Raw genomic sequence first — 57,303 nt, 5'->3', positions numbered from 1 at the left:
AGTGCATCACCTAAAATCGGCACCCCTAGACTGGCAAGTGCCACTCTAATTTGATGGGTTTTACCCGTTAACGGCTTAAGCAAATAGAGTCGCAACCCAGGATCCACTGACTGCGAAAAAAACTGAGTAATGGCAGGATTATCTTTGCTTCGTAGCAGTTTATGCATACTACGCCTGGCTTTAGCCATATCACCGACCACCGCACCTTGCTTCTTTTTAGGCTTACCTGTGGCTAATGCAACATAGTATTTTTGGATCTGATGGGCGGCAAACATCTGCGTAAACGTGGCGGCGGCAGCTGCATGTTTAGCAAAGAGCAGTAACCCAGAGGTGAGCGTATCGAGGCGATGAACCGAAAACAATTTAACGCCTAAATCAGCTTCTAACTGTGCCATCACCCCAGCCTGACCATCTTGGCTATGGAAGTGCACCCCTGCCGACTTGTCGATAACAATAAAATCAGCCTCATCGGCAACGATACGATACATATATACCTTAAAAATCTATCACAACCATCAAACCGGGTTGGGCATCTTGCAAACTAATACGCCCATTGTGGCGGCTGATAATCGCTTTCACAAGCGACAAACCCAAACCAGTGCCTTTGTGATGACGGCTAGGATCGAGACGCACTAGACGATCAAAGACTTTATCTTTCGCCTCATCGGCAATTCCCGGCCCATTATCTCTAATGATGATCTGTTTGCCTTGTTGCACTATGTGTACCTGTGCACCTTCGCCTGAGTATTTAATGGCGTTGTCGACCAAGTTAAACAATGCTTGGAACAACAGGTATTTGTCACCTGTCACTGTGGCATCGTCACCTAACTGCAAGGTCAATTGCTGCTCTTTAAGCTCAGCCATCGCTTCGGCCATTTCATACAAGTCTTGGCAAATAGCGTGCAAACTCAAAGGTTGCAGCTCCAGCGTTTGCTGGCCTTCCTCAATGCGGGTAAGCGACAACATGGCATCAAAGGTTGCTAAGCAGTGATCGAGCTCTTCGGTCAAAATGGCGCACGCCTCGTCGAGCTCGTGGGCCGGTTTACTCGGTAACTGCTCTAAACCAATACGTAGATGCGACAACGGCGTACGTAAATCATGGGCAATATTGTCTGTTGCCCCACGGACCGCATGCAAATTGTCCTCTAAGGTATCGAGTACCCGATTGAACTTGCGCGCCAGCATATCGAATTCATCTTGGCGCCAACTGACAGGCAACCGTGTTGAGTATTCGCCTTTCTCAATCCGGCGACTCAAGCGGTTATATTGCACCAGTCGTCGTAAAATGGCTTTGGAAAACAGGTACCCCAGTGCCAATGTCAGCACAATAGTCAGCATCATGGCGGTAATGGCGGCATTAACAAACCGCTCAATCAAGGTCGCCAACTGATCAGTACGGGTAGCAATTAACACTGGACCATAACGAGTCATCACCAAGCCACCGGTTAAAATATGTAGCTTGTCTGGTCCACCGGTCAAAATCGGGAAATCGCGGGTCTGCGGTAACAGCGGCATGTTGTCGGGCATTAAACTCAATGCGCCAACCAGATCGTATGAGTTACGCCATGCCACCAGCGCGACCTTAGGGTCTGCATTACGAATTTGGGTAGCAAAGCTGCGTCTATCTAAGGTGAGTGCCATCTGTTGATAGCGTGCTTTTTCAGCAGCAAGATGCTGATTAAGCTGCAACTCTTGCTCATTCATCAACTGGCGATACATGCCAAATAGCAAGGTGCCAATAATCAGCGTGACTAACCCAGAAAAGATAATGGTGATGCGCCACGCACTGCTTTGGTAGGGTCTAATTCCCTTGACGGAGACGATAGCCTGCACCTCTGACGGTCTCGATTAACTCGCCAAATCCCAGCTCTTCAAATTTACGTCGTAACTTAGCGATATGCACATCAATCACGTTAGTTCGCGGATCAAAGTGATAGTCCCATACCGCTTCAAACAGCAATGTACGGCTAATCACTTGATTAGGGTGTTCCATCAAGTATTTGAGCAGTTGAAATTCTTTAGGCTGTAGCAGTATCTCGTTGCCGTCCAAGGTCACTTTACGGGTGAGTAGTTCCATCACCAGATTACCCACCGCCAGCTCTGTTTTAGCAGGCTGTGATTGGCCGCGGTGCATCAGTTTTTCAGCGCGAACCAAGAGCTCCGAAAACGCAAAAGGCTTGGTCATGTAATCGTCGCCACCGGCGCGCAAACCTTTCACTCGCTCATCAACATGGCTTAACGCTGATAAGATTAGCACTGGCGTTTGGCACCCTGTGGCGCGTACAGCGGCAAGCACTTTTAAACCATCAAGCTGCGGTAGCATGCGATCGAGAATGATCAAATCGTACTGCATACTGGTCGCTAGCAGCAGCCCTTGATGACCATCACTTGCCGTTTCAATGTTATGCCCTTGCTCGGCAAATCCTTTTACCACGTACTCAATCGTGGTGGCATCATCTTCAACTAGCAATATTTTCATCTGTTAATCCCACTTCAACATAGGTAATGGGCGTTGATTTTTAATATCATACGCCAAAGTCCGTTTGCCGGTTTCATCTATCAGCTTTAGCTCTAAATAGCTGATGCCCAAATCATGATCCAGTTGCGCTTCAAGCACATAAGCTTGGCGGTCGTGCATCGCTTGTTCAACCAGTTGTGAAAATGTCAGTGCTTGATCTTGAATCAATACTACCGCTTTTAAACTGTCTTGATCATCAGCCTCTAAGGCGGATATTTTCTGGTCAATGAGGCTGCCATCTTTAGCTAAAAACTCAAACTCAGTGATGGTCTCAAGCTGACTGTTGATAACGCTAATTTCGTAAACGAGCTCGCCGTCTTCAACATCTATTTCAAATTCGCAAATAACCCCAGAATAATCTCGTTCTACTTGCGAAAGTAACACTTCAGGAGTCAGACCTTGATTATTAGAAAGTAGTTCAAGCACTTCCTTTGCCGCCCAACTAGGCGCAGAAAACCCGATGCTTGATAGGACCATAGCCCCAACTAACCAACGCGTCATAACTCCTCCGAAAAAATATTATGAGCCATCATCTTACCGTAATTAGGGATAAAAGTGACCCCAAAAAAGCTAACACAACGACCAAATGCTTGCCGATCAGTCCGCAAGCACGTTGATACTATCGATTTCGATTTCAATACCTTGCCACTCATCATCCACTTCACCGCGCAACGTCACTGTGGTTTCATCCGATACTTCAATATCGCGCCATAGTGCATCATCAATCTCAACTTCAATCTCACCCGTTTCATCACGGAACAAGTATTTTTCATCACCTAAACTTTTAACTAGCTTACCGGTAAGCTCTACCGGCATGTCATCTTTAGCTTTATCAGCCTCAGACACATGTTTCATCACCTTCTCAGCACTTGGGCCGGTGTAAGCTGCAAAAGTAGGTAGAGTGAGTACACAAGATAAAATGAGTGTTCCAGTTAGTTTCTTTGACATAGCGTTTTCCCCCGTTAAATGTGGTTGCATAATAACGGGGATTGGATAACGCAGAGATGGCAATGAGATTAAGATTTGATCATGTTGCAATCAGCAATTGATAAGCTAAATAGCACGCTGGCAGCAACGCGTGGTCATGCCTACATCGCTAGCTAGCAGAGTCGGTTTCAAGTATTTGAATAAGCTCTGATTTAAGTGCAACTTCAGTTGCTACACCCGGTGCTAAATTTAGCTTTTGCGCTAAGTGCAATGGCACTTCGGCATTGAGCTGATGTTTAACCCCTTGCATACTGGCCACAATGCGCACTGACTCGCCCATGACCAACATCGAATCTATGCTAATGTCGAGCTTATTGAAACTGCGGCACAAACGTCCCTTGGTAATGGAGTTAAATCGTACCCCTTGATTGGGGATCACCCAACGCACTTTAGTTCCAACATCAAGTTGGTCAATATAGCTGGCAGCTATTAGGTGCTCGCCAAACTTAAGCCAAGTAATTTTCCGCTCGGTTTCTTGCGCCACGACATGCGCATCAAAAATGTTTCTCAGACCCATCTGCTTGGCCACCGCTTCATTGCGTGGCTTAGTGAGCACTTCTCGCGGCGCCCCTTGCTGCAACAACTTACCTTGGCTGATCAGAATCATCTTGTCGGCCAGCAGCATGGCTTCGTTTAAATCATGGGTAACCATAATCACAGGTATCGACAACTGCTCTTTTAAGCGGGCTAACTCAAGGTACAAGCGCTCACGGGTTTCTCTGTCTACCGCACTAAAAGGTTCATCAAGCAACAACACCGACGGTTCACGGGCCAAAGCACGTGCCAGCGCCACACGCTGACGTTGACCGCCAGAAAGGTTGGCGGGTAAGCGCTCGGGTAGACCATGCAAATTAACCCGCTCTAGCCAAGTTCTGGCTCGAGTTTCACGTTCGCTTTTGGGGATATGGTCAAGCGCAGCAATCACATTGTCTAAGGCACTCAGGTTAGGAAATAAACCAAAATGCTGAGGCACATAACCTAGGTGACGTTGTTGTGGAGTTAAAAACTGTTTACTGCTGGAGCTAAACCAAACTTGCTCACCATAGCTAATCTCGCCTTGCTGTGGTTTATTGAGCCCGGCAATCATGCGCAGTAAAGTTGACTTACCGCCACCAGAAGGACCAACAACAGCCAGCAACTCCCCTGCTTTACAGGTAAATTCAGCTTCAAGTTTAATGAATTTTTGCTGGGAAATATTGCAGTGTAGATCAGCGACCTGTTGTGCCACGGGCGCCTCCCATTCTGCGGGACATACTGGTCGTTAACGCCAACGCCGTAATCGCAAAGACCAACAACACCAACGACATCTGACCGGCACTGGCAAAGTCAAATGCCTGTACGCTGTCATATATTGAGATAGCGATGGTTTTAGTTTCGCCCTCAATATTGCCACCCATCATTAACACCACACCAAACTCACCGAGTACATGGGAAAAGCACAATACTAATGCGGTTAACACCCCCGGCCAAACCAAAGGAATCTCAATTTTAAACAGTGCCTTTAGTGGGCTCATGCCGCAGCATGCAGCCGCGTCTCGCACATCTTCAGGTACCGCTTCAAATGCACGTTGAATAGGTTGGATGGCGAAAGGAATATTAACAATCACCGAAGCCACCACCAGACCAGCAAAGCTAAAGACCAGTTGCTGACCAAATAGCCGTTCAATCCATTGGCCAAGCCAAGATTGACTGCCCAAGCCAACTAACAGGTAATAGCCAATAACGGTTGGAGGCAGCACTAACGGCACCATAATCAGCGCCTCAACCCAAGACTTACCTTTAAACTGACGATAAGCCAAGAACCGACTCACAATGATGGAAAACGGAATTAAGATCAGTACTGTGACAGTACTAAGCTTGATTGAAAGCATTAATGCTTGCCAATCCATACCTTAATCCTCTGCGGTTGGTTTGTCTGGCAAACCAAAGCCGTACTTAACGAAAATCTCGCCAGCACGAGGGCTTTGCAAGTATTGATAGAACTGCTTGGCGGTCTCCCCCGCTTTTTCCGTCAGTACCATACGCTGCAACATCGGCGAGTGCATGGATTCAGGCAGGGCCACATAGTGCGCATTGGCTTTGAACTGCGGTGCGATGGCTAAAGAAAGCGCCACAATTCCACCTTGTGTTGAACCACTGAGTGCAAATTGCGCGGCTTGAGAGACATTTTCGCCAAATATGAGCTTAGGCTCGATTGCTTGCCATAAACCTTGTTTGAGTAGGATTTCTTTGGCCCGTGCACCGTAAGGAGCATGCTCAGGGTTAGCAATGGCAAAGCGGCGCAAACTGCCGTCCGCAATCATCTGCTGCAATCCTTTAAGCTCACTGTCGAGTGTTAGCGTCGATGACTTAGGGGCGGCGAGCGCCAATCGACCAATCGCATACAAGGAGCCTTCGCTAGTCGTGACTCCAAGGCTTTTCAACTGTTTGATGTATCGTTCATCTGCCGATAAAAACAGTTCAAAAGGCGCGCCATGGCGTATTTGAGCAACAAAGTTACCCGACGACCCATAGGAGATCCGCACTCGTTTGCCCGTATCTTGGGTAAATGCCTGATGCACTTCATCCAAGGCAAACTTGATATTGGCCGCCGCCGCAATGGCAGGCATATCAGCGGCAAAGGCGGCTGACAAGCTGCAGCTCATCCATATCGTTAACGCCACTAGCGCGTGCTTAATTGAGCCTAGCAATGATTTCACCACAATGGCGACAACTCCCAAGGTTTAGTCTTTTTGCCACATTTTTGCAGCTTGTTCGTCGGCGTCTTTAGCCTCAACCCAATTGGCTCCTTGATCACCGGCTTCTAGCTTCCAAAACGGCGCTTTGGTTTTCAAGAAATCAATCAGAAACTCACAGGCAGCAAACGCCGCTTTGCGGTGGGCACTGGTGACACCAATAAACACAATTTGCTCGCCTAGCGCCATGGTGCCAACGCGGTGAATAATGGTGACATTATTGAGTGGCCAACGCTCGCGTGCTTCTGCTGCAATTTGATTAAGTACCGCTTCGGTCATGCCAGGATAGTGCTCTAATGTTAAGTCAGTGACAACACTGCCATCATTAAAATCACGCACCTTACCTACGAAGGTTACTGCTGCGCCATCACTGTTGTCAGCAGCAATCAAGCCATATTCATCTGCGACACTAAAGTCTTCGGTTTGTACCCGAACCACATTCAGTTTAGAGGTCATATTAGCCTCCTGTTACCGGCGGGAAAAATGCCACTTCGTCGCCGTCTTGCACCGGGGTATCCCAGCTACTGATCGTCTGGTTCACGGCAACTAAAAGCTTATCTGACGCGAGCACTTTGCCCCACTTGTCGTCTTTGGCGGCAAGTTGTGCACGTAGGCCTTCGGCGGTGTTATTGGTATCGTTAGCTTCTACACTCACATTACCTTCACCTAATAATTCCCGTACTTGAGCAAAAAACAATACATTTATCATCTATCTATACCTTGGCAATTACGCTTTAAAGTGGCCTGACTTTCCGCCACGCTTTTCTGTTAACCGTGTCTGGGAAATGATCATATCTTTCTGCACAGCTTTACACATATCATAAATGGTCAATGCCGCGACAGAGGCTGCAGTTAATGCTTCCATCTCTACGCCGGTTTTCCCCGATAGCTTGCACAAACTGGTGATACGTACGCGGTTATGTTCAGGCTGTGCTTCTAAATCCACTTCAACTTTAGTGAGCATCAGTGGGTGACACAGTGGAATCAGATCTGAGGTTTTCTTTGCCGCTTGAATACCGGCGATACGCGCAGTCGCAAACACATCTCCCTTATGGTGAGCGCCGCTCATGATCATTTGCAGCGTTTCTGGGGCCATCTCAATAAATGCTTCCGCACGGGCTTCACGTTCGGTGACATTCTTCTCGGTCACATCCACCATGTGGGCATTACCGTCTGCATTAATATGGGTAAATTCATTACTCATGAGTTGTTAAACCTTAAATAGTTGTCGATTCGCGGCTGTAGCAGTGTAGCCGATATTATCGGTGTAAAACGATTACACCTGCTTGACATGCATCACGAAATTGCAGGGTCGATGGGTTGCATCAAGCTGCTCTTTAATAATATTGTTCCAACCGGTACGGCATGCGCCAGTGGAACCTGGCAAACAGAAAATAGCAGTCTGATTGGCAAAGCCGCCCAGCGCTCTTGACTGTACCGTGGAGGTCCCCAGTTCGGTGTAGGTAATGTGTCTAAAGAGCTCACCAAAACCTTCAATTTCACGATCGAACAGTGGCTTTACCGCTTCCGGCGTGTTGTCTCTTGGGGTAAAGCCTGTACCACCTGTTGTCACAATCACTTGCACACTTTCATCAGCAACCCACTGCGAAATCACCGATCTAATCTGATACTTATCATCTTTGATTAATTGTCTTGCAGCAAGCTTGTGCCCCGCTTCAAGTAGCGCATCTTGTAAAAATTGTCCCGAAGTATCTTGGCTTAAATCCCGTGAATCAGACAAGGTTAAGACCGCGATATTGAGTGGTTTAAACTCAGTCGTATTACAATGTCCCATAGCTAATGTCTCGCAATAGATTTGGTATTAAACAATGAAGAGTGCCAATAGCAGGCAGATTGCTGGACAAGCAGACTTGCCCAGCACCAAGTTAGCCGCCAATAGAGGCTAAATGCTTGGTCACGCCAGTGATGCCATCGTGCAAGAAATGGGTTTCTTTTTTCTGGGCTAATTGACCGTGTAAGCGTTCAACCAACTCAGCTCGTTGATCGTTATGCTGTAAAAGGTCGCGCAGATCGAGGCCATTTTCGGTAAATAAGCACAGGTGCAGTTTACCTTTAGCCGATACTCGCAGGCGGTTACAGCTGGCGCAGAAGTTCTTCTCGTACGGCATAATCAATCCAATACGCCCTTTATAGTCGTGATGACTAAAGTTTTGCGCAGGACCATCATCTGCTGCAGGGCGATCCATCTGCCAACCTTCCGCATACAAACGCGACTTAATATCGGCACCAGCTAAATGGTGTGCTTGGAAATATTCACGCCCGAGACCGGTTTCCATTAACTCAATGAAACGCAAATCAATGGGGGTATTTTTAATCCAATGTAAGAAGCGCGGTAGGTCTTTGTCGTTAAGATCTTTAAGTAATACCGCATTAATCTTAACTCGCTCAAAGCCCGCATCCAGCGCAGCATCAATACCGCGCATCACTTCATCAAATTTATTCTCACCGGTGATTTGATAAAACATGCGTGGGTCTAGGCTATCGACCGACACATTTATACGACGTAAGCCAGCATCAAACCACTCTTTGGCATGCTTTTCTAAGCGATAACCATTGGTAGTTGTGGCGATAGTGTCAATATTGCCGTTATCAGCAACAATGCGAATGATATCGCTAAAATCCTTACGCAGCGTAGGCTCACCACCCGTGATACGGATTTTTTTCGTGCCGACCTCTGCAAACGCGCCGACTAAGTTTTCAATTTCATTGAGATCAAGAAACTTGGGCTTACCATCTGGGCGGTAGCCATCGGGGAGGCAGTAGGTACATTTGAAATTACAAACGTCAGTGACTGACATTCGCAAATAGTGAAATCTTCGACCAAAATTGTCTTGTAGTTGAGACATGATCACCTTTCCAAGTAAGGGGAGGTGAGTCAATTTCTTTTCTCACCCCGGTGGCGTTATTGCCACGGCTAACAGTCCATATCATGGAGACGTAGGACTAAAAGCTCGGAGAACCGTCAAGGTCAATTATAGGCAGATTTCGGCATATGCTGGAAGTAAAAACGGCAAAATAGTTGCGCTAGCCCCAATAACCGTTAATTTTTTGTGACACCGCTCACGAAGGCTAATCGACAAAATTTGCACTCAAGCACTGCCTAAACTCTGTGCTATCTTTGGTTTTTCAGGTAAGGTGAGCATACAAACTAAAACACCCGTTTCAATCGGGGGACGCAACAAAGAGGTGGAGTGATGGAACGCGAATCAATGGAGTTCGACGTAGTTATCGTCGGAGCAGGCCCTTCCGGTCTTGCAACAGCATGTCGGCTGATGCAGATCGCCCAAGACAGCAATAAAGAGCTGACCGTTTGTGTGGTAGAAAAAGGCTCGGAAGTCGGCGCCCACATCTTATCTGGTGCGGTATTTGAGCCCAAAGTATTGTCTGAATTATTTGATGATTGGCAAGAACGCGGCGCACCGCTACTAACACCGGTGACCGACGACGAGCTGCACATGCTCAGTTCAGAAACGGCTTCTCGCGCAATGCCCAATGCCTTTATTCCAAAAACCATGCATAACGATGGTAACTATATTATCAGTGTCGGTAACCTTGCTCGTTGGTTAGCGGAACAAGCTGAAGCCTTGGGCGTTGAAATCTTCCCTGGTTTCCCCGCAAGCGACTTGCTATATCACGAAGACGGTAGTGTAAAAGGTATCATCATCGGTGATATGGGCGTAGGTGAAGATGGCCAACCCAAAGATAGTTATGAACCCGGCATGGAGCTACACGCTAAGTACACCGTATTTAGTGAAGGCTGCCGCGGCCATTTGGGCAAGCAACTAATTGATAAGTATCATCTAGATAATGGCAAGACCCCGCAGCACTATGGACTCGGATTTAAAGAGATTTGGAAAATCCCTAGTGAGCAGCATCATCAAGGTAAAGTAGTCCATACTGGCGGCTGGCCATTGGTTGATGGTTCATCGGGGGGCGGCTTTTTGTACCACCTTGAAGATAATCAGGTTGCAGTTGGACTGATTGTTGATCTCAATTACCAAAACCCACATTTAAGCCCGTTTGACGAGTTCCAGCGTTATAAAACTCATCCAACTATCGCTAAACACTTAACCGGTGGTGAGCGAGTCAGCTATGGCGCACGAGCAATCACCAAAGGGGGGCTCAACTCGCTGCCTAAAATGAGCTTCCCAGGCGGCCTGATAGTCGGCTGCGATGCCGGCACGTTAAACTTTGCCAAAATTAAAGGCACCCACACAGCCATGAAGAGTGGCATTCTTGCCGCAGAAACCATTTCTCATGCGCTACATGCTGGTGTTGACGGTGGTAAAGATCTTGATTGCTATCAAGAGCGCTTTGAAAAGAGCTGGTTACAGGAAGAGCTATATACCTCACGTAACTTTGGCCCTGCAATGCACAAGTTTGGCGCGTATCTGGGCGGAGCATTTAACTACATTGACCAAAATTGGTTTGGTGGCAAGTTCCCAATCACCCTGCGTGATGAAAAGCCCGACCACAGCCAGATGGCAGATGTAAATAGTTACAGCAAGATTGACTATCCTAAGCCTGATGGCAAGTTAAGCTTTGATAAACTCTCTTCTGTTTATTTATCTAATACCTTCCATGAAGAAGACCAGTTGTGCCACTTGCGTCTAAAAGATAGCACTATTCCGGTTGCGGTTAACTTACCGAGATTTGATGAACCTGCGCAGCGATATTGCCCTGCAGGCGTTTATGAAATCATCGAAGAGAACGGTGAAAACAAGTTTGTTATCAACAGTCAAAACTGCATTCACTGTAAGACTTGCGACATTAAAGACCCGAGCCAAAACATCACTTGGGTGACCCCAGAAGGCGGCGGTGGGCCCAACTACCCTAATATGTAATGTCCCCGATGCGACGCTATGCCACGGCATAGCGTCGCTGCCTTTCAGCACAAACGCCGCCGCTAAAGCTAAGCAGTCATGTATCCGGCTAATCAGCAACGCGAAAGACTGTTGCAATTTATTGCCAACGAGTTCACAACTATTGATAGTTTTTTAACCAACAACTGTTGCTTTCTGTTACAAAGCTGCTCATAATCCGCGCCACTTAAAGAGACGTAGCAAGCCTAACTACACGTCCAGTTAATATCTGAAACACGTACCTATACCTCTACAAAAATAATCTATGCTTAGATGGGTAAGACAATAACGTCACTCATCTAGTGACTCATTAAGTGCAGCCAAAGCAAATGCACATATTTGATGCGAGCCGAATAAACTATGCAATTTAATAAGTTAACTATCAAACAAAAGATATTGTTGACGGTAACCTTAGCGGTGTTTTTGTCAACCGTACTCGTGGGAGTACTCAGTCAACGCAGCGCTAAGCAAGTGGTTGAACAACGTATGCTCAACTCTGAGCTACCTAATATGCTGCAGCAGATCCGCAATAAAGTAGAGATGGACATCTCCACGTTATTCAACGCCGCAGAGCAGCTCGCCACCAGCGAAATGTTAACGGATTGGCTAATTGATGGGCGCCCAGCTGAAGAAGAAGGCTTAGTGATCCAGCAATTACGCGGCATTCAGCAGCAATATGAGTTAACCCAAGCCTCATACGCTGACCGTGACACCGCCGCTTATTACACCCAAGACGGTTTTTTGCGTATCTTAAACCCAGGCCAAGATAGCTGGTTTTTTGATTACAAAAATAGCCGCCAAGAGCGCATGCTCAATGTCTTTACTGAGTCCAATGGCGACGTAAAGCTATTCATTAACTATCAAGAGCCTGATGGCCGTGGCCTAGTGGGTCTGGCTAAATCGCTTGATGACATGGTGCGCTTACTGGATTCATTCCAAATTGAACAAACAGGGTTTGTCTATCTGGTTGATGCTCAAGGGCAGGTAAAACTGCATAAAGATACCGCCCAGATTGACCGTGCAACTTTGGCCTCATTGTACCCAAATAGCCAAACCAATAATCTGATAAACCGTAGTGACTTTAGTTTATTGGAGACCGAGCTTGACGGTGAATCAACCTTTGTCGCCACCAGCTATATTCCATCAATGGACTGGTATATTGTCGCACAAGTGCCTGAAGCTGAAGTCTTTGCCTTACTGCAAGAGTCAGCCTATCAAATCTTAATCTGGACTGTGGTCATCGCCGTGGCATTTATTTTACTTGCCTCGGTAGTCGCAAGCTCTGTTAGCCAACCTATCGCTAAGGTTGCTGCTATGCTGCAAGATATTGGTGAAGGTGAAGGCGATCTGCGCCAACGCTTACCGGTTAATGGTAACGATGAACTGGCGCAACTCGCCAAGGGTTTTAATAGTTTTATTACCAAGATTCAGGCGTCAATTGTTGAAGTCACCGATACTAGTGAGCAGCTTAGCAAGGCGGCCAAAGAGGTTGCCAGCCAAGCCCAGCAAACCTTAGATGATAGCCAGTTGCAAAAAGACCAAACCATGATGGTAGTAACCGCCATTAATGAAATGGGTGCAACGGTGCATGAGATTGCGGGGAACGCCGCTCAAGCAGCCGACAACGCCAAAGATGCTGACAATGAATCTAATACCGGACAAGAAGTAGTGACTCGCGCCCGTGGCACGATTAACCAGCTGTCTGATGATGTCGAACAGGTGGGCACGGTGATTGAGTCATTGGCGACTCACACGACTTCGATAGGCAGTATTCTTGACGTCATTCGTGCGGTATCCGATCAAACCAACCTATTGGCGCTTAATGCCGCTATTGAAGCAGCCCGTGCTGGTGAGGCGGGTCGTGGGTTTGCAGTTGTGGCCGATGAAGTGCGTGACCTGGCATCTCGTACTGCAGCCTCAACTGACGAAGTGCAAAAAATGATTGATAACTTGCAGGCAGAAGCAAGCCGCGCTGTAGAGGCAATGACTCAAAGCCGCAGTCGCAGTCAGGAAGGTGTGCTCGCCGTTGATGAAGCAAGCCAAACTCTAACCGCGATTAGTGAGCGCATTGGGTCGATCACCGATATGAATATCCAAGTGGCTGCGGCGACTGAGGAACAATCAACGGTTGTTGAAGATATTAACCGCAATGTCACTGAAATCAGTGAGATCACTCAGCGCACAGCGGAGACCTCACATGCTGTTGCGCAAGCCAGTGCCGATTTAAACGACTTGGCTCGCCGCCTTGATAGTTTAGTGGCAGGTTTCAAAGTTTAAGCTTTAGGTGTTATCTGATTAAAAAAGCCCGCTATTGCGGGCTTTTTTAATCAGTTTTTTGGTTATTAGCGCGCTTTTAAAAACTGAATGCTCAACGGATAACGGTAACTTTCGCCTTCGCTGGCTTTCATTGCGGCAATAATCGTTAGCACAATATCCGCGATAGCAATAAGGCCTAACAAGATAAAACCTATGCCGACAAACGCGAGAATAAGGCTGATAAACACATACACAACCAAGCTTAATTTAAAGTTTAAACAGTTGCGGCCACAGGTATCAACAAAGGCAATTTCATCGCGTTTCATTAACCACACAATAAGCGGTCCTAAAATAGAACCAAACGGGATAAGGTAGCCTGAAAAGCTGGCTAAATGCACAGCAACACCCATGTTTTTGTCATCTTTCGATAACGCTGTTTGCCCTTCTTCTATCACTGTATCTCTCCTTGAATTAAATAACCATTAAAAGCCAAACAGGCGAATTTTCCAATTTTCAATCTTACGGCTATCAAGTCGTTTAGCCAAACTTTGTCGCCACGACATCGCCAACCCTTCAGCGGCCAGCAGTCGTTGATATTCTGCTTCATCAAATTCGGTACTAAAATATATCGCCATCGCCTGCTTAACCGATATGTCACTGCGACGCTCTATGAGTTGCATCGCATCGTGTGGGTAAATCTTACCCGGCTGCAGCACTCGGTAAAGCCAGCCACACAAACTACTGGTCTGCATCGCCAGCGCGAACTCTGGGTGACCAAATTGCTTATTAAGTTTAAAGCAGGGTGAACGCGGCTGAGTCACCTGTAGGACTACTTCACCTATCTGCACAATGTCGCCAATATGCACCATAGATTCATCAACGCCAACGGTACTGATGTTCTCGCCCATCGCTGGGGCATCTTTAAAGCCGGTTATCATGTCCCAGCGGCGGTATTGGCCATAATGTTCACGTGGAAAATGATGCAGTACCCGATCTACGCCACCATGATGTTTAGGATCCGCTTGAGCATCGCCTTGCACATCGCAACTGTTAACCTCGAGGTATTCACGGCGGCTTTTACCATTTATTCCGCTTTCAATGCCATCAAATGACACCATAGATTCGCCAGCGTAAACCCCAGATAAACTATTCACTAATACTGCTTGTGTCACGACGCACGACTCCTTTTAAGTGACTAATGCGACAATACTACCTGATTTCTTCCTAACTCTTTAGCTTGATATAATGCGGTATCTGCACGATTGAGTAGCTGATCACGTTGCTCTTCATCGCGTAAGCTTGCCACACCAATACTGATAGTCACCCGCACTTCAGAACCATTAACACGAATCGAACGCTGGGCGACATTATTGCGTATCTGCTCCGCGAGTTGATTGGATTTGGCCAAATCAAATTCAGGTAATAATAGTAAAAACTCTTCGCCGCCCCAGCGACATACCAAACCTTGTTTAGCAACGGCATCCATCAGAGCATGGCTAATAGACTGAATGACCAAATCACCAACATTATGTCCATGGCTGTCATTGACGGCTTTGAAGTGGTCAATATCAACCAACACAATACTCAATGGCTGCTGATTAGCCTGGCACTTTTGCAGCAAGCGGGTATAAGTCGCATCAAAGGCTTGCCGATTAGCGGCACCAGTCAGCTTGTCAGTCGATGCCATTAGCTCTAACCGCCGCTGATATCGGCCTAAGGTCAAGTTGGCAATAACAATGATAATAATCGTCACGGCGACACTGAGCATAATATTGAACCAAAAAGTGTTCATCAATTTTTGCTCACTTTCGACTTCAAATTGCTCGACTATCAAATACCACTTAAATTCAGAGACTAAACGGCTATTGAGGTAAACCGTTTTGCCTTGTTGCTGATAGGTTAGCGATGCACTTGGGCTGGTAAGAATGCGCGTGGCGTATTTGGTCAGACCTTCGGTGCCCTGCAATGATTGGCCACCTTCATATTGGGCGCCATGCAAGGTAACTTTACCCTCTCGGTCAACAAAATAAACCCGGCGGTTGTAGCGCTGCTGGTATAGCTCAACTAGCTCTTTAACTTTGTCGACCGCAAGTCCGACCCCTGTCACGCCAATAAAATTACCTTCAAAGTCGAACACCTTGTAATTTACATACACCACAGTGCGAGATTTATCGGCGCTGTCGGGGTCGATATTTACTTCATAAAGCTCGTCAGCAGGTAATGAGCGCACCCGAAAATACCATGCGTCATCGGGGCTGGCGTCAGCAATCTGCTTCAAAACACCACTTGAGTGGTAATAGTTACGTGATTTTTCAGAGATAAAAAAGCTGGTTACTGTGTCATATTTATCTTGGATCTCTTTGAGGTAGCGAATCAGCTGTTCTGGCTCTTGTTCTTGGTTTAGTGTCCAGTCGCGCACAAAAGTGTCATGGGCCATTAATGAGGAGATAAAAATAGGTCGCAGCAAATCTTGTTGGATTTCAGAATAGATATTGTCACTGGTTAACGGCAGTGCGTTATCGGCAATCTGCTCACGTAAAGACTCATGGGCAACTTGATAACTGATTGCACTGGTTAGTACAAAGGCACCTAAAAGCAATATGGATAATATCCAAGTGAATTTTCGCTTGTCACTCCACACCGTACTGCCCATAACTACCTCAACGCATTAATCTTGTTTGTTGTTATTCTGATTTAACCCAAATGTAACCGAATTTAAACAAAATCTCACTAATTAAAGCGATGTCTTTGCTGATGCCCGGTGTAAATCTGCACTGATATGGCGAGTAATCCCTAAACAAATAGCGTTGAAAATTAGGATAAAAAAATGCCCCGATGGGGTTCGGGGCAAGAAGACGCTAAAACTTAGCACAACTGAATTAACAAGCACGGGAGTAATGGCCGCTAAATTTAACGGCCATTGATGACAGCTTCATGACAGTAATGAGTCTAAACTATGACTCGGGTTCACTGAGGTAGCGTTTAAGCGCTCTACCAGGAATAGAGCTTTGTGTCGCCACGGCAAAAGCAGACCACCTAGAAGCTTCTTGCATTGATTTGATAATATCCCAGCCCTGCATTTGTCCATGCAATAAGCCTGCGGCATAGGCATCACCCGCCCCTGTGGTATCCACCACCGTGGCGGTGACCGCATCGACATGTCGGCTTTGGTCTGCCTCATGCACCACTGCGCCCTGCTCTCCATCTGTGACGATAAAGTATTTTAAGCTCTCACCCGCAATTGACTGACCAAATTGCCACGGCAACAACGTGCTACGGCCTGCCATATCGGTTTTTGATGCGATCAGAATATGACATGGACGAGGCCGCTCATCTTTGGCTAGCTGCGCCATCACCAGTGCTTGCTTAAGCGCTGTTTTTGCCCAACTTACCGCACCTTCAGCAGAGGAGTTAATATATAAAGCATCCCACTGCGACCATGTGGGTGGCGCGGCCAATTCAAAAATAGGTCTTTGAGGTCGAATAATCGTGCGCTCACCATCCGGTGTCATCACTAATAACATTTCATTAGTGTTGCCCTCGTGGCGCTGAATAAGGTGACAATCTATACCTTGAGTACTGGCCTCGGCCAGCAACCAATCGCCGACCTTATCACGGCCAACCTCACTCACCAGCGCTACCCGATGCCCGGCCCAAACGAGGCCCAGTCCAGTATTAGCTCCGCCGCCACCGAGTCGCTGCCCACCGTCTTGATAGTGAAAGCGGCCACCGGTTTGCAATGGTTTATTTAATTTTAAAATGCGATCGCAATTGAGGTTAGCAACTAAAATAATATTGGCCATTAAGACTCCAAGATATGTGAGCAAGCGCCATGCCTTTAGGCTTCAGCGGCAACTAGCCATCGCGCGAGCATACTCATAATGATTGCAGTTATAGCAACTGGCTAACGCCACCTCAACTATTACTACTTAACAATGTACATACCTTCACTGGCAGGCCGGCTGTATTTAAAACCAAATTTAAGATACAAAGCGGGCACATCGGCCATTAAGGTGATGTACGCCCCTTTAGGAGCTTGTTGATCGAGATAGTCCATAATTGACTGCATGATTTTTCGCCCTAAACCTTGCCCTTGGAATTGCGGGTCGACCGCGATATCAACCACCTCAAAATTAAGTGCACCATCGCCAACGACACGGCCCATCGCAACCACCTGATTGTCCTGCACGATATGCACACCATATAAACTGCGCGGCAAGCCTTTTTCCGCTGCCGACCTAGGACGTGGGGTTAACCCCGTGATCTGCCGTAGCCGTACAAAGTCATCAACACCAACCACCTGCTCAATCAATTGCTGCATAGATGCGCTTTCAACTCCTGCCACTCTTTGGCCAATAAGGCATAACCATACTCACTGCCCCATTGCCCTTTAAAGAAAATATTCTCATGCCAATGTGCCTCTCGCCTAAATCCGACACTGGCTAATAGTCGCCATGATGGCTGATTATCGCAATCTGTTATGGCTGAAACTCGATGCTTACCCAGAGACTCAAACAACCAAGTTAAGCAACCTATAAGCGCTTCTTTTGCAAAACCTTGGCCTTGAAAGGCTGGCGCTAGCGTAAAGCCAATTTCTATTTGATGTTCATCGACAAAATGCACGGCTAAGTCACCAATTAACTGTTCAGAGTCTTTGGTGATGATCGCCAGCTGATACCAGTTACCCAACTGGGCGAACGGAGTTTGCTGCATCTGCTCAAACAGTGCCTGACCGTCTGCTAGGGTATAGTTGTGCCAACTTTGATATCTTGCCACCTCAGGATCTTGCCGATAGCGCACAAACCCGGCGATATCATCAGCTTGAAACTGGCGAACATACACACGTTGGCAAGCAAATAATACGGTCATCAATTCAGCCTTCACTGAGGTAATAATGGCCTGTCGGCATGCCAGCAAACAACGGCATGACCGCCGCCATCTGCTCCTTAGGGTAAGCTGCCAACGAATCTTGATGCGCCTGTTTGGACTGCCAATGCTCTATCACCATAAACTTATCACTCGACTCATCGTCAGTTAACACTTGATAACCTAAATTGCCCGCTGATTGACTAATGTGATCTGATAACGACAGTAAAAATTGATACAGCGCTGCTGACTGGCCTGCAGCCGCTTGGAAGTGTCCGACACGAACAATCATGATTAAGGCTCCCTATACAGATAAAGTGATCAGGTTACACCCAATTTGACCTAAATATCCAATGCCTGTGTAAGCCATATCGCACGTCGATGTGAGTATTATCAGAATAGTAGGAAACAGTGTTTACGCTAAACATCTATCTAATTGAATAAAAACAATAAATAACCAATAGACATTTAGTTTACCTTGGTTTAATACTTAAGTGCTACATCTTGATGTTATGGCATCGAATTACAATGATCGCAGTCAAAAGTAGTATGCCTAAGGGAAAGGGATTTTATGATTAACATGGACGAGTTATTTGACATCGCCGATGGACCAGAACAACGTTTAGCGCGCTATCAAGCTTGTTTGCAAGAGTTTGAACGGCTGAATCACGAAGACAATTACGTCAAACAGATACGCCAAGAGATTCAATACTTACAGCGCGCTATCAAAAGCGACTAGACACAAAAAAGGCTGTCATTTGACAGCCTTTTCTTTATTGCAGCGTTATTTACATATCTGCTTCTTTCAGCGGTTTACGCAACTGGGCACGCACATTATCCATGCCTGAGTAGAACTCTTTCATCATCAATAGGCCCATCATTTTGCCGTTATCGGTGACAATGAGGTTATCAGGATCTTTAGGATCGTTCTTAATGGCACCAATGGCTTTCATGGAGGTCATCTCTTTAAACAAAGCAAAATCTAAGTTAACCCCAAATGTTTCGCGGAAATATTTACGCGACAAACGACCAGAGAACATACCCAACAAGAAACGGTACTGCATGACATCTTTCTTGCTATATTGCTTCTGTTGTTCCACACCCATGCGACCCGCAGCAATGTTCTCTTGATACTTACGCAGTGAGAAATTATTCACATACAAAGTATCATCTAGAAAACTGAACGAGCCCGAACCCACACCCAAATACTCATCATAATCAATAACGTACTCATCAAAGCCTTCATTGTTGGCTTTACCAAATGCCCAAGAAGATAACTGGTTATATTGGCCATTGAGGCTATTGAGAATTTGACGATACTGGCGTGCCATATCACCGTGAGGGGCAGCAAGCTTACCTTTGACACTTTTACGAGTCTGATGAGTAATCATCAAAGGATAAGTGGTAATTTGACGAGGATCGAGTTTCGACGCCATATCTAAATCGTGTTGAATCACTTCATCGGTTTGGCCGCGGAAACCAAATATTAAGTCAACGTTGATAATTGGAAACAGCTCTTTAGCTGCCATAATCTTGTCGAAGGTTTCTTGCCCAGAACCAAACTTTTCGATGCGGTCAGTCATGGTCAAAATGTCATCGTTGAAGCTCTGTACACCGATCGACATACGATCAACCAGCCCCTTTAGCTGCTTAAAGCCTGGGCTATCAAGATGCTGCGGATCTGACTCGCAAGACACCTCTTTAATACCAGGGAACAAGGTTTTAGCATGTTCAATGGTGCGGGCTAGCTCATCTTCTAAAACGGTTGTGGTACCACCACCGATATACATAGACTCAAAATCGTAGCCAAGCACCTTAACCATATCCATCTCTTTACGTAGTGAGATGAAATAAGCGCGAGCCTTGTCTTCTTTAAATAGAAAACGATGAAAAGTACAGAAAGAGCACAAGGTATGACAAAAGGGCACATGGGCATACAGCATGTACTTCTTACCCTCAACGGGCTTAGGCATCATCGAGGCTGACTGAGTATCGAGTCTTAGGTTTCTATCAACGTAAAACTGCATTACTCGTTCCATCGAGCTGAGCATCCAGTTCGGCACGGTAATATCTGCCTGATAAGGCGTAACTATTTCTGTGCTAGCTGATTGAATAATTGATGACATATTAATTCCTGACTAAAACAACTTTCCGTGACGGAACGACACACTTGTGAGGGACACATCCTATATGCGGAACACAAAAGTATCACTTAAGTTATAGATAAAACGTGAACTGGTTATAAATTACGGCACCTAACATGAGTTTCAATCAATATTTGTTAAGCAAGTCATGTTTTAGCAAAAATCGATGTAATAAGCCAATTATAGTGGCAGTTAGTGACACCAGTATTTAATTAGTACCGTTAATCATTGAGTTACATTATAAACTCACGTAGCTTAATAGCAGCTGTCAGCCTGACAGATATTTAATGAATAAGGAAGTTAGCCGTGGTTAAATGGATTCTCGCACTAGTGCTAATAGTGAACGTCATTGTTGCAGGTTGGGGTTATGTGCAATGGCAATCATTGCAATCACAGGATCAGCAGCTGCAACAGCAACTCGATTCCCTGAGCTCCCAAATTGCTGATTCTGGCAGTATTATCCCCCTACACTCTGTAGGCTATTTCAATTTGTCAGCATGTCCTCAAGGCTGGCAGCCATTCAGCGCGGGAGCGGGTCGTTTCACCATTGCAACCAATCATGGCGATAATGAGCTGGCCGCCCATAACATAGGCCAAACGGGTGGTGCAGAAAAACATAAGCTCACCACCTCCGAGATGCCACGCCACACCCATGTCTACTATGATTGGTATTATCTTGATATGGGCAATGAACCGGAGTATTCCACAGGTGAAGGCGATGATATTGGCATGCGTAAGAATAAAGCACGCCGCTCAGAGCCCAGTGGAGAAAGTGTCCCCCACAACAATATGCCGCCCTATATTGCGCTGACTCAGTGCATTAAAACCTAATGGCGTAATGAGCTTGCTTGTAAAAGCATTGGCCAGGAGTTAGGTGGTTGCTAACACAGTTAAAACCAGCGCGGTCTAGGAAAGCGAAGTATTGGTGGCCATCTGTTTCAGTAAGGACTTTTTAATTACCATGGCACTTAAACGCTGCTCGGTTTTAGACAGCAGGCCAAAAAACACTAGCACCACGACAGCTCCGGCAAAGTAGCTAAGCAAACCGCCATGCTGAACTAACGCAGTAAACCCTATCGCCACCAATATGCCACCCACAAGATAACTCAATAGGCTAATCAGTATCCGCAATGTTTTGGTGCGCTGGCGAGCTTGGTTAATCAAGGCAAACGTCGTAGCACTGCTTACCTGATTAAGCTGCGGAAACCGGTTCACTAACCATTGGGTATAGGTCATGTCAGTCCTTAGATAAAATACTTAGCCAACTGGCTACGGTGGTCAAAATAAGCGTTAGTGCTTATATCAACCCCGTAGTATGAACAAGCCATGTTACGGTTACATGACAGTTCAAAGCACAAAGAGCAAATGCTGCAACTAACAGCAACTATGGGTATTGGTACAGGCTGATGGTGTAGATAAACACAAAGTTCCCGCTGCAAGCTGCTTGACCGCCTCCGCCAATAGCGCCAACGATTTACCAATATTGTCTTGTGACGTGGCGATATTCATCCGCAAAAAATTATAATCTTGCATACCAAACCAGCTACCTGGGGTGAGGCCCATTTTGGCATGTTCAAATAGCAGTTGGTTTAACTGTGCCTCCTCTAAGCCTAGACCCGAGAAATCAAACCAAACCTGATACGTGCCTTGTGGGCGGAACATTTTGACTTGGGGCAAATGTGTTTGGATATAGTCACTCATCCAATCTAGCGTTTGCTGTAGATAGTCCAACAGCCCATCTAACCATTCACCACCTTTCTCGTAAGCCGTGATAGTGGCAAAGGTACTCAGGGCATTACCATGGTCTAAATACATAGCGCCAATGTTGGCCTTAATCGCCGCATGTAGCGTTTCATTGGCAGTATAAATGTAGCCATTAGCAATGCTGTGCATCCCAAATGTTTTGGCTGGCGAGCCAAGCAAAGTGATCATATTGTCATAATCGAAACTCGCCATGCTCGTGAACTTATGCCCTGAATAGATAATATCCGCATGAATTTCATCGCTAATAATCATCACATTGTGGCGCTTAGCGATAGCAATCAATTCAGTCAATTCAGCTGCGCGCCACACTCGCCCAGTGGGGTTATGAGGATTACACACAATCATTGCTTTGACGCGATGTTGCTTAATTTGTTGCTCAACGTCAGTAAAATCAATTAAATACTGCTCACCGTCATTGTGCAGCTCACTTTTTACCACCTTGCGCTGCGCCTTAGTAATCAAATTGGCAAACTGATGATAAGCCGGTGTGTGGATCAATACCGCATCCCCCTCTTGGGTAAACTGGCGCAATAAAATCGCCAGTGCAGACAATACACCTGGGGCTTGTACAAATTTATCGGTCGATAGCTTAAGTTGATGGCGCTGCTGATACCAATTGGCTATCGCAGTAAACACACCACTTTCATTGAACTCATAAGCGTAAACACCCCGCGCGGTTAAGCCGTTGAGTGTTTCGGTGATTGGTGCAGCAACTTGAAAGTCCATATCTGCAACCCAGTATGGAAATACCTCGGTGCTGCCATATATGCTTTGCAGCATCTCAGGCTTATGTTTGATAAAACGATTTTCTGCGGTAACAGGTTTGCTGCTAAAAGTAGACATGGGTCTCTCCATCAAATTAATCGCTCAACATTAATGAGCTTAACCTAATGAATGACGAACCAGAGGAGAAATAGATGCACGAAATTGTAAAATTTTCGCAAAAACTAGCGAGTTGACCGCCTCAATTTACATCACGTCGTGCTACTCAGTCTCATTGTGATCTAACTTGCCTTTGTTGCATTCACTACATAGTATCTGCAAATTATCGATATCTAATTCTAGCAAAGGATACTTCGAGCGCGGTTTAATATGATCCACTTCCAAGCGCACGCCATCATTGGCCGTTGCACCACAGTCGCGACACTTCTTATCGTACCGTATCAACGCCTGCCGCCGAAGGTGTCGCCAAGCTTGGGTATTATAAAAACTAGTGGTTTTAGGTGGCGTGAATGGTACCTGCTCAACACATTCAAATGTACTCGGATCGTGACCAGGACCAATGAGCACCACAGAGGCAACTTGGTCTGACTGTATGGTTTGAAACCATTTATAAATCGCCCGAAGCGCGCCCTGCTCCGTTTTATATTTTTTACGCTTTACGCCATCGCGAGTCTCATAACTAACAGAAAATATCATTGCCACCTCAATGCTAGAACACTCACTTTAGCGATTACAGCCAAAAAAATACCCTGTCAGTAACCTAACAGGGTATGGTGTTACAACTCAAATCTAGCCGAGTTTAGTCTTTGTACTTTAATGTACCGTTTTCTTTGATTTCATCGAACCATAGGTTGTGATGCTGGCTCGCCCAGTTCTCATCACAGTACCCTGAAACCATACATTCCATACCACCTTCAGACATAACCGTTGCCATGAAGATATGTACGATTGAGAAAGCCGTAATAATGATGGCACTCACAGAGTGAAGTATCAGTGCAATTAGGCTTAAGGTACGGCTTGGTTCAAACAAGTTAGGGAATAACAGCAACATACCAGACGCTGAAATCACTAGACCAAATACCGCAAATGCCCAGAACCACAGTTTCTCACCGGCGTTGGCAAAACCTGCATCAGGGTGCTTACCTTTAAATGGACCAAAGTTGATGTAACCACCAACGACCATCATCCATTTAAGGTCATACATTTTAGGTAGCTGGTTTTTAGCCCAAAGCAGTGTCATCAATGCCCAACCAATCATGAACGGGATCGCCATGATGTCATGCACTTGTTTAGCACCGTAGACTAGCGCTGCCCAAAACCCTTCGCCAATGTATGGCTGGAAGAAAAAGCGACCGGCTAATAGCGTCAGACCTGTCAATATCAATAGTAGGCACGGAATCGCGCCCAGCCAGTGAATCGACACGTCAAACTTAGACCAGCGATACACCATCTTGCCAGAGAAGCCGCCATGTAACTTCGAAATACCATTAATCTTAATGAATACCACGAAGATGATGATCATACCAAACAGCGCCGCCATCAAAGCCGGTGCCAATAAATCACTGCGCAACTCAAGCACGCGTAGATCGTAGGTATTGATGGGTTGATTATGGAACTGACCGTGAGAGGTCGTTTCTCCCGTCGCTCCTGCTTTTAACTGTGCCCAAATTTGGCCTTCAGTCGCAGCATGAGTGTGATCAGTGGCGTCGTCATGGGCCATTGAAACCGGTGCAAATACCGTTGCCACGACTAACGCGAGAATCACGCTAAAACGTTTGAACAAATTGTTCATGTCACATCCTCTTAGGCCACAACATACATCAGTATGTTGTGGCTTTGGTGTCATACTAAATTGGGCTTAGCCCCAGATAGCATTTTTTGAACCACGGTATGCAACACGCTCACGGAAGATTGAAGAAACAACTTCAGCATCACCCGCTAGCAGTGCCTTAGTCGCACACAACTCAGCACACATTGGCAACTTACCTTCCGCCAGACGGTTAGCACCGTACTTTTGACGCTCCGCGTCAGAGTGGTTTTCTTCTGGGCCACCGGCACAGAAAGTACACTTATCCATCTTGCCGCGGCTACCAAATGCGCCCTGTTTAGGGAACTGAGGTGCGCCAAATGGGCAAGCATAGAGGCAGTAACCACAACCGATACAAGTATCTTTGTTGTGCAGCGTTAGGCCGTCTTCGGTTTTGTAGAAACAGTTTGCTGGACAAACCGCTTCACAAGGTGCGTCAGTACAGTGCATACATGCCACTGAGATAGACGCTTCACCTGGTTGACCATCGTTAATCGTCACAACGCGACGACGTTGAATACCCCACTCTAACGCAGAGTCATTTTCGTTTTTACAGGCAGTGACACAACCATTACATTCGATGCAGCGCTTGGTATCACATAAAAATTTCATTGTAGCCATAATGGCAATTCTCCTAGCTAATTCTGCGCTTACGCTTTAGTGATCTGACATAGCGATGCTTTAGTTTCTTGCATCTGTGTCACTGGGTCATAACCGTAAGTCAGTGCAGTGTTAGCTGATTCACCGATAACGTATGGAACCGTACCTTCTGGGTAGTTAGCCGCTAAGCTTTCGCCATGCATTTCACCCGCAAAGTGATAAGGCATCCAAGTCACACCCGGTTTAACCCGTGGCGTTACCATGGCCTTAATCTTGATACGTCCACCTTCAGCACCCTCTAGCCATACTGTATCGCCATCGCGAATCGCACGGTCAGCGGCATCGGCTGGGTTAATTTCAACAAACATTTCTTGTTGAAGCTCAGCTAGCCATGGGTTAGAACGTGATTCTTCACCACCACCTTCATACTCAACCAGACGACCAGAAGTCAGACCCAGTGGGTACTTGTCTGTGTTGTCGTTTTGCTGAATAGACTTGTACAACGTTGGTAGACGGTGTACTTGCATATCATCATAAGTTGGGTACTTAGCCACAAGGTCACGACGAGGCGTATATAACGGCTCACGGTGAACAGGCACTTGGTCAGGGAAAGTCCAAACAATACAACGCGCTTTGGCGTTACCAAATGGAATACAACCGTGCTTCATCGCCACACGTTGGATACCACCTGACAAATCGGTCTTCCAGTTCTTACCTTCTGCTTCCGCTTTTTCTTCTGCAGTTAGGTCATCCCACCAGCCTAGTTGCTTAAGCAGTTTGTCAGAGAACTCTGGGTAACCGTCTTGGATTTCGCTGCCTTTAGAGAAGCTGCCTTCAGCCAATAGGTTCTTACCGTTGTACTCAACACCATAACGGGCACGGAAGTTACCACCACCTTCTAACACGTGTTTGTGCGTGTTATACAGAATTTGGGTACCTGGGTGCTTCTGCTCTGGTGTACCCCAACATGGCCAAGGTAGACCATAGGTTTCACCTTTCGCTGGACCGCCTTGTGCTTCCAGTGTCTTATTGCTAAATGTACCCCAGTTTTGGGTGTGCATTTTCAAACGCTCTGGGCTTTGGCCAGACATACCGATAGTCCACATACCGCGGTTAATTTCGCGAGTAATGTCTTCAATCACTAATAGGTCTTTCGCGTCTTTAGCAATACGCTTAGTGTATTCTTTGTCGAAACCAAGCTTTTGCGATAGGCGGTACATGATCTCTAAGTCAGTCTTAGATTCAAATAGTGGCTCAACCACTTTTTCACGCCATTGCTGACTACGACCTGAGTTAGAGACTGAACCTTCAGTTTCAAACTGGGTACAAGCTGGTAGCAAATAAACACCGTTTTGGCGACGATGCATCACACCCGCCATTGTTGGGAATGGATCGACAACAACCACTGTGTCCATCTTGTCGAGAGCATCACGCACATCATTCTGACGAGACTCAGTGTTGACTGATTGACCCCAGAAGAAGCCCATACGAACACGGTCTTTTTGGGCCAATTTTTCAGGTGTCTCAAGTACACCATCATGCCAACGAGAACAAGGAATACCAGGGGTATTCATTGGAATGCGACCTAGGTATTCGTTTTGGTCAAAGCGATTTTTAACCCAATCGAAATCAAGATCCCAAACGTGAGACCAGTGCTTCCAAGAGCCTGTTTTTAGGCCGTAGTAACCAGGTAGAGTGTCAAACAATAGACCTAAGTCAGTTGCGCCCTGTACGTTATCGTGGCCACGGAAGATGTTAGTACCACCACCTTGCTTACCCATGTTACCCAGTGCTAATTGCAGTAAGCAGTATGCACGAGTATTGGCGTTACCGACGTGATGCTGAGTACCACCCATACACCAAACAACCGTACCTGGACGGTTTTCAGCCATCAGCTTAGCGGCTTGGTAAACTTCCTCTTCACTACAACCAGTGATATCTGCCACTTCTTTTGGTGGGAACTTCTTGGCTTCTTTACGGATTTCATCCATTGCGAATACACGCTGTTCGATGAAAGTCTTGTCTTCCCAACCATTTTCAAAGATGTGCCAAAGCATACCGTAGATAAATGGAATATCAGTACCAGGACGCAGACCACAATGCAGGTCAGCATGGGCAGCAGTGCGAGAGAAACGCGGGTCAACAACGATAATTTTGGCGTTGTTCTTTTCCTTCGCTATTAAGATGTGCTGCATCGCTACTGGGTGAGCTTCAGCTGGGTTTGAACCGATAAAGAAAATCGCATTCGCGTTTTGAATATCGTTGAAAGAGTTAGTTTGCGCACCGTAACCCCAAGTGTTAGCAACACCGGCTACCGTGGTAGAGTGACAAATACGTGCTGAGTGGTCGACGTTGTTGGTGCCCCACATAGCCGCAAACTTACGGTACATGTAGCAACCTTCGTTTGAGAACTTAGCACTACCCATAAAGTAAACTGAATCTGGACCAGACTCTTTGCGGATATCTAGCATCTTGTCGCCAACTTCGTTAAAAGCTTGCTCCCAAGAGAGTTTCTTCCACTTGCCATCCACCAGCTTCATTGGGTACTTAAGACGCTTTTCACCGTGGCCATGTTCACGCAGCGCAGCACCTTTAGCACAGTGGCCGCCAGCATTGAATGGGTGATCAAACGCAGGCTCTTGACCTGTCCACACACCGTTTTGTACTTCAGCGTATAAACCACAACCTACCGCACATGCACTACATACAGTACGCTTGATTTCGATTGGTGCGTCATGTGGAATGTCTTTGGCTTCTGCACGACGCATCATGCCAGTACCAAGAAGAGATGCAGCAGCAATACCACCAGAGGTGATACCAGCATGCTTCATGAATTGACGACGGCTAATGCCTAAAGTTTTCTTTTCTACTTTAGGTGCCTGATTAGATTTGCGAGTTAATTGCATCGCTCAAATTCTCCTAAACTAGCTACGCAAGCTGTTGTAATAACTGCGGATATGAGCAGTTTCGTGGTAGCCATCAGCATGCTTAGATGCTGCATTTTTCTCAGTTGCCTGTGCAGTGCTAATACCGGTTGCAGCAAGTGCTACACCAGCGCTGCCGCCTACAGTAAGGGCTTTCAGCAGTGATCTACGATTTAGATCTGGCTGTTGCTTCTTCATCATTACTCCTGACGAGTGGTAAAACTCTAATTGTCGGAACGTTAATCCACCGCAGACACACGTGTTACTAATTTGTTGTTTAACCGCGTGCTTTTGGTTGGTTTTGTTTATTTATTAAAAACATCCAATAAAATGCCGTTGCAATATAGAGAAGTTTTAACCTGCAAAAGTTGATCTAAATCCATTTAGGTGGGCGCGAGCGTGCGATGGATCATGAAATTGTTAACCAAGTCATGTTTCTTAAAGTAAAAGGTCAAAAACTTCACCTTGGTTTAATTTTCATTTCAGAGAAAAGTTGTAACAGTTTTGTGTTGCCTAAATCGTTGAATTAAGTGACTTAATGCAGTTGATAATTATTCGTAATATCTAGAGGGGAGTGCGCTGAGAGCGCAAAAAGGTGATTGCAGCCTATAAAAAAACACCCTAACGCAGCGCATTAGGGTGTTTTCATTTTCGGTAAAATAAAGCCGTAGCGACTACGCTTGGTCTTTATATTTCAAGGTACCGTTTTCTTTAATTTCATCAAACCAAAGGTTATGGTGCTGAGTCGCCCAGGTTTCATCACAGTAGCCAGAAACCATACACTCCATGCCACCTTCAGACATTACCGTCGCCATAAAGATATGTACGATAGAGAATGCGGTAATGATGATTGCACTCACAGAGTGAAGTATCAGTGCAATCAGGCTTAAGGTACGGCTAGGTTCGAACAAGTTCGGGAAAAGTAACAGCATACCCGAAGCTGAAATCACTAGACCAAATGCCGCAAACGCCCAGAACCACAATTTCTCACCCGCATTGGCAAAGCCAGCATCAGGGTGCTTACCTTTAAATGGACCGAAGTTGATGTAACCACCGACTACCATCATCCACTTTAAATCGTACAGTTTAGGTAACTGGTTTTTCGCCCACAGTACGGTCATCAGTGCCCAACCAATCATGAACGGAATCGCCATGACATCGTGCACTTGTTTCGCACCATAAACCATCGACGCCCACATGCCTTCACCAATGTATGGCTGGAAGAAGTAGCGTCCTGATAGCAACACCAATCCGGTTAGAATCAGCAGCAAACAAGGAATCGCACCCAACCAGTGAATTGACACATCAAACTTCGACCAGCGATACACCATCTTGCCAGAGAAGCCACCATGTAACTTCGAAATACCATTAATCTTAATGAATACCACGAAGATGATGATCATCCCAAATAGCGCTAACATCAGGCCTGGAGCCAACCAATCACTACGTACATCTAGCAGACGCAAGTCATAAGTGTTGATCGGTTGATTATGGAACTGACCGTGAGAGGTAGTCTCACCCGTTGCACCGGCTTTAAGCTGTGACCAGATCTGACCTTCAGTTTCAGCTGCTGGTGCTGATTGAGCAAAACTCACTGCACTAAATGCAGTCGTTAATGCCACAATCAAAACCAAGCCTAACTGTTTAAACCATCTGTTCATGTTACATCCTCAATAATCACAGCATGCCATGCATGCTGTGATGAGTTAAACAATGACTATCGATGACTAATCTAAATGATTAGCCCCAAATCGCACTGTTAGAACCACGATATGCAACACGCTCACGGAAGATTGAAGAAACAATCTCAGCGTCACCAGCAAGTAGTGACTTAGTTGCACACAGTTCAGCACACATAGGTAACTTGCCTTCCGCTAGGCGGTTAGCACCGTACTTTTGACGCTCTGCATCTGAATGGTCTTCTTCTGGGCCACCGGCACAGAAAGTACACTTGTCCATCTTGCCGCGGCTACCAAATGCACCCCGTTTAGGGAACTGAGGCGCGCCAAATGGGCAAGCATAGAGGCAGTAACCACAACCGATACAAGTATCTTTGTTGTGCAGCGTTAGGCCGTCTTCGGTTTTGTAGAAACAGTTTGCTGGGCAAACCGCTTCACAAGGTGCGTCAGTACAGTGCATACATGCTACTGAGATAGACGCTTCACCTTTAACACCATCATTGATGGTGACAACACGACGACGTTGAATGCCCCACTCTAGAGCTGAATCGTTTTCGTTCTTACATGCAGTGACACAACCATTACATTCGATGCAGCGCTTGGTATCACATAAAAATTTCATTGTAGCCATAGTGGCTTATCTCCTCGCTAAACTGTGTTTAGGCTTTCTCAACCTGACACAGAGTCACTTTCGTTTCCTGCATCTGTGTTACTGGGTCATAACCGTAAGTCATTACCGTGTTAGCTGATTCACCAACCACGTATGGCTTAGTGCTAATGCCACCAGACTCAGGATACTGCAGTGCTTCACCGTGCATGACACCCGCAAAGTGGTATGGCATCCAAGTTTGACCTGGAAGTACACGCTCAGTCACCATGGCTTTAATCAAGATACGGCCACCTTCGGCGCCTTCAACCCAAACGTCATCGCCATTGCGAATACCGCGGTCAGTTGCATCAGCAGGGTGCATCTCGATAAACATCTCTTGTTGTAGCTCAGCAAGCCATGGACAAGAACGAGACTCTTCACCACCACCTTCGTACTCAACCAGACGGCCAGAAGAAGCGATAAGTGGATACTTCTTATCTAGATCGTCACTAATCACCTTATCTTGGATAGTCTTGAACAAGGTCGGTAGACGATGAACTTGCATATCTTCATGAGTTGGGTACTTAGCAATAAGATCACGACGTGAGGTATACAGTGGCTCACGGTGAGTTGGGATCTCATCAGGGAAAGTCCATACACGACAACGGGCTTTAGCGTTACCGTATGGCACCATGTTGTGCGCTAGCGCAACACGAACAATACCGCCGCCTAAATCAGTAGCCCAAGTGCGGTTCTCTGCCAGTGCTTTTTCTTCGTCAGTTAGCTCGTCCCACCAGCCAAGTTGCTTAAGCATCTTGTCATCAAATTGTGGGTAACCATCTTGGATTTCAGCATCAACTGATGCAGAACCGTCAGCCAGAATGCTTTCACCTTCGTACTCAACACCAAAGCGAGCACGGAAGTTACCACCACCTTGGTTTACGTTCTTACCCGTACGGTAAAGAATTTGTGTACCTGGGTGCTTCTGCTCTGGCGTACCCCAGCATGGCCAAGGTAGACCGTAGGTCTCGCCTTTGTTAACGCCGCCTGGTGCTTCCAAAGTTTCAGCTGAGAAATCACCCCAGTTCATGGTGTGGTTACGAATACGCTCTGGGCTCCAACCTGTGTAGCCAACACTGCGCATACCACGTGCGTACTCACGCATTACATCATCAGGGTTTGGCATGTTGCCATCGACTGCGATGTTTTTAGTGAAGGCTTCACCAATACCAACATGCTTAGCAAGGCGGTACATGATTTCTAAGTCATTCTTAGATTCAAATAGCGGCTCAACAACCTGTTGACGCCACTGGGCACTACGGCCAGAGTTGTTTACCGAACCTTCGCACTCAAACTGAGTCGCAGCCGGTAAGATGTAAACACCGTCTTTACGGCGATGCATGACACCTGCCATTGTTGGATAAGGATCTACAACAACAACGGTTTCTAGCTTATCAAGTGCGTCACGTACTTCCATCTGACGAGTTTCAGTGTTGATAGACTGACCCCAGAAGAAAGCTAAACGTAGGTTGTCTTTTTGCGCTAGGTTGTCTTTCGCTTCTAACACACCGTCTTGCCAACGTGAACAAGGCATACCTGGTGTAGTCATTGGGTCACGACCTAAGTATGGCGCTTGGTCGAAACGTGCTTTGACGTCTTCGTACGGCAGATCCCATACGCGAGACCAGTGCTGCCAAGCACCTGTAGCTACGCCGTAGTAACCAGGTAGGTTATCGAATAATAGGCCCATATCTGTGGCGCCCTGAACGTTATCGTGGCCACGGAAAATGTTAGTTCCGCCACCTTGAATACCCATGTTACCGAGTGCAAGCTGTAAAATTGAGTATGCACGAGTGTTAGCATTACCAACTGTGTGCTGAGTACCACCCATACACCAGATGACCGTACCTGGACGGTGCTCTGCCATATGCTTAGCTGCTGCGTATACGTCTTCACGCTTAACGCCTGAAACGTGTTCAACTTCTTCAGGAGTCCAACGCTTCACTTCTTCGCGAATCGTGTCCATGCCCCAAGAACGGGTACGGATTGCGTCTTTGTCTTCCCAGCCATTTTCAAAAATGTGCCACAAGATACCGTAAACTAATGGGATATCGGTACCTGGACGTAATGGTAGGTGAATGTCTGCATGGGCAGCTGTACGAGAGAAACGCGGATCAGCAACAGTGATCTTAGCGCCACGCTCTTTAGCAATCATGATGTGCTGCATCGCTACTGGATGCGCCTCTGCTGGGTTAGCCCCAATCAGGAAGATATTTTTTGCGTTACGAATATCGTTAAACGAGTTCGTTTGTGCACCATAACCCCAAGTATTCGCTACACCGGCTACTGTGGTTGAGTGACAGATACGTGCAGAGTGGTCAACGTTGTTCGTGCCCCACATTGCCGCAAGCTTACGGTACATGTAAGCGCCTTCGTTAGAAAACTTAGCACTACCCATGAAGTAAACTGAATCTGGGCCAGATGTCTTGTTAATCTCAAGCATCTTGTCGCCAATTTCGCTAACAGCTTGTTCCCAAGACAGCTTCTTCCACTTTCCGCCTTCCAGCTTCATTGGATATTTCACACGCTTATTTGAATGTGTGTGATAACGCAAGCTCGCGCCTTTGGCACAGTGTCCACCAGAGTTAAATGGGTGGTCAAATGCTGGCTCTTGGCCAGTCCATACGCCATTTTGTACTTCTGCATATAAACCACAACCGACTGCACAAGCACTACAGATAGTACGCTTGATTTCGGTAGGAGCATCGTGCGGAATGGTTTTGGCTTCTGCTTTACGCATCATGCCAGTACCCAGTAAAGATACAGCAGCAATACCACCAGAGGTGATACCAGCGTGTTTCATAAATTGACGACGGCTGATCCCAAGCGATTTTTTAGCCGCTGTTGGTGCCTCGTTAGATTTGCGCGTTAATTGCATCGCAGTAATTCTCCTCGGTTAGCTACGCAAGCTGTCATAAAAGCTGCGAATATGCGCAGTTTCGTGGTAGCCATTGGTGTTTTTCTTAACAGGCGATGACTCAGTAGATTGAGTTGCGCTAACACCGGTAACTGCCAATGCTGCGGTTGCAGAACCGCCGATTGTCAGTGCCTTCAGCAGCGATCTGCGATTCAGATCTGGCTGTTGCTTTTTCATTCTTACTCCTAATGAGAAAATGACCCCATTTCAGGGTTACTGTAGGAGGCGGTTAGCTGCCTAAATAAGGGCAATATTGTCATCACTCAATCGTTAAGCAAATGTATATAAAACGTAGACCTACGCTTCGTATTAACCGCTTCCTGAAATGTCGAAGTCACTATAAGTAGAGTTAATTGACAGAATATTGATCTAAAGTAATTTCCGGTTCGGAATTAAGGGGGATTTGGAAGGATTTGTTAGCTAGATCATATAAAAAAACCAAGCTTAAAGCAGCCTTAAATTTAGATTAAAAACATATTAAATCATAAGCTTAACTTTCCTTAAGATAAGCTTAAATTAGCACTGATTTCGTTAACTCAAAGTAAATATTGTTAACGATTATCGTTGCTTGAATACTAATTTTATTGGCCAAAATAACCCGCTATCGACGAGTAAATTGCTAGCTCAATAGCACCAAAGCGCTAGCTAACGGAAGGGGGTAAAAAGCCTGCTATAACAGTAAAAATCAATCATTCTCATTAGCGTGAATTAACCTACTGTGTTCAGCATGATTGGCCGCAATAACATTACCCCAAGCCTGGCAATACTGCGGCAAAACAATCTCTGAACCTCTAGTGGGAAAAACTCGCATACTGACTTAAGCCTTTGGTACAAAATAACAACAGGTTTAGCGCGGATAAATTGAAAGACACATCTAAAATACACATAAAAAAACACCTCACAGGTTGCCCTGCGAGGTGTTTATATTAACGCGGGTTAACGCAATTAATCTTTGTACTGTAAGGTGCCATTATCTCTGATTTCATCGAACCAAAGATTATGATGTTGCACAGCCCAGTTCTCGTCACAATAACCAGAAACCATAGCTTCCATACCGCCTTCACTGAGCACAGTTGCCATCCAAATATGCACAATCGTAAATGCAATAAGGATAATGGCACTGATACCGTGGATCAGTAACGCCGCCATAGAGGCTTCACGCGGTAAATCTAGTCCTGGAAGCACCAGCATGATACCCGATACACTGATAAACAGACCGAACAAAGTCAGTGTCCAAAACCACATTTTCTCACCGGCATTGGCAAAACCACTATCAGGGTGCTTACCTTTAAATGGTCCAAAGTTGATGTAACCACCTACCACTAAGAACCACTTCAAGTCGTACATCTTAAACGTTTGTAGCGGCATCCACTTCACCACACACAAAGCCCAAGAAACGATAAAGATTGGACCTACCCAATCATGCACAACTTTACTACCGTAAATCAGTGCGGCCCATATACCTTCTGCCACATAAGGCTGCAGTACATGTTTACCCAGCATGATATTTAACCCGGTGAAAATCAGGCCCATACAGGACAGCGCCATCACCCAGTGAAGCCAAATATCAGCTTTAGTCCAACGTAGTACCATCTTGCCTGAGAAACCTTTACTCAGTTTCGATGGACCGTTGACGAAATAGAACACTAAAAATGCGCCAAATACACCCAATACAGCTAAGCCCATTACTGGGGTGAGGTATTTGTTGCGAACATCTTTACCTTGGTTGCCTGCCACATTGATAAGTACATTGGCATCAATGCCCTTATCTGTGCTGTAACCTTTTTCTCCACCTTTAACCGCACGCCAAAGATCGGCATCGCTCGAAGTCGAGTTTGCCACCTGTTGGCTAGTTTGGTCATCGGCAGCAGCAACCGTGGTTGCCATACCTAACCCTAAAGTTAAGACAACGGGCAATACCAGTAAAGCAAACAGGCCGCGCAGTGATTTCAATAACATAGTCACTCCCTTATCGGATAAGCACTAGGCGGTGAGCGCACTCACCGCCAAGTCTTATTACGCGCCAGTTTGTGGGGTATAACCCCAAATTGCGCCTGGGTTACCGCGTGCAGCAATACGTTCACGATAGATGGTCGATACGATCTCGGCATCACCCGCTAGCAGTGCTTTAGTTGCACACAACTCAGCACACATAGGTAGCTTACCTTCAGCAATACGGTTTGCACCGTACTTCTGACGTTCAGCATCAGAATGGTTCTCTTCTGGGCCACCGGCACAGAAAGTACACTTATCCATTTTGCCGCGGCTACCAAATGCGGTTTTCTTAGGGAACTGCGGCGCGCCAAATGGGCAAGCATAGAAGCAGTAACCACAACCGATACAGGTATCTTTGTTATGTAGCACAATGCCGTCTTCAGTACGATAGAAGCAATCTGCAGGACAAACTGCTTGGCAAGGCGCATCAGTACAGTGCATACATGCTACTGAAATAGACGCTTCACCTGGTTCACCATCGTTAATTGTAACAACACGGCGACGTTGAATGCCCCACTCTAGCGCGGCATCGTTTTCGTTCTTACATGCAGTGACACAACCGTTACACTCGATGCAGCGTTTGGTGTCACACAAAAATTTCATGACTGCCATAATGGCTTATCTCCTCATCAAGTTCAGTTAGGCTTTCGTGATTTGACACAAGCTAGACTTAGTCTCTTGCATCTGTGTCACAACATCATAACCATAGGTCAGTACGGTGTTGGCAGACTCACCAATCACGTAAGGTACTGTGCCTTCTGGGTAGTTCTTCTCAAGGCTCTTGCCTTCGAATACACCCGCGAAGTGGTATGGCATGAAACTCTCACCTTCGATAACACGAGGTGTGACCATGGCTTTCACCGTAATCTTCGAGCCTTCTGGACTGTGAACGAATACGTCGTCACCATCACGAATACCGCGATCTGCTGCATCTGCAGGGTTGATCTCGATAAACATCTCTTGCTGAAGTTCAGCAAGCCATGGGTTAGAACGCGTTTCTTCACCACCACCTTCATACTCAACCAAACGACCTGAAGTCAGCGCTAATGGGAAGTCCTTAGCAAAGTCTTGGTCCTGAATTGATTTGTACAAGGTTGGTAGACGAGCAACCATACGGTCCTCATAAGTTGGATACTTAGATACCAAATCACGACGTGGCGTATACAGTGGCTCACGATGCACAGGGATATCATCTGGGAAGTTCCAAACAATACAACGTGCTTTCGCATTACCGTATGGGATACAACCGTGCTTAATGGCCACACGTTGAATACCACCAGAAATATCGGTCTTCCAGTTTTTGCCTTCAGCGTGTTGCTTCTCTTCGTCAGTCAGATCATCCCACCAACCCAGTTGCTTAAGCATCTTGTCGGTAAACTCTGGATAACCATCTTGGATTTCACTGCCTTTAGAGAATGAACCTTCAGCCAGAATATTGTTGCCGTCGTGTTCAACACCATAACGCGCACGGAAGTTACCACCACCGTCTTTAACGTGACGGCCAGTGCGGTACAAAATTTGTGTACCAGGGTGCTTCATCTCTGGTGTACCCCAACATGGCCAAGGTAGACCATAGGTTTCACCGCGAGCTGGGCCGCCCGGTGCTTCAAGCGAGTTAATGTCGAATGTGCCCCAGTTTTCTTGGTGCATCTTCAAACGCTCAGGGCTTTGACCTGTATAACCTACAGTCCACATACCTTTGTTGAATTCACGGGTGATATCTTCAATCAACGGCTCATCGCCATTAACCTTAATATGCTTACAGAATTCTTTTTCGATGCCCCATTTCTTCGCTAGCTTGTACATGATGACATGGTCAGGCTTAGCTTCGAATAGTGGCTCGATAACCTGAGTACGCCACTGTAGCGAACGGTTTGATGCAGACACTGAACCGTAAGTTTCAAACTGGGTCGCAGCAGGTAGCAAATACACGCCGTCAGTACGTTCGTGCATGACGCCAGCCATTGTTGGGAATGGGTCAACAACGACCACTGTGTCCATCTTGTTCAATGCTTCACGCACTTCACGACCACGGGTTTCGGTGTTAACTGACTGACCCCAGAAAAATGACATACGGATGTTATCTTTCTGAGCAATCTTAGATTTGTCTTCCAATACACCATCATGCCAACGTGAACATGGGATACCAGTTGATGTCATTGGATCTTGGCCAAGGTATTGGTCTTGGTCGAAACGACCTTTAACCCACTCGTAGTCTAAATCCCATACGTTACACCAGTGCTTCCAAGAGCCTGTTTTCAGACCGTAGTAGCCAGGTAGCGTATCAAACAATAGACCAAAGTCAGTTGCACCCTGTACGTTATCGTGACCACGGAAAATGTTAGTTCCGCCGCCTTCTACACCCATGTTACCTAGGGCAAGCTGTAAGATACAGTATGAACGCGTGTTAGCATTACCTACGTGGTGCTGAGTACCACCCATACACCAAACGATGGTGCCAGGCTTAGTTTCAGCAAGCATTTTAGCGACGCGGCGCATTTGTGTTTCTGGTACACCAGCGACGTTTTCAACTTCAGCAGGTGTCCACTTAGCCACAGCTTCGCGAATACGCTCCATGCCGTATACACGTTGGTTGATAAAGTCTTTGTCTTCCCAACCATTTTCAAAGATATGCCAAAGCAAACCGTAGATGAATGGGATGTCCGTACCCGGACGAATATGCACGAACTCATCAGACTTAGCTGCAGTTCGGGTGAAACGAGGGTCGACAACGATGATTTTCGCGCCGCGCTCTTTACCTTCTAGGATATGTTGCATTGACACAGGATGCGCTTCAGTTGGGTTTGACCCAATGAACATCATGGCTTTTGCTTTACGAATATCGTTGAACGAGTTGGTTTGCGCACCGTAGCCCCAAGTGTTTGCAACACCGGCTACCGTGGTAGAGTGACAGATACGTGCAGAGTGGTCGACATTGTTTGTGCCCCACATAGCAGCGAACTTTCTGTACATGTAAGCTTGTTCGTTCGAGAATTTCGCACTACCCATGAAGAATACTGAATCTGGGCCAGACTCTTGACGAATTTGCAGTGCTTTAGCACCTACTTCTTCAATCGCTTGATCCCAAGATAATTTCTTCCACTTGCCGCCTTCCAGCTTCATTGGGTACTTAAGACGCTTCTCACCATGACCGTGCTCACGCAATGCAGCACCTTTAGCACAGTGACCACCAGCATTGAATGGGTGATCGAATGCTGGCTCTTGACCAGTCCACACACCATTTTGTACTTCAGCGTAGATACCACAGCCCACTGAACAGTGAGAACAAATAGTACGCTTTACTTCAGTTGGTGCATCATAAGCTACATCTTTTGCTTCCGCTTTACGCATCATTCCTGCGCCAAGCATAGAAGCCGCAGCAATACCACCAGTTGCAAGACCTGCAGACTGTAGGAATTGACGACGGTTTAGACCTAGGGCAGGCTTATTTGTTACCGTTGCCTGGTCTGTTTTGCGGGTTAATCGCATCACACATCTCCTTTAATTATTCTTTAAGTATTAAGTGGTTGATTACTTGCTACGTAAAGAATCGTAATAACTACGAACATGATCTGTTTCGCGGTAGCCATCGCCTTTTGCTGTAGGCTCAACAGATGGCGCAGCCGCAACGGCTTGACCACTTACTGTCGCAACAGCACCAGCAGCACTACCCAATGCCAACGCTTTTAGCAGTTGACGGCGGCCCATGTCAGAAGCTTGCTTCTTCATAGTGTCTCCTAATTGTTTTTATTACTTAAGGTGTGACTTATGCCGCTACGTACCGTTGACTCTCACATCTCATACGTAACAACATAAGTACCACCCGACTCTTGCAAGGGTTGCCCCTCATTTCTTGCTCGTCACTTTAACGACAAAATTCTAAAGTGACGTCATATCTACCCAAGTCCTATGAAGCGAGTTCACTGGTCGTTGGGGTGATTTTTTCTGCTTCACTGCCTGGGCAGTTAACAGGAATGTCTAAGCTCAATTGCTCAAATTCGTTGGCTTCAATGGCAAAGAACGCTTTAGCTAGCTGTGCCACAGTGGCATAGAAAGCGGCACTAGGTGTTGCTGCTAATGTGTCGCAGAAACGTTCAATCCAGCTACCAATGTGACGCTGATAGAAGGCCAGTTGACGATAGCCAGGTGCCTCAAGAATGAGTATGCCCATCACTTCACACAAAGCAGCGACGTGATCTTCTGGCTCTTTCACTTCTTCTTCGCGCTCAAAACCAAGCTGCATCAAGTCTTGACGTAACAGTGCTAGCGGCTTATCCATTAGTGAGCCCGTCATAAACCAGCTGCCATAAGGTAAGATTTCACCACTGCCTACCCCCAAGAAGATGTTGAAATACTCATCTTCAAGTTGGTCACTGCTGAACTGGCCAGCCGCTAATTTCAGCGCTAACCAAGCTTTGGCCATCTCGCTGTCATCATTAGCGTCGACTTCCAAGTTCTGCAAAAACTCCAATAGCTCAGCACTTGGCTGACTGCGTAAAAGTGCCGCTAATAAATGATAAATATCGGCTCTTAACTGATCGTTTTCTGATACTTCTCTTACTTGTTCGGTCATAGTTAAACTCTTATCGCAGTTGCTTTTCAGGATCTTGAAGGATGTCTTCAAACATATCTTTAACCCGGCAGTCGCCGCACATTTTTAAGCGCTCAGTGTTGGCACTAAATGCACTATGGCCACCGACTACATCCAGCATCCGTTGCACCATGGATTGGGTTGCGAAAGCGGTGCCACAACGAATACATTCGAATGGGGCTTCCTCTTTCAACGTTTGACGCTGTTGACGCGCCGCTTTATCAAAGTTGATTTGTGGCGTCAGGCTAATCACTTTTTCAGGACACGCTGATTCACACAAACCACACTGAACACAATCTTGTTCAACAAAGTTCAGTGCAGGTAAGTCACCGCCATCGGTCAACGCTTGTGTTGGACAAGTCGACACGCACGATAAACACAAGGTACAGTTTTCAGTGTTTACACTGACCTTACCAAATGGAATATTGCTCTTACTTAGGCAGCTATCAATTGATGCAGCTTGCTCATTGAGATGGTCAACGGCGGCATACAAAGTGTCACGCTTGGTCGTTGGCGCAAATTCACCTGGCACAATCACTGGCCAGTTAGCACTGGTCGCAATCAGGCTTGTCAATTCACCCATATCAGCTTGGTTAACCACGCTAATGCGTTGTGGTTGACCCATCTCATCCAAAATATCGTTAGCTAACTTTTGCTCGCCGTTCAACATTTGCGTGAGCGTTGGTGCCGTGGCATCGGTGTTGAGCACGATAATTTGGCGGGCACCCCATGCTAGTGCTGACATCCAGTGGTCCATACTGGCCACGGTAATTTCTTCTAGCTCAACAGGGATAATGGCACCGGGTAAATCTTCGCTAATTAACGCCGCGCCATTGGCTGCATCATGAAATAGAATCACAGGGGCAGTTTGCGCTTGCTCGCGGAAGCGACCAACCAACTTATGTAAATATGAATGCAGCGCTTGTGGTGTAGGTAAATCGTATGCGATTGCGCCGGTTGGACAAGCATTAGTACAGCTGCCTGCGCCATGGCAAAGATAAGGGTCTATCTCAATCATCTTGTCGATGCTTTGAATCGCATCAGCAGGACAGAAGTTCAAGCAACGATTACAGCCATCAAGTCCATTACGGTGATGGGCACAAATTTCGCTATTGACCTTAACGTAACGAGGCTTATCAAACTCACCTATCATGCTAGGCAGCTGTTCAATAGCTTCATCAAGTTTGGCTTGGTCTTGACCCACATAGAAGTAACCTGGTGGCAGCATTTCTAAGTTGATAGATGGCGCCATGCTCAGGTCTAGGATCAGGTCAAAATGGGCTTTACGAATTGCCGCTAGGCTTAAGTCGATAGCGCTAGTTTCAGTGGCCGACTCCGGCTCAACTTTAACTTGGAACTGGCCCAAGAAGCCTTTAATTTCAATTAATTTGTTGTAGTAACTTTCGATGTGCTCAGCCGACTGCATCACCTTTTCAAGGTGCGCTTCGTCTTGGCTGGTAATTGATTCGTTGGCAAGGATTGCCACCTGACCCATGTTGGTCAGACGGTCAGCCGCTAAACGGGCTAAATCTTCAGGCCCGATCACCAACACATTCCCTTCAGTGGTATAACTCACTGTGGGTGGGATCAGATTCTGTAGAATCTGGGTTTGCCCCAATACTTGCTGACGGACCTGCTTTAAGTCAGCTGATTCACTACTATTTAAATGTATGCTCACATTGCGTTCCTGAACAGTTTTGGCCGCTGCTGTCGGCTAGGTGGCTGATTTGCTCTAATGGCTGCGCTTAAATGCGCCAGCTTCACCTATTTATACTTATTACTACAGCAATTCACTACAGCAATTCACGTACCAAATTTATGGGTTTAATAACTCTCCAAACTTACCTTAAGCAACAGTTCCCTTTGTTCCACCGTCCACTTCTGGTTCATTTTGGGACACTTGCTCATTAACTTCGTCCAAAATGTCCGCGCTAGCGGTATCGGCGATTTTCGCCTCTTCAGCATCGGCTTCAGAGGTAATATCAGCAGTCATCTCTTCTGCTGACTCTGGGGTTTCTTCTTCGTCTTTAGTGACGTGACGGAAAATCTTTTTGGTGAGCTCCTGTGACACATCAGCACTCAACTTTGGTTGGTTGCTGTAATCTAATGCGTACTCAAGCAAACCATCAATTTCGTTATAATGCGGCTGTTTCCATAGCGCACGCAGCGCAGCAGCTTTGGCCGCTGGGTCGACATTTTCAGCCATAAAACTCGCAAAGCTGCCACCCACTTCAATTTGCTCAGGATCTGGCAGCTCTTCAGCGCTAACAACTTTGGCTTCTTCGCTCTGCTCACCGGCGTCGAGCTCAGATGCTTGTGCTTGGGTCTCTAGGGACTCCGCTGCCGCTTGATTATCTGCTTCAGTTTCTTCTGCTAGCTTCTCTTCTTCGACTTTCTGACGACGAAGGTTCCAACGTGATAACAAACCACTCGATTGTTCACTCATAATTAGCCTCGCCCATGACTGTTACTTTGACTTGGGCCTTCGCCTTTACGGCGATTAACATGCTTGCGGCGATGGGCACTGATTTCGACTTCGCCGTGGCGGGTAATGAACGCTTCAATCCAGCAGGCAATGGCACTTGGCATTTGCATATTAAGTACCGGTGTGTCGCCCTCTAAACAGCCTGCTGCGACATTTTGGTCAGCCGAAATAGCTGCTGGTACCCAAGTACCATCTTCTAATTCGTCACAAACGATGTAGAGCATGGTGTTATCCATGTCTAGGTTGAGGCGGTAACTGGCTCGTTCATCTCGATACAATTCAAGCATCACCAGCTTGGCGCCTTCTGGGGCTTCATGGGTGGCGGGTAAAATCTGATCGATTTCCCATTGGACTGATGTCCAGCGACCCACAAGTTTCTCTGTTTTTTTCAAAGATACGTACATGGGCCATTGACTTTCGGTATGCTGCATTCCGTCTCCGTCTTGCTATGGAAAGCCGACTCTAACGGGGAGTCAGCGATTTTCCGCTCAGCGATGTCTATACAGCTGCAATATTGATGCCAGTTAAATAACGGCAATAGTTTGAACTAGATCATCATTTCCACAATAAGCGTAGGACAATTTGTCCAAGCCGCCAGTCTGATCGGGACAATAAAGGGCGCTCGCTGCCACAATAATCGACCAGATCACGCATTTAATTAAGAATCGCTGCATAAGGAATGAATATTGCTATGCTTGAGCCAGCCTTCAGTGACTAGAAATCAAATATGAGCCCAATGAAACGTAATCCAACCTTATTAAAAACCGATGTTGAGGTCCCCTTGACCATTGCCGTAAAGGCCATTAATGAGCAAGGTGAAGCAGTTGATAAATACATTGCTTGTGAACGGCCACTGACGGTTTACCTCAACTGGCAACCCATAGTGACCTTGATGACTTTGGGCGCTCGAGCTGAGTCTTTAGCACTGGGCTACCTTAAAAATCAGGGATTTATTTCAGACGTCAAACAGTTGGAATCTGTGATTATTGATTGGGATGTCAACTCCGCCGCAGTGTTAACCAAAGAGAGCACCGCAGATTTAGACGAAAAGCTGTCTGAGAAAACCGTCACCACGGGTTGCGGTCAAGGCACAGTTTATGGCGGCTTTATGGATGGGCTCGATGAGATTAATTTGCCACAACCACAGCTAAAACAAAGCATGATTTATCGTTTGTTGAAGAATATCAACGAATATAATGAAACCTATAAAAATGCCGGCGCGGTGCATGGTTGCGGCCTGTGTAAGGAAGATCAGATCACCGGTTTTGTCGAAGATGTGGGCCGTCACAATGCCGTAGATACTTTGGCAGGTGAAATGTGGCTAAACCAAGAAGCGGGTTACGATAAATTGTTTTACACCACAGGTCGCCTCACCTCAGAGATGGTAATTAAAGTGGCCAAAATGGGTATTCCCGTGCTGCTATCTCGCAGTGGCGCAACCCAGATGGGCTTAGAGCTAGCGCAAAAGCTAGGTATTACCATGATAGCCCGCGCTAAGGGTCGCCACTTTCTGGTGTACAACGGCGCCGAGAATATAGAATTTGATGATATGCCGCCAAAGCGCGCCGCCAAGTAACATGCCAATAGCCACTATTTTTGCCGGTAAGGACAAGCGATGACAGAGCCCAGTGAACTGATCTACATGAGCGCTAAACAAGTTGCTGAGTACTTAGATCTCAATGAGAAAAAAGTCTATGCCATGGCTAATGACCGCATTCTTCCTGCCACTAAAGTTACAGGTAAATGGTTATTTCCCAAGATTTTAATTGATCGCTGGGTGATGGATTCTTGCCACAGCGGCATGTTGTCCGATCGTATGCATATCACCGGCAGTGACGATCCTTTGCTGTCTATGTTGGTCGCCCGATTAATGTGCCGTATCGGTAAAAGTGACTTAGTCAGTTACAGTGCCACAGGCTCGCGAATGGGACTGGACTTATTGTCGCGCGGCTACGCTGATGTGTGTACCTTGCACTGGGGCAGTGTTGAAGAAAGCAACGTCAGACACCCCGCATTGCTTAAAGGTTACGCCAATCATCAACAATGGGTGATGGTACACGGTTACACCCGCAAACAAGGCTTAATGATGCGTGCCGACATGCATCAACGCTGCCAAGAAGAAGATAAAATTGTCAGCATGCCCTGGCGCTGGGTTGGCCGCCAAGACGGTGCAGGCAGTCAACAGCATTTGGAACATTGGCTGATGAAACAAGGGGCGGCGGTAAGCCATTTGAGCTTTTCGGTCACGGCCCATAGTGAACGGGAGCTGGCAGGGTTTATTACTCGCAACGAAGCAGACATTGGGTTTGGTTGTCAGTCTGTCGCCATGGAAAGCGGATTGAGCTTTGTGCCGTTAATTACTGAATCATTTGATTTTGTTATGCCACAAGGCATCTATTTTAGACGTCAACTACAAGCGTTATTCGACCTACTGTCTAGCACCCAAACCAAACAACTGGCGGCGACACTCGGCGGATATGACTTAACCGACTGCGGCAAGTTAATCTGGACCCCTTCATAACCGAGTTCGACCAACGCCGTGTGGATCAACTCAGGCTGAGCTGGTAGTGCAAACTTCCGTCAGCTTGAGTGTTATCCAATACAAAGCCTAATTTTTCCAATAAGTTAATTGATGCCAGATTATCTGCGCTGACCCCAGCTACGAGCCGATACCAAGGGCTTTCGCACCGACATTGGTCAATCAAGCCTAACAGTAATTCAGTGGCCAAGCCTTGGCGCCAACAAGTCTGAGCCAGTAAATAGCCTATGTGCGCGTAAGTTGGCTGTATATAAAGAAATACCATACCGACCAATCGCTGAGTCGCTCGGCTATAAACCAAGAGCAGTTCACCATCTTGGTTGATTTTCTCTAGCCACTGCTGCGCAGCTTTTCGGTCATCAATCCCCTTAAAGGCATTAGGTAAGTCCCTAACAACTTCAGGTGTCAATGTTGCCACAATATCATCAAGCAAATTGGCGCAAACCTCGACTTGAGCCAAATGGCGCACCTGTAAACGTGAGGTCGTATAATCGTACTTCATGGTCACCCTATGTTTGAGAAAGTGGAGGTTTAATGACAAACCCACGTTCTATGCCGCTTTGCATGCCGACCGACTCATATAAACGGTGGGCACCGTGCAACTGCTCACCAGATAACAACATCACCTTATAGCAGTTCAATTGCCATGCTAACTCAATCGCAAAACCCAATACTTGTTGGCTCAGACCGCGACGACGAAACGCGCTGGCAGTGATAACGTGCTCAATCATCCCAAACGGGCGTGCGCCGTTGGTAAGGCCAATGTTGAGTGTCAGCTCGCAGCTGGCCGCCAATTGGCCCTCTACTTCGGCAACGACAACATGACAGTGAGGGTCTGCGCACATCTGCTGCCAAGTTTGCTTTGCCTGCGATTCGGTCAACAGCGGATCCTGCGGACGTAGCTCCTGATACAACGCCAAAACGGCGGCTAAGTCTTGGTCTGTGGCAACTCTAATCATCCAGATTACTCCAGCGTAATGCCTTCTTTGGCGACATGGCTATCCAAGAAAACAAACTGATCCTTATTCGTATTTTCAACGTATCAGATTGAAAATGAGAAGGAACTACTATGAGCATCAGTAATGCAAAAATCAATGTCACCAATTTAAGGTTGCGCACCTTTATCGGCTTTAATCCCGAAGAACGTGAAAAACAACAAGATGTGGTGATCAACATAGAGATTCATTATCCAGCCTCACTGTCAGCCCAAACTGACGATGTGGCTAACGCGCTTAACTATAAGACCGTCACCAAGAAGGTGATTCAACACGTTGAAGAGGGGCGGTTTCTACTATTGGAAAAGTTGGTCTCAGACATTCTGGCCATTGGCTGTGAGCATCCGTGGGTGCGCTATTGCCAAGTCAAAGTAGATAAACCCCACGCGCTAAGGTTTGCCGACTCAGTCTCCCTCACCCTTGAAAGTCATTTAGCCGAGCGCCAATAACCATTTTCAATATATTTGAAGTCCATTATGTCGCCAGTTGCCGAGCAAGTTAGACAAGCACTTATTGCCCAAGGCCTAGAAACGCCACTTCAGCCTAGTGAGCTCAATAGCGAACAAAAATATCAGAAGATCAAACACCTAATGACCGATGTTGTCGCCACTTTGGGACTAGACTTGAACGACGACAGCCTGTGCGAAACCCCGCACCGTATCGCCAAAATGTACGTTAACGAGATATTTTCAGGTCTAGACTACGACAACTTTCCCAGTATTGCCCAAATTGACAATAAAATGGGCCTCGATGAAATGGTCAAGGTCAGTGACATCAGCCTCACCAGTACTTGCGAGCATCACTTTATAACCATTGATGGTCTCGCGAAAGTGGCCTACATTCCCCACAAATCGATTTTGGGCCTCTCTAAAATCAACCGCATTGTGCGCTTTTTTGCCCAACGTCCCCAAGTGCAAGAGCGTTTAACCCAGCAAATTCTGTTGGCGCTGCAAACCTTACTGGATACCCAAGATGTCGCGGTAACCATTACAGCCACTCATTATTGTGTCAAATCACGTGGGATCATGGATAGCCAGTCGGCCACACAAACCACCGCACTCGGCGGGAGTTTTAAAACTAATCCCGATACACGAGCGGAGTTTTTAGCCTAGGCATGTTGGCCTGCGCTATTTTTCGCTAACATAAGGCTCAGTTACAACATGCAACAACCTATAATCGATGGAGTTTTGATGACAAAAACGGTTCTCATCACCGGAGTGGGCAAACGCATTGGCCTCTATCTCGCCAACGCATTTATCCAGCAAGGCTGGCAAGTCATTGGCACGTATCGGAGCCATTACCCTAGCATTGACGCCTTAGCTGAATCTGGCGCAGACTTATATTGTTGTGACTTTACCGACAATCTACAAATTCAGCACTTCATTGAAAAAGTTTTGGCCGCCTACCCACAGCTAGATTGCGTTATTCATAACGCTTCTCTATGGTTACCTGACAACGCAGACCTGGCTAACAGCGACATTATGGCCACTATGATGCAGGTGCATGTGAGTGCCCCTTATCAGATCAATTTGGCCGTCGCACCGTTACTTCAAGCCGCTGAGCAGAAAAGTAATATTATCCACATTACCGATTATGTTGCTGAAAAAGGGAGTAAAAAACACATCGCTTATGCTGCAAGTAAAGCCGCAATGGAGAATATGAGCCTGTCATTTGCAAGCTTATTGGCACCCAAAGTCAAAGTGAATAGCATTGCACCGGCGCTGATCTGTTTCAATGAAGGAGACAGCGAGCAATACCAACAAAAAGCGCGCAATAAATCGCTCATGCAACAAGTTGGCGGTGAACATGAAATGTGGGACGCCATCCAGTATTTGCTATGCAGTCACTACATTACCGGTCGGTCATTACCGCTTGATGGTGGGCGTCATCTTAAGTAGCGCCATATCACGCGGTCGGCTTAGCTTCGGCACTGAGACTAAATTGGTCATCATCGGCTAAATGGCTACTGCTGCTCACATTAGGAGATAACATTAAGCGCTGCTGCAAAGGTTGCAACAGTCGTTCACTGTGGATTTCGCTATCAAGCTGCAGTAAACCTGAATCCAACAGCTGAGTTCGACATGTGATTGTCATCAACTCATCTGATAGGGTCACGGTTTCACCGATATTAAGCGTAGCAGTTTCACTAAATAGGCATTGATTGTGTTGATAAAAGTGCAACCTCAACGCTATACCAGTGAGCTGCTGCTGTTGCCATTTGAGTGTTTGTTGACGCTTGGCTGCCGCCAAATAATACCCACCTAACGGACTGCTCATATATCCTTACTCGCTGCTTAAAATCCCTAAATTCAACTGTACCACAGCCCGGTTAATTCATACCAATCAGTATAAGAATTTGATCTACTCAGCGCGCTTTTGGCAAACTAATTCAAGGCGAATAACTGAAACAATGGTTGCTCCCTTGTGAGGTTATTCAACGCAGAAGTAGGTAGCCAAAAACGCGCCAGAATGGCGAGTTTTAGCGATTTTGATGCTGTGTTAACGAGCTTAACCGTAGAATAACTATGCTCTTCACTCGTTGCCTTGCCTCAGAACCGCTAAACTCTCGCTGAGTGACTAAATGTTTATACTGATTGGTATCACATCAACAGCCTATGCTGATTAACGGTATTTTGCCCACAACGCCTGCTGCTTAGCATCTAAAAACGTCCATGCTAACACCCTCGTCAACTTACTGCCTTGGGTCATATTGATGGTTTTGACCGTGACGGCAGCCACTTTGTCGAGTGCCTTGTAACACGCCGTTAGGTTTTCTTTTTTAGAAACCAGACTGGTAAACCACAAGCATTGCGTTGCAAAGGCCTTGCTCTCAGCGATCATATCAAGCAAAAACCGCTGTTCGCCGCCATCGCACCAGAGTTCAGCCTTTTGACCACCAAAATTAAGCTTAGAGGTAGCCTGGCTGGCTTGATGGCCCTTGGCGGCTCGATTGGCGGCCAAATTGGCGAGTTTACGCTGGCTCCCCTGACTGGCCTCGGCTAGCGATGCATGGAAAGGTGGATTACATAGCGTGATATCAAAGCGTTCATCGGCGCCGATAATACCGGAAAAAATTTTCGAGCTTTGCTGCTGCAAGCGCACCTCGAGCGACTGAGACACCTTGGTATTAGCGGCTGCAATTTGCTGCACATTGCTAACCGATTGTGGGTCAATATCGCTAGCCACAAACTGCCAGCCATACTGACTAATCCCCAACAGTGGATAGATACCATTCGCCCCAGTGCCGATATCTAACGCCTTAATTTTGTTTCCATACAATCGCTTAGGGATAGTTGGGACATTTTGTCCATCAAGCGGTTGCGCCGAAAGTAAATCGGCTAAATAGTGCAGATAATCCACCCGCCCCGGAATAGGCGGACATAAAAAACCCGCAGGGATATCCCAAGCATCGATTTGATAATGATGCTTTAGCAAGGCGGCATTAAGGTGTTTCACTGCATCAGCATCAGCAAAGTCGATTGACAGCTTACCGTACGGATTCGGGCGAACATAAGCGCTCAGCGGTGCATAAGCCTTAATAAGCGCGTTGAAATCGTAATCTTGTCGATGGATATTGCGCGGGTGCAAACCCGTTTGATAAGCCGCAATGATTTGATGCTGAGCAAGGTATTTGCCGCTGGATTTTGAACCTTGAGTTTGACGCTGTCGCTTGCCGCTAGCAGGCTGAGGTTTAACCGCTTTAGTCGGTTTATCAGCGTGTTTTTTTTCTGATGGGTGGGTGCGCACATAACTGTGCCGCGACGGTTTGCTCATAAGCTGGGTTACCCAAGGCCATGACAACAGCCACGAAGCCACCTAGGTAGCTCCGCAGTTTGCCTAGGCAATATTAATCGTATAAATACTTAGTGAATAGCAGGTTAACCACCATAGCCTTGCCCGTTTCGGCTTCAAGCAAATTATTGATGGTGTCGTAACACTCGCGGCGAATATCTTCTTTGCCTGTTAACGACTTCACTTTGTCCTCGGTTTGCGAACCAAGAATTTCTACAATGGCGGCACGCAATAGTGGATCGTGGCGTTCTAAAGCAATTAGATCTTCAGGATCTTTCACCATCAACTCCACGCCAATGCGCACAAAACCAAGCTTCTTTCGATTTGAAATGTAATTGGTGACAATTTCTGGCTCAAATCCGTAATAAGCATAGGTATCTAGCTTTTCTTCGTCTTCAGCAGAGACAGATGCAGAAAAAATGCTCAGGGCCATAACGAGCCACAGTGACACTAACTTTTTCATACCTAACAATAACTCCTAAATTGGCACGCTGAACACACTCACTGCGCCAATTATGACAGAGGTGCGTGAATATTTCCTGTTCTGTTGTTGTTCTATGCCAATTCTCATTGATTTGTAAGCATCGAAACCATCGCTTTGCTTTCGAGAAAGGGCGAACACATGATAAACTGCTCCAGTTTGCCAGCATTGTACCGAGAAATGAATGAGCGTGACTAGGTTAAGCTTCCCCTACGGAGAAGCAGTTCAATGGTATACACCGGAAAAAATCGCCCCACTACCTGCATCAGCATTTAGAGAATGGTTATTGAGCACCGGCAGTCTCACTAAGAAACTGCGTGAGCAATGCCTGCAGTTTGAGGTAAGAGTGCTAGGTGAAGGCAATTTAATGCCATTAGTCGGTGAGCTTCCACAGCAGCAACAAACTTGGGTACGTGAAGTATTGCTGTGCCTTGATGGCACCCCTTGGGTGTTTGCCCGAACGCTTATCCCGGCAGAGCTAATGTCGCAAAGCCAGTCTGACTTTATGGGCTTAGGCACTCGTCCCCTTGGCGAATTGCTGTTTACCAGCGATCAATTCACTCCAGGACATATTGAAGCCTGCCACTTTACTCCCTGTAATAAGCTGGCGGCCCTAGTCGAGCAACTGCAACAGGATGCCGCCCAACCACTATGGGGTCGTAGACGTTATTTTGAACACCATGACAGCCAATTGATTGTCAGCGAAATATTCCTGCCAGCCGCACAAGCTGCAATTGAAGCCCTGCCGCAACAAGCCTAGTGCGATTGTTGATGCAACCAGTCGGTATACAGTAACAACAGCACTGACGCTGACCAGCTAAAATTGGTGCAATGCAAACCTTCACCCGTGAGCGGATGATAATTTTCTCTTATCGGCTGCTGGGTTTGCATGCCCTCACCGGCACTGACTAGCTGCCGGGCTAATTGCTTGGCCTGCTGCTCATATCCATAACGCGCTAACCCATGTAAGGCAAAGTAGCTTTGGTCGAGCCACACGGGTCCTCGCCAATACTGGCTCGGCGCGAATGCTGGGCTATCAGCACTCACAGTGGGAAACGGCACTTTAGTGGCAAAAGCCGACTCATTAACATAACGTGCAATCATCTGTTTCGCTTGCGCGTCTGTAGCCACTCCAGCCCACAATGCCACCCAGCCCTCTACGCCACGACCGGCCTCAACTAAACGCCAACTGCGCTCGCCATTAAAGCGAACGTCATAGAAAAACTCACTCTGTGGGTCAAACATTTGTGTCTGAATTTTGTGTTTCAGCGTGGCCGCCTGTTGCTGCCATTGGAGGCTTTGTTGTTGCTGTCCTAATAGATCGGCGATTTGTGCTAGCCATTGCTTTTCGGCGTACAAGTATGCATTGAGGTCTACCGACTCTTGTGAAATAGAGTAGCCTAGCAATTGCGGCTCCGTTGCCCCGGGGCCGATACCTACATTACTGAGTATTTGCAGATCATCACTGTCATCAAAGCGGGGGGCATTATCCATACCTGACTCCCACGCGGCGGCTTCAATAATCGCTTGGCGATCAATGACGCCTTGCTTTACATGCATGGGATGGACGTTCGCGCCGTATTCAACTAATCCGTTGCCGTTATGATCCCGATTGCGATACCACCACTGATGATAGGCCACTAATTTAGAGTAGAAACGCTGCAGCAGTGCCAAATCTTGAGTTTGTTGATAGATCTGCCAGACAGCCCATGTGGCAAGTGGCGGCTTACCGTTACGTTCATTCCAATTGCCGCCGTCACCACCTCGGTTATCATCTTGATTGTAAAAAATCGCATCGGGTAGATTGCCAGCATCTTGCGGCCGCACGCTATCATGTTGGTCGAACTGATAGTCGAACATCGCGCTAACATTGGCCTGCGCTAATTGGGGGTCAAACTGGGCCAACGCCACCGCTTGCTTCCAAGTATCCCAAGCCCAAACTCCGTTAAACCATTTGTAAGTAATGGACGGGGTTATCGCATCATGAATAATCGCCCCAGCCGGGCTGCGCCAATTATGAATTAAGGTTTGCATGCTTTTAGCGGCCATACGCTTGTCGAGCATACTGCCACCACGATTGAGGTTGGCCAGTCGTTGTTGCCAGCGGCTATGATTTGCATCTAATGAGCCATCAACCCCAGACCAGTCAAACACCCCTGCCGCCTTACGCGCTTTTTGGGTATGGAAGAAACGCTGAGCGCTGCGTAATGTGGTTTGCTCCAAAGGCGCCAACGTGATCACTTGGCTACTGGCTTGATATTGACTGTTATTGATCTTGATGTCTGTGGCTTGCTCAAATAACAGCTCATATTGGGCATCAGCCAACATCAGTTGCCATTTTTCGCGGACTGGATTGAGCTGCCAACGCACACCATTGCCAACATTCTCGGTAGCAGCGATAAGCTGGTAATCTTTTAGGTTGGGGTGTGAATCGAATGGCTGCCCCTGCCAGCGCAGTTGCCACTGTTGCTGAGTATCACTGCGATTAATCAGGGTTGTACTGACCACGGCCGTGCGACTATCACTAAATTGTAATTGAGTTTTCAAGGTCAAAGTTGGCCACTGAAACTCTTGTACTAAACTGCCAGAGACACTGTAAATATGCTGTTTAGTCGCCTTAGCTAACGACCAGCTTTTGCCACTAAGCCTATCCACAAGCGCTAACCTTTGTAGGGCATCACTAAAATGGACACTGTATTCTTGGGCAATGATCAATGGCCCCGTAAACGCACCAAAGTCCGCCTCATCAGCCGGTAAGTGAAAGCCGTGCCAAGCACCTAAGTCGGTGTAAACGGCTGGGATAAGCAAATTGCCTTTAGCATCCCGTTGCTCCATCGACTGCGGCGTGCCTTGGTAATCCAGCAGGTTGGTATCAATCGACGTTGGCGCCAATGTGCAGGCGGCGCAGAGCATAACAGTAGCTAGCATAATGGATAATCAATTATTCAAATACGTTGGATACAATATTCAATAATTGCAAACTATCAAGCATTATGCAAATAAGCCGATGCGGTTAGCCTTGCCCCGTATGAGCAATATAGTTAGCCACACCGTCGAGGAACATCTGCACCGATAGCATAACTAACACCATACCCATTAGGCGCTCTACCGCTGTCAGGCCTTTTTCGCCGAGCACCTTAGTAAAGACTTTATAGAAAAGTAGAATCACTGCACTCGCGCCCCAAGCGGCAAACAGGGCGATAGTCCAATCTCCCATTCTAGTGCTATCTGTGTGTGCCAGTAAGATCAGCGCAGCTAGCACAGAAGGACCGGCCATGAGCGGAATCGCCATCGGCACAATAAAGGGCTCTTCACCTGCGGCGAGGCCTACAACACCACCTGGCTGTGGAAATATCATTCTGATAGCAATCAAAAACAGAATGATACCGCCGGCAATGCTAACCGACTCAGAGCGTAAATTGAGAAAATTAAGAATGGCTTCACCAGCAAACAAAAACAGCAGCATAATCACTAATGCTATGAGCAGTTCGCGTATTAACACTCTACGACGCTTTTTCGGCTCAATATGACGTAAAATTGAGGCAAAAATGGGCAAGTTGCCTAGCGGGTCCATAATTAAAAACAGCATCACTGCTGCAGAAAGAGTTTCCATGGCGAAAGCTTTTGTCACATGTAAAAACTATATTGTATAACCTTTTCAGCGTAACAATCATTACATAGGCCAACTTTTACAACAAATTCATTAGCATTTGTAGCAAAATGCTGTCGAGAAAAGCCTGTGGCTTAGCCTAGCCTCAGCGCAAGTTTATTGAGCTCACCAGCGGCCTTGCAGGGATAACGCGGTTCAATAACTTGAATGTAAATCCCATTAGGCTGCCCAATTGCTCATGAACTAAATACAATTGGTATGATATACTCTGTCGCTTCCCTAGGCTCCTTCACTTATATTGCCCATGTTATATCTCGTTGCCAGCTGTATCGCACTATTGCTTGGTCCTTTGTTCTACCGTTTTTTCACAACGGGAGCTGGACTGCATAAAGGCTTAGATGGCTTTATTTTTGTTTCGCTTGGCGGCTTAGTACTCGTACACATTTTGCCAGAACTGCTGCAACACGGCGGCTTTATGGCCATTGTATTTGTGATGATCGGCATTTGGGGACCGACCTTAAGCGAACGCTTATTTCATCGATATTCTGAAGTCACTCACAACCTAACACTCACTTTAGGTATTGGCGGCTTACTACTGCATACCATCACCGACGGTGGTGCAATGGTACTGGCACAACAAGAAGGCGCATCCACGCTATTAGCCCTCGGTATTATTCTGCATCGCTTGCCTGTGGGTTTAGCTATTTGGTGGCTATTAAAGCCACAAGTTGGCACCCGCTGGGCTTGGGTGGTCTTACTGTCAATGATGGCACTTACCGGTGTAGGCTACTTTGCAGGTGAGCAATTACTTACTCACCTAAGTTTGGACAACACGGTTTATCTACAAGCTTTTGTCACAGGCTCTATCCTACATGTGGTATTGCATCAGCCCCACGGACAACAAATTGATGACCGCCAAGGCAAATATGAGTACCAAGCCGGTATTGGCAGCCTACTTGGATTAGGTTTGTTGGCGTTATTGCTATTGGTGGACTCTGGCGGCCACGAACACCACCATCACGATCACAGCACTGAACAGCTTATTGGCTGGTTAACGACCATCGCACCGGTACTGTTACTGAGTTATCTGTTTGCAGCGCTGCGATTTACCTTGGGGTTATCACCGCAAAGTAAGCATCTGCCATTGCAATGGTTGCAACGCTTGCTCGGTCCGGAAGCCCTAATTATCACCGCGCTGCTGCTTGGCCCTGAATTTGCCCTGGCGCAACTGCTGATTTTAATGCTCATGGGGGCGATGCTGACGATGGCTAAAGTCACCCCCACCGATCCACACCTGCATTTACCGGCTCAAGGCTGGCGATTTGGTTTTGCCCATTTAGTTGACCGCAGTGCGCCGTGGATTGTGTTAAGCCTATTATTGGCTAACTTGATTGGCCACCCCTCTGTGCCCTTGGCAAACCCTTGGGTACAGGTGGCAGTATTATTAGCGCTATTTTTGCCGATGCGTTTTTGTAATTTAGGCGGCGCGGTATTAGCACTGGCCCTAGCATACAGTGGCTGGAGTAATGCCGCTGTTATGGTGGCTCTGATTGCCGCGCCGGTGTTTAACCTCGCTCAGCTCAAGCTGATGTCGAAGTTGCAAATTGCATTGCTCAGCTTACTGATAACCGGTGGCATTTTTGTCACTGAGTTAATGCAACTAAACTGGCACATCGTACTGCCGGTGCCTGATAATATCAGTTTGATCGCGGTTATCCTGTTAGCAAGCCTGTTTGCGGCAAGTTTACTCAGGCTAGGGCCGAGAAAATTTATGGCTAGAATTATGCTGTGGAAACCCAAAGCACATCACCATGATCATGATGGTAATCACTCCCACGGCCACTCACATGGTCATTCGCATGGCCATTCTCATAGCCAAGAAAAAGGTCAGCATCACCATTAACCGTTGCAGCTTTTACTAGATCTTATGCGGTTGGCCGAGTAGATTGACCATTATCGGCCCCGCAATGAGACCTTACGTATGTGCATACTGTTTGTCGCCTATCAGGTGCATCCTGACTACCCGTTGATTGTTTGTGCTAACCGTGATGAGTTTCATCATCGTCCCACCCAAGGCCTGCATTTATGGCAACAACCACAAGGCATTATTGCAGGTAAAGATCTTGAAGCCGGCGGCACGTGGTTAGGAGTCAATCAGCAAGGGGAATTTGCCGCCCTTACCAATATTCGCGCTCCTGAATTACAGCAGCAAGATATGCGTAGTCGTGGCGATCTGGTACTTAATGCGCTCGATTCTCAGCAGCCATTTGATCAGATGTGGTTGACGCAGCACAGCGAGCAATACAATCCATTCAATCTAGTTTTTGAACAACACGACCAGCTGATGTGCTATAACAGCGTCAGCCAAACCAGCAGCCCGCTTAGCCCTGGATTTCATGCTATTAGCAATGGTGAGTTAGACGATGTGTGGCCGAAAATGGCCAAAGGCACCCAAGCCTTAGAGGATTACGTTAGCGGGCTACTACGTGATAACAGCGCGCCTAAAATGCAACAACTTGCCATGCTAATGAAAGATGAAAGCCGTGCTGCCGATGCGGATCTGCCACAAACGGGTGTAGCGCTAGAGTGGGAACGATTATTGTCAGCTATCTACATCAAGCATCCGAAGTATGGCACTCGTGCCACCAGCATTGTATTGCGCAATGCTAAGCAGCAGGTCGATATTATGGAGTTACGTTACGACGGCAAAGGCCGTCAACTGGGCTCTGATGTTTTACATGTCTCGGGTTAGTCAGAACTATGGTCATGGGTGATCACCCAACGATCATCGATGCGTTCCACTAACAAAGTGAACACGCCATTAGGGTTGTCTTTGGCGCGTTTTAGCTCCCAACGTCCCACCACTAATGCCGCATAATTACTCAGCATTTTGGTCTCTTCGATAGTGAACTGGAGCTGCCCTAGTGCCGCGGCATTAGGATAGTTTTTCTTATAAGCCGCCAAGGTCTTTTCCCAGCCGTAGCTGAACTTATTGCCTGACACAAAGCGCATTTTTTCATTGTTCCAGTAGCCGCGCATGTAGTTATCGAGATCGCCTCGATTCCACGCCGCTTCTTGCTGAGATAATATTTCAGCAATATCATCGCTAGGTACCGCTTGCACCGAGGCGGCGATAAAGAGTACAAACAAGCCAATTGCTTTTTTAATCATCAGCTTCTCCACTATTGTGAATTTAAGTGTACTATACCTTATACCAATCAGTATAAACATTTAGTCACTCAGCGAGAGTTTAGCGGTACTGAGGTAAGGTCCTTAAATGCTCCTGCATTAATGACATTCACCACATCCATGTGGCTTGCAACGAGTGAAGAGCATAGTTGTTCTACGGTTAAGCTCGTTAAC

At 46.8% G+C, this 57,303-nt stretch carries 60 protein-coding genes and 1 riboswitch (1 of these 61 only partly in view); of the genes, 12 read left to right on the top strand and 48 right to left on the bottom strand.

The genetic code is table 11. The annotated features are described in order from the left end of the window. From L865_RS0108615 to moaA, 13 genes are all read right to left on the bottom strand, one after another. Positions 1-488: the 5' portion of a TIGR01621 family pseudouridine synthase gene (locus L865_RS0108615; protein WP_028772858.1), read on the bottom strand. The gene continues 187 nt to the left of window position 1, outside the view; the window shows 488 of its 675 coding nt (coding positions 1-488); it begins with the start codon at positions 486-488; the stop codon falls past the left edge of the window. 7 nt (positions 489-495) lie between these two features. Then, the gene (locus L865_RS0108610; protein ID WP_211237693.1) at positions 496-1,719 is read right to left on the bottom strand and encodes a sensor histidine kinase; all 1,224 of its coding nucleotides are present in this window, start codon (positions 1,717-1,719) and stop codon (positions 496-498) included. An 82-nt stretch (positions 1,720-1,801) separates the two neighbouring features. Continuing rightward, positions 1,802-2,479 carry a response regulator transcription factor gene (locus L865_RS0108605; protein WP_028772856.1) on the bottom strand — a complete coding sequence of 226 codons (678 nt, stop codon included), beginning with the start codon at positions 2,477-2,479 and terminating at the stop codon, positions 1,802-1,804. A gap of 3 nt (positions 2,480-2,482) precedes the next feature. Next, the gene (locus L865_RS0108600) at positions 2,483-3,019 is read right to left on the bottom strand and encodes a PepSY domain-containing protein (protein ID WP_028772855.1); all 537 of its coding nucleotides are present in this window, start codon (positions 3,017-3,019) and stop codon (positions 2,483-2,485) included. A gap of 96 nt (positions 3,020-3,115) precedes the next feature. After that, positions 3,116-3,466, bottom strand: a complete 351-nt coding sequence (locus L865_RS0108595) for a NirD/YgiW/YdeI family stress tolerance protein (protein ID WP_028772854.1) — start codon at positions 3,464-3,466, stop codon at positions 3,116-3,118. 148 nt (positions 3,467-3,614) lie between these two features. Next, positions 3,615-4,733: an ABC transporter ATP-binding protein gene (locus tag L865_RS0108585; RefSeq protein WP_028772853.1), complete on the bottom strand. Its 1,119-nt coding sequence runs from the start codon at positions 4,731-4,733 to the stop codon at positions 3,615-3,617. Beyond that, positions 4,714-5,394, bottom strand: a complete 681-nt coding sequence (gene modB / locus L865_RS0108580; protein ID WP_028772852.1) for a molybdate ABC transporter permease subunit — start codon at positions 5,392-5,394, stop codon at positions 4,714-4,716. The genes L865_RS0108585 and modB overlap by 20 nt, the downstream gene beginning before the upstream one ends. 3 nt (positions 5,395-5,397) lie before the next feature. Continuing rightward, positions 5,398-6,150 (bottom strand): molybdate ABC transporter substrate-binding protein, encoded by a 753-nt coding sequence (gene modA, locus L865_RS0108575; protein ID WP_084632504.1) that lies wholly within the window; start codon positions 6,148-6,150, stop codon positions 5,398-5,400. 78 nt (positions 6,151-6,228) lie between these two features. Further along, positions 6,229-6,696: a molybdopterin synthase catalytic subunit MoaE gene (moaE, locus tag L865_RS0108570; RefSeq protein WP_028772850.1), complete on the bottom strand. Its 468-nt coding sequence runs from the start codon at positions 6,694-6,696 to the stop codon at positions 6,229-6,231. Between the two features lies 1 nt (position 6,697). After that, entirely contained in the window at positions 6,698-6,949 is a 252-nt protein-coding gene (gene moaD, locus L865_RS0108565) for a molybdopterin synthase sulfur carrier subunit (protein WP_028772849.1), read from the bottom strand. Positions 6,950-6,967: 18 nt separating this feature from the next. Further along, positions 6,968-7,399 carry a cyclic pyranopterin monophosphate synthase MoaC gene (gene moaC, locus L865_RS0108560; protein ID WP_372847441.1) on the bottom strand — a complete coding sequence of 144 codons (432 nt, stop codon included), beginning with the start codon at positions 7,397-7,399 and terminating at the stop codon, positions 6,968-6,970. A 117-nt stretch (positions 7,400-7,516) separates the two neighbouring features. After that, the gene (gene moaB / locus L865_RS0108555; protein WP_028772847.1) at positions 7,517-8,035 is read right to left on the bottom strand and encodes a molybdenum cofactor biosynthesis protein B; all 519 of its coding nucleotides are present in this window, start codon (positions 8,033-8,035) and stop codon (positions 7,517-7,519) included. Between the two features lie 91 nt (positions 8,036-8,126). Further along, the gene (gene moaA / locus L865_RS0108550; protein ID WP_028772846.1) at positions 8,127-9,107 is read right to left on the bottom strand and encodes a GTP 3',8-cyclase MoaA; all 981 of its coding nucleotides are present in this window, start codon (positions 9,105-9,107) and stop codon (positions 8,127-8,129) included. Further along, a riboswitch (molybdenum cofactor riboswitch) is annotated at positions 9,095-9,230 on the bottom strand. (Overlaps the previous gene by 13 nt.) Before the next feature lie 225 nt (positions 9,231-9,455). On the opposite strand from moaA, the gene L865_RS0108545 reads away from it, so the two are divergent. Continuing rightward, positions 9,456-11,105, top strand: a complete 1,650-nt coding sequence (locus L865_RS0108545) for an electron transfer flavoprotein-ubiquinone oxidoreductase (RefSeq protein WP_028772845.1) — start codon at positions 9,456-9,458, stop codon at positions 11,103-11,105. Positions 11,106-11,483: 378 nt separating this feature from the next. Next, positions 11,484-13,400: a methyl-accepting chemotaxis protein gene (locus tag L865_RS0108535; RefSeq protein WP_028772844.1), complete on the top strand. Its 1,917-nt coding sequence runs from the start codon at positions 11,484-11,486 to the stop codon at positions 13,398-13,400. A 65-nt stretch (positions 13,401-13,465) separates the two neighbouring features. Here L865_RS0108535 and L865_RS0108530 read toward each other — a convergent pair whose 3' ends face one another. The 7 genes from L865_RS0108530 to L865_RS0108500 all read right to left on the bottom strand — a co-directional run bounded on the left by L865_RS0108530 (position 13,466) and on the right by L865_RS0108500 (position 18,537). Next, the gene (locus tag L865_RS0108530; RefSeq protein ID WP_051484533.1) at positions 13,466-13,789 is read right to left on the bottom strand and encodes a DUF4870 domain-containing protein; all 324 of its coding nucleotides are present in this window, start codon (positions 13,787-13,789) and stop codon (positions 13,466-13,468) included. 72 nt (positions 13,790-13,861) lie between these two features. Beyond that, positions 13,862-14,551, bottom strand: coding sequence for an MOSC domain-containing protein (locus tag L865_RS0108525; RefSeq protein ID WP_028772842.1), 690 nt, complete (start codon positions 14,549-14,551; stop codon positions 13,862-13,864). A gap of 23 nt (positions 14,552-14,574) precedes the next feature. Next, positions 14,575-16,032, bottom strand: a complete 1,458-nt coding sequence (locus tag L865_RS0108520) for a sensor domain-containing diguanylate cyclase (RefSeq protein WP_028772841.1) — start codon at positions 16,030-16,032, stop codon at positions 14,575-14,577. Positions 16,033-16,333: 301 nt separating this feature from the next. Next, complete coding sequence (locus L865_RS0108515; protein ID WP_028772840.1) at positions 16,334-17,182, bottom strand: PfkB family carbohydrate kinase; 849 nt, start codon at positions 17,180-17,182, stop codon at positions 16,334-16,336. A gap of 122 nt (positions 17,183-17,304) precedes the next feature. Next, positions 17,305-17,700 (bottom strand): GNAT family N-acetyltransferase, encoded by a 396-nt coding sequence (locus tag L865_RS0108510; RefSeq protein WP_028772839.1) that lies wholly within the window; start codon positions 17,698-17,700, stop codon positions 17,305-17,307. Next, a complete protein-coding gene (locus L865_RS0108505) occupies positions 17,688-18,248 on the bottom strand; it encodes a GNAT family N-acetyltransferase (protein ID WP_028772838.1) in 561 nt (186 codons plus the stop codon). The genes L865_RS0108510 and L865_RS0108505 overlap by 13 nt, the downstream gene beginning before the upstream one ends. Before the next feature lie 4 nt (positions 18,249-18,252). Then, complete coding sequence (locus L865_RS0108500) at positions 18,253-18,537, bottom strand: putative quinol monooxygenase (RefSeq protein WP_028772837.1); 285 nt, start codon at positions 18,535-18,537, stop codon at positions 18,253-18,255. A gap of 288 nt (positions 18,538-18,825) precedes the next feature. Here L865_RS0108500 and L865_RS25475 point away from each other — a divergent pair, with 288 nt between their 5' ends. After that, positions 18,826-18,984 carry a hypothetical protein gene (locus tag L865_RS25475; protein WP_157577497.1) on the top strand — a complete coding sequence of 53 codons (159 nt, stop codon included), beginning with the start codon at positions 18,826-18,828 and terminating at the stop codon, positions 18,982-18,984. Between the two features lie 49 nt (positions 18,985-19,033). Here L865_RS25475 and L865_RS0108490 read toward each other — a convergent pair whose 3' ends face one another. Then, complete coding sequence (locus tag L865_RS0108490; protein ID WP_028772836.1) at positions 19,034-20,371, bottom strand: coproporphyrinogen III oxidase family protein; 1,338 nt, start codon at positions 20,369-20,371, stop codon at positions 19,034-19,036. 324 nt (positions 20,372-20,695) lie between these two features. Here L865_RS0108490 and L865_RS0108485 point away from each other — a divergent pair, with 324 nt between their 5' ends. After that, positions 20,696-21,220, top strand: coding sequence for a hypothetical protein (locus L865_RS0108485; protein ID WP_028772835.1), 525 nt, complete (start codon positions 20,696-20,698; stop codon positions 21,218-21,220). Between the two features lie 75 nt (positions 21,221-21,295). Here L865_RS0108485 and L865_RS0108480 read toward each other — a convergent pair whose 3' ends face one another. The 19 genes from L865_RS0108480 to L865_RS0108385 all read right to left on the bottom strand — a co-directional run bounded on the left by L865_RS0108480 (position 21,296) and on the right by L865_RS0108385 (position 42,954). Next, a complete protein-coding gene (locus tag L865_RS0108480; protein WP_028772834.1) occupies positions 21,296-21,625 on the bottom strand; it encodes a hypothetical protein in 330 nt (109 codons plus the stop codon). Between the two features lie 138 nt (positions 21,626-21,763). Beyond that, complete coding sequence (locus L865_RS23435) at positions 21,764-22,996, bottom strand: MalY/PatB family protein (protein ID WP_084632501.1); 1,233 nt, start codon at positions 22,994-22,996, stop codon at positions 21,764-21,766. Positions 22,997-23,137: 141 nt separating this feature from the next. Further along, positions 23,138-23,572: an HNH endonuclease gene (locus L865_RS24520; protein WP_051484526.1), complete on the bottom strand. Its 435-nt coding sequence runs from the start codon at positions 23,570-23,572 to the stop codon at positions 23,138-23,140. Positions 23,573-23,675: 103 nt separating this feature from the next. Further along, on the bottom strand, positions 23,676-24,668 hold the full coding sequence (locus L865_RS0108465; protein ID WP_028772833.1) for a formate dehydrogenase subunit gamma: 993 nt from the start codon (positions 24,666-24,668) through the stop codon (positions 23,676-23,678). A gap of 66 nt (positions 24,669-24,734) precedes the next feature. After that, positions 24,735-25,304, bottom strand: a complete 570-nt coding sequence (gene fdh3B, locus L865_RS0108460) for a formate dehydrogenase FDH3 subunit beta (protein ID WP_028772832.1) — start codon at positions 25,302-25,304, stop codon at positions 24,735-24,737. Positions 25,305-25,333: 29 nt separating this feature from the next. Further along, positions 25,334-28,189, bottom strand: coding sequence for a molybdopterin-dependent oxidoreductase (locus L865_RS0108455; RefSeq protein WP_028772831.1), 2,856 nt, complete (start codon positions 28,187-28,189; stop codon positions 25,334-25,336). An 18-nt stretch (positions 28,190-28,207) separates the two neighbouring features. Further along, positions 28,208-28,405: a twin-arginine translocation signal domain-containing protein gene (locus L865_RS0108450; RefSeq protein WP_028772830.1), complete on the bottom strand. Its 198-nt coding sequence runs from the start codon at positions 28,403-28,405 to the stop codon at positions 28,208-28,210. A 476-nt stretch (positions 28,406-28,881) separates the two neighbouring features. Then, the gene (locus tag L865_RS0108440; protein ID WP_028772829.1) at positions 28,882-29,868 is read right to left on the bottom strand and encodes a formate dehydrogenase subunit gamma; all 987 of its coding nucleotides are present in this window, start codon (positions 29,866-29,868) and stop codon (positions 28,882-28,884) included. Between the two features lie 79 nt (positions 29,869-29,947). Further along, a complete protein-coding gene (fdh3B, locus tag L865_RS0108435; RefSeq protein WP_028772828.1) occupies positions 29,948-30,517 on the bottom strand; it encodes a formate dehydrogenase FDH3 subunit beta in 570 nt (189 codons plus the stop codon). 28 nt (positions 30,518-30,545) lie between these two features. Then, positions 30,546-33,413, bottom strand: a complete 2,868-nt coding sequence (locus L865_RS0108430; protein WP_028772827.1) for a formate dehydrogenase subunit alpha — start codon at positions 33,411-33,413, stop codon at positions 30,546-30,548. An 18-nt stretch (positions 33,414-33,431) separates the two neighbouring features. Continuing rightward, positions 33,432-33,629: a formate dehydrogenase gene (locus L865_RS0108425; RefSeq protein ID WP_028772826.1), complete on the bottom strand. Its 198-nt coding sequence runs from the start codon at positions 33,627-33,629 to the stop codon at positions 33,432-33,434. 768 nt (positions 33,630-34,397) lie between these two features. After that, entirely contained in the window at positions 34,398-35,411 is a 1,014-nt protein-coding gene (locus tag L865_RS0108420; protein ID WP_028772825.1) for a formate dehydrogenase subunit gamma, read from the bottom strand. 57 nt (positions 35,412-35,468) lie between these two features. Beyond that, positions 35,469-36,059 carry a formate dehydrogenase FDH3 subunit beta gene (gene fdh3B / locus L865_RS0108415; RefSeq protein ID WP_028772824.1) on the bottom strand — a complete coding sequence of 197 codons (591 nt, stop codon included), beginning with the start codon at positions 36,057-36,059 and terminating at the stop codon, positions 35,469-35,471. 27 nt (positions 36,060-36,086) lie between these two features. Further along, positions 36,087-38,936, bottom strand: coding sequence for a formate dehydrogenase subunit alpha (locus tag L865_RS0108410; RefSeq protein WP_028772823.1), 2,850 nt, complete (start codon positions 38,934-38,936; stop codon positions 36,087-36,089). A 42-nt stretch (positions 38,937-38,978) separates the two neighbouring features. Further along, positions 38,979-39,176, bottom strand: coding sequence for a twin-arginine translocation signal domain-containing protein (locus tag L865_RS0108405; RefSeq protein ID WP_028772822.1), 198 nt, complete (start codon positions 39,174-39,176; stop codon positions 38,979-38,981). Positions 39,177-39,354: 178 nt separating this feature from the next. Next, positions 39,355-40,020 carry a TorD/DmsD family molecular chaperone gene (locus tag L865_RS0108400; RefSeq protein ID WP_028772821.1) on the bottom strand — a complete coding sequence of 222 codons (666 nt, stop codon included), beginning with the start codon at positions 40,018-40,020 and terminating at the stop codon, positions 39,355-39,357. A gap of 10 nt (positions 40,021-40,030) precedes the next feature. Continuing rightward, positions 40,031-41,716 (bottom strand): 4Fe-4S binding protein, encoded by a 1,686-nt coding sequence (locus L865_RS0108395; RefSeq protein WP_051484525.1) that lies wholly within the window; start codon positions 41,714-41,716, stop codon positions 40,031-40,033. Positions 41,717-41,884: 168 nt separating this feature from the next. Next, entirely contained in the window at positions 41,885-42,484 is a 600-nt protein-coding gene (locus L865_RS0108390) for a DUF3306 domain-containing protein (RefSeq protein WP_028772819.1), read from the bottom strand. 2 nt (positions 42,485-42,486) lie between these two features. Continuing rightward, a complete protein-coding gene (locus tag L865_RS0108385) occupies positions 42,487-42,954 on the bottom strand; it encodes a DUF3305 domain-containing protein (protein ID WP_028772818.1) in 468 nt (155 codons plus the stop codon). Positions 42,955-43,259: 305 nt separating this feature from the next. On the opposite strand from L865_RS0108385, the gene L865_RS0108380 reads away from it, so the two are divergent. Then, positions 43,260-44,099, top strand: coding sequence for a formate dehydrogenase accessory sulfurtransferase FdhD (locus L865_RS0108380; RefSeq protein ID WP_425423624.1), 840 nt, complete (start codon positions 43,260-43,262; stop codon positions 44,097-44,099). A 39-nt stretch (positions 44,100-44,138) separates the two neighbouring features. Further along, positions 44,139-45,044, top strand: coding sequence for a helix-turn-helix transcriptional regulator (locus L865_RS0108375; protein WP_028772816.1), 906 nt, complete (start codon positions 44,139-44,141; stop codon positions 45,042-45,044). Between the two features lie 25 nt (positions 45,045-45,069). Here the strand turns inward: L865_RS0108375 and L865_RS0108370 are convergent, their stop codons facing one another. Both L865_RS0108370 and L865_RS0108365 read right to left on the bottom strand, forming a co-directional pair. Continuing rightward, entirely contained in the window at positions 45,070-45,564 is a 495-nt protein-coding gene (locus L865_RS0108370; RefSeq protein WP_028772815.1) for a GNAT family N-acetyltransferase, read from the bottom strand. 7 nt (positions 45,565-45,571) lie between these two features. Further along, complete coding sequence (locus L865_RS0108365) at positions 45,572-46,021, bottom strand: GNAT family N-acetyltransferase (protein WP_157577495.1); 450 nt, start codon at positions 46,019-46,021, stop codon at positions 45,572-45,574. A gap of 116 nt (positions 46,022-46,137) precedes the next feature. Here L865_RS0108365 and folX point away from each other — a divergent pair, with 116 nt between their 5' ends. From folX to folM, 3 genes are all read left to right on the top strand, one after another. Beyond that, positions 46,138-46,506, top strand: a complete 369-nt coding sequence (gene folX / locus L865_RS0108360) for a dihydroneopterin triphosphate 2'-epimerase (protein WP_028772813.1) — start codon at positions 46,138-46,140, stop codon at positions 46,504-46,506. A gap of 27 nt (positions 46,507-46,533) precedes the next feature. After that, the gene (gene folE, locus L865_RS0108355; protein WP_211237692.1) at positions 46,534-47,169 is read left to right on the top strand and encodes a GTP cyclohydrolase I FolE; all 636 of its coding nucleotides are present in this window, start codon (positions 46,534-46,536) and stop codon (positions 47,167-47,169) included. Between the two features lie 78 nt (positions 47,170-47,247). Next, the gene (folM, locus tag L865_RS0108350) at positions 47,248-47,955 is read left to right on the top strand and encodes a dihydromonapterin reductase (protein WP_028772811.1); all 708 of its coding nucleotides are present in this window, start codon (positions 47,248-47,250) and stop codon (positions 47,953-47,955) included. A gap of 7 nt (positions 47,956-47,962) precedes the next feature. Here the strand turns inward: folM and L865_RS0108345 are convergent, their stop codons facing one another. The 3 genes from L865_RS0108345 to L865_RS0108335 form a co-directional block, all read right to left on the bottom strand. Next, the gene (locus tag L865_RS0108345) at positions 47,963-48,334 is read right to left on the bottom strand and encodes a hypothetical protein (RefSeq protein ID WP_028772810.1); all 372 of its coding nucleotides are present in this window, start codon (positions 48,332-48,334) and stop codon (positions 47,963-47,965) included. A gap of 345 nt (positions 48,335-48,679) precedes the next feature. Next, positions 48,680-49,831: a 23S rRNA (adenine(1618)-N(6))-methyltransferase RlmF gene (gene rlmF, locus L865_RS0108340; protein WP_037470850.1), complete on the bottom strand. Its 1,152-nt coding sequence runs from the start codon at positions 49,829-49,831 to the stop codon at positions 48,680-48,682. A gap of 73 nt (positions 49,832-49,904) precedes the next feature. Next, on the bottom strand, positions 49,905-50,282 hold the full coding sequence (locus L865_RS0108335; protein WP_372847462.1) for a flagellar basal body-associated protein FliL: 378 nt from the start codon (positions 50,280-50,282) through the stop codon (positions 49,905-49,907). Between the two features lie 232 nt (positions 50,283-50,514). Here L865_RS0108335 and L865_RS0108330 point away from each other — a divergent pair, with 232 nt between their 5' ends. Further along, positions 50,515-51,090, top strand: a complete 576-nt coding sequence (locus tag L865_RS0108330; RefSeq protein ID WP_028772807.1) for a chorismate--pyruvate lyase family protein — start codon at positions 50,515-50,517, stop codon at positions 51,088-51,090. On the opposite strand, the gene L865_RS0108325 is transcribed toward L865_RS0108330, so the two are convergent. Both L865_RS0108325 and L865_RS0108320 read right to left on the bottom strand, forming a co-directional pair. Beyond that, complete coding sequence (locus L865_RS0108325; protein ID WP_028772806.1) at positions 51,087-53,258, bottom strand: MGH1-like glycoside hydrolase domain-containing protein; 2,172 nt, start codon at positions 53,256-53,258, stop codon at positions 51,087-51,089. The genes L865_RS0108330 and L865_RS0108325 overlap by 4 nt on opposite strands. A gap of 85 nt (positions 53,259-53,343) precedes the next feature. Next, positions 53,344-53,943 (bottom strand): YhgN family NAAT transporter, encoded by a 600-nt coding sequence (locus L865_RS0108320; RefSeq protein WP_028772805.1) that lies wholly within the window; start codon positions 53,941-53,943, stop codon positions 53,344-53,346. Between the two features lie 301 nt (positions 53,944-54,244). Here L865_RS0108320 and L865_RS0108315 point away from each other — a divergent pair, with 301 nt between their 5' ends. Both L865_RS0108315 and L865_RS0108310 read left to right on the top strand, forming a co-directional pair. Next, positions 54,245-55,843: a hypothetical protein gene (locus L865_RS0108315; protein WP_028772804.1), complete on the top strand. Its 1,599-nt coding sequence runs from the start codon at positions 54,245-54,247 to the stop codon at positions 55,841-55,843. Between the two features lie 78 nt (positions 55,844-55,921). Continuing rightward, positions 55,922-56,692, top strand: a complete 771-nt coding sequence (locus tag L865_RS0108310; RefSeq protein ID WP_028772803.1) for an NRDE family protein — start codon at positions 55,922-55,924, stop codon at positions 56,690-56,692. Here the strand turns inward: L865_RS0108310 and L865_RS0108305 are convergent. Next, positions 56,689-57,111 (bottom strand): YybH family protein, encoded by a 423-nt coding sequence (locus L865_RS0108305; RefSeq protein ID WP_028772802.1) that lies wholly within the window; start codon positions 57,109-57,111, stop codon positions 56,689-56,691. The two genes, L865_RS0108310 and L865_RS0108305, sit on opposite strands and share 4 nt — an antisense overlap. Positions 57,112-57,303: the final 192 nt, after the last annotated feature.

This window comes from Shewanella waksmanii ATCC BAA-643 (genome assembly GCF_000518805.1).
GTDB classification, from domain to species: domain Bacteria; phylum Pseudomonadota; class Gammaproteobacteria; order Enterobacterales; family Shewanellaceae; genus Shewanella; species Shewanella waksmanii.
Note: the sequence above shows the minus strand (reverse complement) of the source record. Positions and strands in the feature narration are given on the sequence as shown.

What these genes read in the sequence shown, in the direction of transcription:
- L865_RS25475 (WP_157577497.1), top strand. Translation starts at nt 18,826, where the DNA reads ATGGACGAGTTATTTGACATCGCCGATGGACCAGAACAACGTTTAGCG.
- moaE (WP_028772850.1), bottom strand. Translation starts at nt 6,696, where the DNA reads ATGACCTCTAAACTGAATGTGGTTCGGGTACAAACCGAAGACTTTAGT.
- L865_RS0108505 (WP_028772838.1), bottom strand. Translation starts at nt 18,248, where the DNA reads ATGACCGTATTATTTGCTTGCCAACGTGTGTATGTTCGCCAGTTTCAA.
- L865_RS0108440 (WP_028772829.1), bottom strand. Translation starts at nt 29,868, where the DNA reads ATGAACAGATGGTTTAAACAGTTAGGCTTGGTTTTGATTGTGGCATTA.
- modA (WP_084632504.1), bottom strand. Translation starts at nt 6,150, where the DNA reads ATGAGCTGCAGCTTGTCAGCCGCCTTTGCCGCTGATATGCCTGCCATT.
- L865_RS0108310 (WP_028772803.1), top strand. Translation starts at nt 55,922, where the DNA reads ATGTGCATACTGTTTGTCGCCTATCAGGTGCATCCTGACTACCCGTTG.
- L865_RS0108320 (WP_028772805.1), bottom strand. Translation starts at nt 53,943, where the DNA reads ATGGAAACTCTTTCTGCAGCAGTGATGCTGTTTTTAATTATGGACCCG.
- L865_RS0108400 (WP_028772821.1), bottom strand. Translation starts at nt 40,020, where the DNA reads ATGACCGAACAAGTAAGAGAAGTATCAGAAAACGATCAGTTAAGAGCC.
- L865_RS0108490 (WP_028772836.1), bottom strand. Translation starts at nt 20,371, where the DNA reads ATGTCATCAATTATTCAATCAGCTAGCACAGAAATAGTTACGCCTTAT.
- L865_RS0108600 (WP_028772855.1), bottom strand. Translation starts at nt 3,019, where the DNA reads ATGACGCGTTGGTTAGTTGGGGCTATGGTCCTATCAAGCATCGGGTTT.
- L865_RS0108315 (WP_028772804.1), top strand. Translation starts at nt 54,245, where the DNA reads ATGTTATATCTCGTTGCCAGCTGTATCGCACTATTGCTTGGTCCTTTG.
- L865_RS0108335 (WP_372847462.1), bottom strand. Translation starts at nt 50,282, where the DNA reads ATGGCCCTGAGCATTTTTTCTGCATCTGTCTCTGCTGAAGACGAAGAA.
- L865_RS0108385 (WP_028772818.1), bottom strand. Translation starts at nt 42,954, where the DNA reads ATGCAGCATACCGAAAGTCAATGGCCCATGTACGTATCTTTGAAAAAA.
- fdh3B (WP_028772824.1), bottom strand. Translation starts at nt 36,059, where the DNA reads ATGGCAGTCATGAAATTTTTGTGTGACACCAAACGCTGCATCGAGTGT.
- folM (WP_028772811.1), top strand. Translation starts at nt 47,248, where the DNA reads ATGACAAAAACGGTTCTCATCACCGGAGTGGGCAAACGCATTGGCCTC.
- L865_RS0108430 (WP_028772827.1), bottom strand. Translation starts at nt 33,413, where the DNA reads ATGCAATTAACGCGCAAATCTAACGAGGCACCAACAGCGGCTAAAAAA.
- L865_RS0108370 (WP_028772815.1), bottom strand. Translation starts at nt 45,564, where the DNA reads ATGAAGTACGATTATACGACCTCACGTTTACAGGTGCGCCATTTGGCT.
- L865_RS0108545 (WP_028772845.1), top strand. Translation starts at nt 9,456, where the DNA reads ATGGAACGCGAATCAATGGAGTTCGACGTAGTTATCGTCGGAGCAGGC.
- moaD (WP_028772849.1), bottom strand. Translation starts at nt 6,949, where the DNA reads ATGATAAATGTATTGTTTTTTGCTCAAGTACGGGAATTATTAGGTGAA.
- moaB (WP_028772847.1), bottom strand. Translation starts at nt 8,035, where the DNA reads ATGGGACATTGTAATACGACTGAGTTTAAACCACTCAATATCGCGGTC.
- L865_RS0108455 (WP_028772831.1), bottom strand. Translation starts at nt 28,189, where the DNA reads ATGCAATTAACTCGCAAATCTAATCAGGCACCTAAAGTAGAAAAGAAA.
- L865_RS0108345 (WP_028772810.1), bottom strand. Translation starts at nt 48,334, where the DNA reads ATGAGCAGTCCGTTAGGTGGGTATTATTTGGCGGCAGCCAAGCGTCAA.
- L865_RS0108535 (WP_028772844.1), top strand. Translation starts at nt 11,484, where the DNA reads ATGCAATTTAATAAGTTAACTATCAAACAAAAGATATTGTTGACGGTA.
- L865_RS0108515 (WP_028772840.1), bottom strand. Translation starts at nt 17,182, where the DNA reads ATGGCCAATATTATTTTAGTTGCTAACCTCAATTGCGATCGCATTTTA.
- L865_RS0108305 (WP_028772802.1), bottom strand. Translation starts at nt 57,111, where the DNA reads ATGATTAAAAAAGCAATTGGCTTGTTTGTACTCTTTATCGCCGCCTCG.
- L865_RS0108410 (WP_028772823.1), bottom strand. Translation starts at nt 38,936, where the DNA reads ATGCGATTAACCCGCAAAACAGACCAGGCAACGGTAACAAATAAGCCT.
- L865_RS0108325 (WP_028772806.1), bottom strand. Translation starts at nt 53,258, where the DNA reads ATGCTAGCTACTGTTATGCTCTGCGCCGCCTGCACATTGGCGCCAACG.
- L865_RS0108480 (WP_028772834.1), bottom strand. Translation starts at nt 21,625, where the DNA reads ATGACCTATACCCAATGGTTAGTGAACCGGTTTCCGCAGCTTAATCAG.
- L865_RS23435 (WP_084632501.1), bottom strand. Translation starts at nt 22,996, where the DNA reads ATGTCTACTTTTAGCAGCAAACCTGTTACCGCAGAAAATCGTTTTATC.
- L865_RS0108520 (WP_028772841.1), bottom strand. Translation starts at nt 16,032, where the DNA reads ATGGGCAGTACGGTGTGGAGTGACAAGCGAAAATTCACTTGGATATTA.
- moaC (WP_372847441.1), bottom strand. Translation starts at nt 7,399, where the DNA reads ATGGTGGATGTGACCGAGAAGAATGTCACCGAACGTGAAGCCCGTGCG.
- L865_RS0108330 (WP_028772807.1), top strand. Translation starts at nt 50,515, where the DNA reads ATGAGCGTGACTAGGTTAAGCTTCCCCTACGGAGAAGCAGTTCAATGG.
- L865_RS24520 (WP_051484526.1), bottom strand. Translation starts at nt 23,572, where the DNA reads ATGATATTTTCTGTTAGTTATGAGACTCGCGATGGCGTAAAGCGTAAA.
- L865_RS0108365 (WP_157577495.1), bottom strand. Translation starts at nt 46,021, where the DNA reads ATGATTAGAGTTGCCACAGACCAAGACTTAGCCGCCGTTTTGGCGTTG.
- L865_RS0108510 (WP_028772839.1), bottom strand. Translation starts at nt 17,700, where the DNA reads ATGCAGCAATTGATTGAGCAGGTGGTTGGTGTTGATGACTTTGTACGG.
- fdh3B (WP_028772828.1), bottom strand. Translation starts at nt 30,517, where the DNA reads ATGGCTACAATGAAATTTTTATGTGATACCAAGCGCTGCATCGAATGT.
- rlmF (WP_037470850.1), bottom strand. Translation starts at nt 49,831, where the DNA reads ATGAGCAAACCGTCGCGGCACAGTTATGTGCGCACCCACCCATCAGAA.
- folE (WP_211237692.1), top strand. Translation starts at nt 46,534, where the DNA reads ATGTCGCCAGTTGCCGAGCAAGTTAGACAAGCACTTATTGCCCAAGGC.
- fdh3B (WP_028772832.1), bottom strand. Translation starts at nt 25,304, where the DNA reads ATGGCTACAATGAAATTTTTATGTGATACCAAGCGCTGCATCGAATGT.
- L865_RS0108595 (WP_028772854.1), bottom strand. Translation starts at nt 3,466, where the DNA reads ATGTCAAAGAAACTAACTGGAACACTCATTTTATCTTGTGTACTCACT.
- L865_RS0108450 (WP_028772830.1), bottom strand. Translation starts at nt 28,405, where the DNA reads ATGAAGAAGCAACAGCCAGATCTAAATCGTAGATCACTGCTGAAAGCC.
- L865_RS0108425 (WP_028772826.1), bottom strand. Translation starts at nt 33,629, where the DNA reads ATGAAAAAGCAACAGCCAGATCTGAATCGCAGATCGCTGCTGAAGGCA.
- L865_RS0108380 (WP_425423624.1), top strand. Translation starts at nt 43,260, where the DNA reads ATGAAACGTAATCCAACCTTATTAAAAACCGATGTTGAGGTCCCCTTG.
- L865_RS0108390 (WP_028772819.1), bottom strand. Translation starts at nt 42,484, where the DNA reads ATGAGTGAACAATCGAGTGGTTTGTTATCACGTTGGAACCTTCGTCGT.
- L865_RS0108420 (WP_028772825.1), bottom strand. Translation starts at nt 35,411, where the DNA reads ATGTTATTGAAATCACTGCGCGGCCTGTTTGCTTTACTGGTATTGCCC.
- L865_RS0108530 (WP_051484533.1), bottom strand. Translation starts at nt 13,789, where the DNA reads ATGGGTGTTGCTGTGCATTTAGCCAGCTTTTCAGGCTACCTTATCCCG.
- L865_RS0108500 (WP_028772837.1), bottom strand. Translation starts at nt 18,537, where the DNA reads ATGATTGTTCGTGTCGGACACTTCCAAGCGGCTGCAGGCCAGTCAGCA.
- L865_RS0108375 (WP_028772816.1), top strand. Translation starts at nt 44,139, where the DNA reads ATGACAGAGCCCAGTGAACTGATCTACATGAGCGCTAAACAAGTTGCT.
- moaA (WP_028772846.1), bottom strand. Translation starts at nt 9,107, where the DNA reads ATGTCTCAACTACAAGACAATTTTGGTCGAAGATTTCACTATTTGCGA.
- L865_RS0108605 (WP_028772856.1), bottom strand. Translation starts at nt 2,479, where the DNA reads ATGAAAATATTGCTAGTTGAAGATGATGCCACCACGATTGAGTACGTG.
- modB (WP_028772852.1), bottom strand. Translation starts at nt 5,394, where the DNA reads ATGGATTGGCAAGCATTAATGCTTTCAATCAAGCTTAGTACTGTCACA.
- L865_RS0108405 (WP_028772822.1), bottom strand. Translation starts at nt 39,176, where the DNA reads ATGAAGAAGCAAGCTTCTGACATGGGCCGCCGTCAACTGCTAAAAGCG.
- L865_RS0108465 (WP_028772833.1), bottom strand. Translation starts at nt 24,668, where the DNA reads ATGAACAATTTGTTCAAACGTTTTAGCGTGATTCTCGCGTTAGTCGTG.
- L865_RS0108610 (WP_211237693.1), bottom strand. Translation starts at nt 1,719, where the DNA reads ATGTATCGCCAGTTGATGAATGAGCAAGAGTTGCAGCTTAATCAGCAT.